Origin of the sequence: uncultured Methanospirillum sp. (genome assembly GCF_963668415.2) — an archaeon.
Taxonomy (GTDB): Archaea; Halobacteriota; Methanomicrobia; order Methanomicrobiales; family Methanospirillaceae; genus Methanospirillum.
Genome location: NZ_CAXXDL010000001.1, coordinates 3,516,429 through 3,574,099, shown reverse-complemented (window position 1 = coordinate 3,574,099; position 57,671 = coordinate 3,516,429). Strand labels below are relative to the sequence as shown.

At 44.2% G+C, this 57,671-nt stretch carries 52 protein-coding genes and 1 pseudogene (2 of these 53 cut by a window edge); 29 read left to right on the top strand and 24 right to left on the bottom strand.

Features of this window, described 5'->3' with window-relative positions; all coding sequences use genetic code 11:
* The 10 genes from fdhF to ACHZA2_RS16810 all read left to right on the top strand — a co-directional run.
* A protein-coding gene (gene fdhF, locus ACHZA2_RS16855; RefSeq protein ID WP_319580668.1) for a formate dehydrogenase subunit alpha crosses the window boundary here: on the top strand, window positions 1-759 show its 3' end. Its footprint begins 1,308 nt before the window's first position; the window shows 759 of its 2,067 coding nt (coding positions 1,309-2,067); the start codon falls outside the window, past its left edge; it ends in the stop codon at window positions 757-759.
* 2 nt (window positions 760-761) lie between these two features.
* Window positions 762-1,913 carry a Coenzyme F420 hydrogenase/dehydrogenase, beta subunit C-terminal domain gene (locus tag ACHZA2_RS16850; protein WP_319580667.1) on the top strand — a complete coding sequence of 384 codons (1,152 nt, stop codon included), beginning with the start codon at window positions 762-764 and terminating at the stop codon, window positions 1,911-1,913.
* Between the two features lie 163 nt (window positions 1,914-2,076).
* Window positions 2,077-2,532: a ferritin family protein gene (locus ACHZA2_RS16845; protein ID WP_319580666.1), complete on the top strand. Its 456-nt coding sequence runs from the start codon at window positions 2,077-2,079 to the stop codon at window positions 2,530-2,532.
* A 62-nt stretch (window positions 2,533-2,594) separates the two neighbouring features.
* Complete coding sequence (locus ACHZA2_RS16840) at window positions 2,595-3,098, top strand: hypothetical protein (RefSeq protein WP_319580665.1); 504 nt, start codon at window positions 2,595-2,597, stop codon at window positions 3,096-3,098.
* Window positions 3,099-3,167: 69 nt separating this feature from the next.
* Window positions 3,168-3,944: a tetratricopeptide repeat protein gene (locus tag ACHZA2_RS16835; RefSeq protein WP_319580664.1), complete on the top strand. Its 777-nt coding sequence runs from the start codon at window positions 3,168-3,170 to the stop codon at window positions 3,942-3,944.
* A gap of 62 nt (window positions 3,945-4,006) precedes the next feature.
* Window positions 4,007-4,312 (top strand): putative quinol monooxygenase, encoded by a 306-nt coding sequence (locus ACHZA2_RS16830; RefSeq protein WP_319580663.1) that lies wholly within the window; start codon window positions 4,007-4,009, stop codon window positions 4,310-4,312.
* A gap of 57 nt (window positions 4,313-4,369) precedes the next feature.
* Window positions 4,370-5,848, top strand: coding sequence for a response regulator (locus ACHZA2_RS16825; protein ID WP_319580662.1), 1,479 nt, complete (start codon window positions 4,370-4,372; stop codon window positions 5,846-5,848).
* 78 nt (window positions 5,849-5,926) lie between these two features.
* Complete coding sequence (locus ACHZA2_RS16820; protein WP_319580661.1) at window positions 5,927-7,738, top strand: KUP/HAK/KT family potassium transporter; 1,812 nt, start codon at window positions 5,927-5,929, stop codon at window positions 7,736-7,738.
* A gap of 51 nt (window positions 7,739-7,789) precedes the next feature.
* Window positions 7,790-9,508, top strand: coding sequence for an NAD-binding protein (locus ACHZA2_RS16815; RefSeq protein ID WP_319580660.1), 1,719 nt, complete (start codon window positions 7,790-7,792; stop codon window positions 9,506-9,508).
* 73 nt (window positions 9,509-9,581) lie between these two features.
* Window positions 9,582-11,393, top strand: a complete 1,812-nt coding sequence (locus ACHZA2_RS16810; protein WP_319580659.1) for a KUP/HAK/KT family potassium transporter — start codon at window positions 9,582-9,584, stop codon at window positions 11,391-11,393.
* Between the two features lie 131 nt (window positions 11,394-11,524).
* Here ACHZA2_RS16810 and ACHZA2_RS16805 read toward each other — a convergent pair whose 3' ends face one another.
* Window positions 11,525-12,376 (bottom strand): hypothetical protein, encoded by an 852-nt coding sequence (locus ACHZA2_RS16805; RefSeq protein WP_319580658.1) that lies wholly within the window; start codon window positions 12,374-12,376, stop codon window positions 11,525-11,527.
* A 156-nt stretch (window positions 12,377-12,532) separates the two neighbouring features.
* On the opposite strand from ACHZA2_RS16805, the gene ACHZA2_RS16800 reads away from it, so the two are divergent.
* The 3 genes from ACHZA2_RS16800 (at window position 12,533) to ACHZA2_RS16790 (ending at window position 16,495) form a co-directional block, all read left to right on the top strand.
* On the top strand, window positions 12,533-12,715 hold the full coding sequence (locus ACHZA2_RS16800) for a hypothetical protein (RefSeq protein WP_319580657.1): 183 nt from the start codon (window positions 12,533-12,535) through the stop codon (window positions 12,713-12,715).
* A gap of 107 nt (window positions 12,716-12,822) precedes the next feature.
* Window positions 12,823-13,803, top strand: coding sequence for a metallophosphoesterase (locus tag ACHZA2_RS16795; protein ID WP_319580656.1), 981 nt, complete (start codon window positions 12,823-12,825; stop codon window positions 13,801-13,803).
* Between the two features lie 322 nt (window positions 13,804-14,125).
* Window positions 14,126-16,495: a PKD domain-containing protein gene (locus ACHZA2_RS16790; RefSeq protein WP_319580655.1), complete on the top strand. Its 2,370-nt coding sequence runs from the start codon at window positions 14,126-14,128 to the stop codon at window positions 16,493-16,495.
* A gap of 211 nt (window positions 16,496-16,706) precedes the next feature.
* Here the strand turns inward: ACHZA2_RS16790 and ACHZA2_RS16785 are convergent, their stop codons facing one another.
* From ACHZA2_RS16785 to ACHZA2_RS16770, 4 genes are all read right to left on the bottom strand, one after another.
* Window positions 16,707-18,008 carry an amino acid permease gene (locus ACHZA2_RS16785; RefSeq protein ID WP_319580654.1) on the bottom strand — a complete coding sequence of 434 codons (1,302 nt, stop codon included), beginning with the start codon at window positions 18,006-18,008 and terminating at the stop codon, window positions 16,707-16,709.
* A 200-nt stretch (window positions 18,009-18,208) separates the two neighbouring features.
* Window positions 18,209-18,775 carry a hypothetical protein gene (locus tag ACHZA2_RS16780; protein ID WP_319580653.1) on the bottom strand — a complete coding sequence of 189 codons (567 nt, stop codon included), beginning with the start codon at window positions 18,773-18,775 and terminating at the stop codon, window positions 18,209-18,211.
* Window positions 18,776-18,852: 77 nt separating this feature from the next.
* Window positions 18,853-20,262 (bottom strand): MFS transporter, encoded by a 1,410-nt coding sequence (locus ACHZA2_RS16775; RefSeq protein WP_319580652.1) that lies wholly within the window; start codon window positions 20,260-20,262, stop codon window positions 18,853-18,855.
* A 146-nt stretch (window positions 20,263-20,408) separates the two neighbouring features.
* On the bottom strand, window positions 20,409-21,179 hold the full coding sequence (locus ACHZA2_RS16770; RefSeq protein ID WP_319580651.1) for a DUF169 domain-containing protein: 771 nt from the start codon (window positions 21,177-21,179) through the stop codon (window positions 20,409-20,411).
* A 191-nt stretch (window positions 21,180-21,370) separates the two neighbouring features.
* Between ACHZA2_RS16770 and ACHZA2_RS16765 the strand changes: the two genes are divergently transcribed.
* Window positions 21,371-23,614 (top strand): 5'-nucleotidase C-terminal domain-containing protein, encoded by a 2,244-nt coding sequence (locus ACHZA2_RS16765; protein WP_319580650.1) that lies wholly within the window; start codon window positions 21,371-21,373, stop codon window positions 23,612-23,614.
* 130 nt (window positions 23,615-23,744) lie between these two features.
* On the opposite strand, the gene ACHZA2_RS16760 is transcribed toward ACHZA2_RS16765, so the two are convergent.
* Window positions 23,745-24,383 carry a DUF2115 domain-containing protein gene (locus ACHZA2_RS16760; RefSeq protein WP_319580649.1) on the bottom strand — a complete coding sequence of 213 codons (639 nt, stop codon included), beginning with the start codon at window positions 24,381-24,383 and terminating at the stop codon, window positions 23,745-23,747.
* A gap of 256 nt (window positions 24,384-24,639) precedes the next feature.
* Between ACHZA2_RS16760 and ACHZA2_RS16755 the strand changes: the two genes are divergently transcribed.
* Together ACHZA2_RS16755 and ACHZA2_RS16750 are read left to right on the top strand one after the other, a co-directional pair.
* On the top strand, window positions 24,640-25,719 hold the full coding sequence (locus ACHZA2_RS16755) for a class I SAM-dependent methyltransferase (protein WP_319580648.1): 1,080 nt from the start codon (window positions 24,640-24,642) through the stop codon (window positions 25,717-25,719).
* Entirely contained in the window at window positions 25,716-26,177 is a 462-nt protein-coding gene (locus ACHZA2_RS16750) for a GNAT family N-acetyltransferase (RefSeq protein ID WP_319580647.1), read from the top strand. The genes ACHZA2_RS16755 and ACHZA2_RS16750 overlap by 4 nt, the downstream gene beginning before the upstream one ends.
* Before the next feature lie 94 nt (window positions 26,178-26,271).
* On the opposite strand, the gene ACHZA2_RS16745 is transcribed toward ACHZA2_RS16750, so the two are convergent.
* Window positions 26,272-26,766 (bottom strand): lectin-like protein, encoded by a 495-nt coding sequence (locus ACHZA2_RS16745; RefSeq protein WP_319580646.1) that lies wholly within the window; start codon window positions 26,764-26,766, stop codon window positions 26,272-26,274.
* Window positions 26,767-27,450: 684 nt separating this feature from the next.
* Here ACHZA2_RS16745 and ACHZA2_RS16740 point away from each other — a divergent pair.
* On the top strand, window positions 27,451-27,939 hold the full coding sequence (locus ACHZA2_RS16740; RefSeq protein ID WP_319537766.1) for a hypothetical protein: 489 nt from the start codon (window positions 27,451-27,453) through the stop codon (window positions 27,937-27,939).
* A gap of 133 nt (window positions 27,940-28,072) precedes the next feature.
* Here ACHZA2_RS16740 and ACHZA2_RS16735 read toward each other — a convergent pair whose 3' ends face one another.
* Window positions 28,073-29,380 (bottom strand): cache domain-containing protein, encoded by a 1,308-nt coding sequence (locus ACHZA2_RS16735; RefSeq protein ID WP_319580645.1) that lies wholly within the window; start codon window positions 29,378-29,380, stop codon window positions 28,073-28,075.
* Between the two features lie 477 nt (window positions 29,381-29,857).
* Between ACHZA2_RS16735 and ACHZA2_RS16730 the strand changes: the two genes are divergently transcribed.
* Window positions 29,858-30,256 carry a VOC family protein gene (locus tag ACHZA2_RS16730; protein WP_319580644.1) on the top strand — a complete coding sequence of 133 codons (399 nt, stop codon included), beginning with the start codon at window positions 29,858-29,860 and terminating at the stop codon, window positions 30,254-30,256.
* Window positions 30,257-30,487: 231 nt separating this feature from the next.
* The gene (locus ACHZA2_RS16725; RefSeq protein WP_319580643.1) at window positions 30,488-31,912 is read left to right on the top strand and encodes an MFS transporter; all 1,425 of its coding nucleotides are present in this window, start codon (window positions 30,488-30,490) and stop codon (window positions 31,910-31,912) included.
* A gap of 293 nt (window positions 31,913-32,205) precedes the next feature.
* Here the strand turns inward: ACHZA2_RS16725 and ACHZA2_RS16720 are convergent, their stop codons facing one another.
* The 8 genes and pseudogenes from ACHZA2_RS16720 to ACHZA2_RS16685 form a co-directional block, all read right to left on the bottom strand.
* Window positions 32,206-32,652 carry a GNAT family N-acetyltransferase gene (locus tag ACHZA2_RS16720; RefSeq protein WP_319580642.1) on the bottom strand — a complete coding sequence of 149 codons (447 nt, stop codon included), beginning with the start codon at window positions 32,650-32,652 and terminating at the stop codon, window positions 32,206-32,208.
* A 244-nt stretch (window positions 32,653-32,896) separates the two neighbouring features.
* Window positions 32,897-33,589 carry a dethiobiotin synthase gene (gene bioD / locus ACHZA2_RS16715; protein WP_319580641.1) on the bottom strand — a complete coding sequence of 231 codons (693 nt, stop codon included), beginning with the start codon at window positions 33,587-33,589 and terminating at the stop codon, window positions 32,897-32,899.
* Complete coding sequence (gene bioF, locus ACHZA2_RS16710; RefSeq protein WP_319580640.1) at window positions 33,589-34,755, bottom strand: 8-amino-7-oxononanoate synthase; 1,167 nt, start codon at window positions 34,753-34,755, stop codon at window positions 33,589-33,591. Before bioF ends, bioD begins: the two co-directional genes overlap by 1 nt.
* Window positions 34,752-36,128, bottom strand: a complete 1,377-nt coding sequence (gene bioA / locus ACHZA2_RS16705) for an adenosylmethionine--8-amino-7-oxononanoate transaminase (RefSeq protein WP_319580639.1) — start codon at window positions 36,126-36,128, stop codon at window positions 34,752-34,754. The genes bioF and bioA overlap by 4 nt, the downstream gene beginning before the upstream one ends.
* 20 nt (window positions 36,129-36,148) lie before the next feature.
* A complete protein-coding gene (locus ACHZA2_RS16700; protein WP_319580638.1) occupies window positions 36,149-36,988 on the bottom strand; it encodes a 6-carboxyhexanoate--CoA ligase in 840 nt (279 codons plus the stop codon).
* A 2-nt stretch (window positions 36,989-36,990) separates the two neighbouring features.
* Window positions 36,991-37,968 (bottom strand): biotin synthase BioB, encoded by a 978-nt coding sequence (gene bioB / locus ACHZA2_RS16695; RefSeq protein WP_319580637.1) that lies wholly within the window; start codon window positions 37,966-37,968, stop codon window positions 36,991-36,993.
* A gap of 248 nt (window positions 37,969-38,216) precedes the next feature.
* Window positions 38,217-38,396 (bottom strand): annotated as a pseudogene (locus tag ACHZA2_RS16690) (type II toxin-antitoxin system HicA family toxin); the annotation flags it as partial.
* A 34-nt stretch (window positions 38,397-38,430) separates the two neighbouring features.
* Window positions 38,431-38,691, bottom strand: a complete 261-nt coding sequence (locus ACHZA2_RS16685; protein ID WP_319537785.1) for a type II toxin-antitoxin system HicB family antitoxin — start codon at window positions 38,689-38,691, stop codon at window positions 38,431-38,433.
* Window positions 38,692-39,235: 544 nt separating this feature from the next.
* Here ACHZA2_RS16685 and ACHZA2_RS16680 point away from each other — a divergent pair.
* Window positions 39,236-40,111: a DMT family transporter gene (locus tag ACHZA2_RS16680; protein ID WP_319580636.1), complete on the top strand. Its 876-nt coding sequence runs from the start codon at window positions 39,236-39,238 to the stop codon at window positions 40,109-40,111.
* Window positions 40,112-40,227: 116 nt separating this feature from the next.
* On the opposite strand, the gene ACHZA2_RS16675 is transcribed toward ACHZA2_RS16680, so the two are convergent.
* Genes ACHZA2_RS16675 through ACHZA2_RS16660 form a run of 4 tightly spaced genes read right to left on the bottom strand, consistent with a single transcriptional unit; the run spans window position 40,228 to window position 43,915 of the window.
* Complete coding sequence (locus ACHZA2_RS16675; protein WP_319580635.1) at window positions 40,228-41,403, bottom strand: ABC transporter permease; 1,176 nt, start codon at window positions 41,401-41,403, stop codon at window positions 40,228-40,230.
* The gene (locus ACHZA2_RS16670) at window positions 41,403-42,107 is read right to left on the bottom strand and encodes an ABC transporter ATP-binding protein (RefSeq protein ID WP_319580634.1); all 705 of its coding nucleotides are present in this window, start codon (window positions 42,105-42,107) and stop codon (window positions 41,403-41,405) included. Before ACHZA2_RS16670 ends, ACHZA2_RS16675 begins: the two co-directional genes overlap by 1 nt.
* Window positions 42,104-43,255: a hypothetical protein gene (locus ACHZA2_RS16665; RefSeq protein ID WP_319580633.1), complete on the bottom strand. Its 1,152-nt coding sequence runs from the start codon at window positions 43,253-43,255 to the stop codon at window positions 42,104-42,106. The genes ACHZA2_RS16670 and ACHZA2_RS16665 overlap by 4 nt, the downstream gene beginning before the upstream one ends.
* Complete coding sequence (locus ACHZA2_RS16660) at window positions 43,256-43,915, bottom strand: Yip1 family protein (RefSeq protein ID WP_319580632.1); 660 nt, start codon at window positions 43,913-43,915, stop codon at window positions 43,256-43,258.
* Between the two features lie 329 nt (window positions 43,916-44,244).
* Between ACHZA2_RS16660 and ACHZA2_RS16655 the strand changes: the two genes are divergently transcribed.
* Complete coding sequence (locus ACHZA2_RS16655) at window positions 44,245-44,880, top strand: DUF2284 domain-containing protein (protein ID WP_319580631.1); 636 nt, start codon at window positions 44,245-44,247, stop codon at window positions 44,878-44,880.
* Between the two features lie 286 nt (window positions 44,881-45,166).
* On the top strand, window positions 45,167-45,742 hold the full coding sequence (locus ACHZA2_RS16650) for a nitroreductase family protein (protein ID WP_319580630.1): 576 nt from the start codon (window positions 45,167-45,169) through the stop codon (window positions 45,740-45,742).
* 155 nt (window positions 45,743-45,897) lie between these two features.
* On the opposite strand, the gene ACHZA2_RS16645 is transcribed toward ACHZA2_RS16650, so the two are convergent.
* The 3 genes from ACHZA2_RS16645 to ACHZA2_RS16635 all read right to left on the bottom strand — a co-directional run bounded on the left by ACHZA2_RS16645 (window position 45,898) and on the right by ACHZA2_RS16635 (window position 48,890).
* A complete protein-coding gene (locus tag ACHZA2_RS16645; protein WP_319580629.1) occupies window positions 45,898-46,275 on the bottom strand; it encodes a hypothetical protein in 378 nt (125 codons plus the stop codon).
* Between the two features lie 99 nt (window positions 46,276-46,374).
* Complete coding sequence (locus ACHZA2_RS16640) at window positions 46,375-46,689, bottom strand: transposase (protein ID WP_394698614.1); 315 nt, start codon at window positions 46,687-46,689, stop codon at window positions 46,375-46,377.
* Between the two features lie 530 nt (window positions 46,690-47,219).
* Window positions 47,220-48,890 (bottom strand): hypothetical protein, encoded by a 1,671-nt coding sequence (locus ACHZA2_RS16635; protein ID WP_319580628.1) that lies wholly within the window; start codon window positions 48,888-48,890, stop codon window positions 47,220-47,222.
* Between the two features lie 91 nt (window positions 48,891-48,981).
* Between ACHZA2_RS16635 and ACHZA2_RS16630 the strand changes: the two genes are divergently transcribed.
* The 7 genes from ACHZA2_RS16630 (at window position 48,982) to ACHZA2_RS16600 (ending at window position 57,234) form a co-directional block, all read left to right on the top strand.
* Window positions 48,982-49,518 carry a YdcF family protein gene (locus ACHZA2_RS16630; RefSeq protein ID WP_319580627.1) on the top strand — a complete coding sequence of 179 codons (537 nt, stop codon included), beginning with the start codon at window positions 48,982-48,984 and terminating at the stop codon, window positions 49,516-49,518.
* Between the two features lie 297 nt (window positions 49,519-49,815).
* A complete protein-coding gene (locus ACHZA2_RS16625) occupies window positions 49,816-51,009 on the top strand; it encodes a cache domain-containing protein (protein ID WP_319580626.1) in 1,194 nt (397 codons plus the stop codon).
* A 460-nt stretch (window positions 51,010-51,469) separates the two neighbouring features.
* Entirely contained in the window at window positions 51,470-52,180 is a 711-nt protein-coding gene (locus ACHZA2_RS16620) for a hypothetical protein (RefSeq protein WP_319580625.1), read from the top strand.
* A 486-nt stretch (window positions 52,181-52,666) separates the two neighbouring features.
* Window positions 52,667-53,905 carry a response regulator gene (locus tag ACHZA2_RS16615; RefSeq protein ID WP_319580624.1) on the top strand — a complete coding sequence of 413 codons (1,239 nt, stop codon included), beginning with the start codon at window positions 52,667-52,669 and terminating at the stop codon, window positions 53,903-53,905.
* Between the two features lie 8 nt (window positions 53,906-53,913).
* Window positions 53,914-54,282, top strand: a complete 369-nt coding sequence (locus ACHZA2_RS16610; protein WP_319580623.1) for a response regulator — start codon at window positions 53,914-53,916, stop codon at window positions 54,280-54,282.
* A 361-nt stretch (window positions 54,283-54,643) separates the two neighbouring features.
* Complete coding sequence (locus ACHZA2_RS16605; protein ID WP_319580622.1) at window positions 54,644-54,784, top strand: hypothetical protein; 141 nt, start codon at window positions 54,644-54,646, stop codon at window positions 54,782-54,784.
* Window positions 54,784-57,234 carry a PKD domain-containing protein gene (locus ACHZA2_RS16600; protein ID WP_319580621.1) on the top strand — a complete coding sequence of 817 codons (2,451 nt, stop codon included), beginning with the start codon at window positions 54,784-54,786 and terminating at the stop codon, window positions 57,232-57,234. The genes ACHZA2_RS16605 and ACHZA2_RS16600 overlap by 1 nt, the downstream gene beginning before the upstream one ends.
* 219 nt (window positions 57,235-57,453) lie before the next feature.
* Here the strand turns inward: ACHZA2_RS16600 and ACHZA2_RS16595 are convergent, their stop codons facing one another.
* Window positions 57,454-57,671 carry the 3' portion of a hypothetical protein gene (locus ACHZA2_RS16595; RefSeq protein ID WP_319580620.1) on the bottom strand. It continues 244 nt past the right edge of the window, so the window shows 218 of its 462 coding nt (coding positions 245-462); its start codon lies beyond the right edge, outside the window; its stop codon occupies window positions 57,454-57,456.

The window sequence follows — 57,671 nt, the reverse complement described above, 5'->3', positions numbered from 1 at the left end:
TATGCTGATGTCATCCTGCCAGGATCCTGTTTCGCAGAGAAAGACGGAACCTTTACCAGTGCAGAACGCCGTGTCAACCGTGTCCGCAAGGCAGTAAACCCACCAGGACAGGCAAAAGAAGACATCTGGATCATTGCAGAACTGGCAAAGCGGTTTGGTTTGAAGACCTTCAATCTTCCGACTGCAAAAGATGTATGGGACGATATGCGGGCTGTTACCCCGTCCATGTTCGGCTGCACATATGAGCGGATGGATAAACCAGAGTCTACTATCTGGCCATGTCCGACTGTAGACCACCCGGGAACTCCGATCCTTCACCGTGAAAAGTTCGCAACGCCGAACGGAAAAGGTCAGTTCTTCGGACTGGAATACAGACCGCCGGCAGAAGTTGCTGACAAGGAGTATCCGTTCACACTCATGACCGGACGGCTGATCTTCCACTACCACTCAAGGACCCAGACCGGCAGATGTGGAGCACTCGATTATGAAGTGCCTGCATCCTATGTCCAGATGAACAGCACTGATGCAAAACGACTTGGAATAGTCCAGGGAGAGAAGATTGTGCTCAAGAGCCGTCGTGGTCAGACCGAGACGGTTGCATGGGTCGGTGAGGATGTGGCACCCGGTGTCCTGTACATGTCCATGCACTTTGCAGAAGGTGTGAACAACCTGACAAATACGGCACTCGATCCATTGTCAAAGATGCCGGAGCTTAAGCACTGTGCTGTTTCGATTGCAAAGATTGCAGGAGGGAAATAAACATGACAACAAAAGGAGATCTCCTGTATGCATGGACCACAGACAGCGGACTTGCCAAGAAAGCAGAGTGTGGAGGAGCTGTCACCGCCCTTCTCAGGCATGCTCTCGAGACAAAGATGGTTGACGCCGTAGTAGCAGTCACCAAGGGATATGATATTTACGATGCTATCCCGGTCGCTATTACAGATCCCAAGGACCTTGATGCAACTGCCGGCTCACTACACTGTGGAACCCTGCTTCTCGCCACGTTCATCAAGAACTACCTGGACGGGGCAAAGAAGATGAAACTTGGTGTTGTGGTGAAGGGATGCGACCTCATGGGCCTGCTTGAAGAAGCAAAACGCAATGATGTCGACATGAAGAACATCATCACCATCGGTGTCAACTGTGGTGGATCAGTCAATCCAGGTGTAGCCCGGAAGATGATCAAGGAAAAATACGGCGTAGACCCGGACACAGTTCACAAGGAAGAGATCGACAAGGGTCAGTTCATCATTGAGTATGAAGGTGGACACAAAGGCATATCAGTCGATGAACTTGAAGAAGAGGGATTCGGCCGCCGTACCAACTGCCGTCGCTGTTTGTACAAGGTTCCCCGTCAGGCAGACCTTGCCTGCGGTAACTGGGGTGTCATCGGTGACAAGGCAGGAAAGGCAACTTTTGTTGAGGTCTGCAGCGAGAAAGGTGCAGATCTGCTTACCAAGGCAATAGCTGCAAAGAAGCTCGATGTTGAAGCTGCAAACCCGAAAGGTATCGAGATCAGGGGCAAGGTAGAAGGAGCCATGCTCAAGCTCGGAGCCAAGTGGAGACAGCACGACTTCATAGCGCTCAGGGACAACCTCTGGGAGATCATAAACACGGAGACCTCCCGGTGTGTAAAGTGTTATTCCTGTATCGAGAAATGCCCGGTCTGTACTGCAACTGCATTTAAAGGCAGGGACGAATCTCTGATGGTCCGCAGGGGAAAACTTCCATCAGACCCGATGTTCCACCTCAGAAGATTTGCACATATTTCAGATAGTTGCATCAACTGTGGACAGTGTGAAGAACTCTGTCCGATGGAGATCCCACTGGCCCTCTTCTCTCATGCAATCAGAGTTGAGGCAGACAACGCGTTTGAACCAAAACTTGGAAAGTCGGTATATACCAACTAACGTAGCACTGATTACCACTCATCTCAAACGACCTACACAAAACCCAAGTAAAACTGCGTTCAGCCAGTAACAGCCACCAGAAGATGCATCATGACACAGGATCAGGGTATCGTACCCCGATCCCTGTTATACCAGATTATATCTGAACAAATGGAGAATATCCATGAAAACCGAAGAGTTTAAACAGATTCTGCTTAAAGCAATTGACAGGGAAGTTGATTCCTATGCCCTTTATACGGCTCTTGCAGACAAAGTAAAGGACAGTGCACTCAAGAGCACATTCAGAGAACTGGCCCAGGAAGAGACCTACCACCGCAAGACCCTGCAGGAATACCTGTCAGGATCAAAGAAGGAACTAAAGTTCGATGAGGTCAAAGATTACAAGTTATCAGAACTTATCGAGAGTCCAGCTCCTTCTTCTGACATGAAACCACTGGACGGTCTCAAACTGGCGATCAAGAAAGAGGAAGAGGCAATGCAGATGTACGAGAAACTCGCAGATGCAAGTGCTGACTCTGACCAGAAGAAGATCTTCACAGAACTTGCAAAGATGGAACGGGGACACAAGGCACGCCTTGAAGATCTCTATACCAATTCAGCCTTTGTTGAAGCCTGGTAATCAGGCCCCCTTTTTTTGATCCTGAAGGATTTATATCATTGCGATCCATCCTGATGGAGATTATGACCTATGTAATAAGAATCGCGATCGTTGCACTCATCCTGTTTTTTTTGGCAGCAGGAGTCTCTGCATTCTCAATTTCAGAGATCACGTATACTGTAGGAGATGACGGAAATGGAATTGTTAATATGCAGTACCAGTTGAATGGAACTGAAACACTTCAGTACGATCTCATAACAAAGGCTCTTGACTTAAAGAGCATCGGCAAAGCAGAGCTTGAAAAGGCCTTAAGCCGTGAGGTGGTAGTAAATTCCATCACTCCGGAATCAGTGCAGTTGACGGTATATGACATGGCCACCGTTGACCAAAGCCAGATCACAACCCCGTCATTCACGTATGTTCCGGTAGAGTCCCTCGTAGATCCAAATCTGCTCTGGATTGTCCAGAAATTTGATATTAACTTTATTCCCCATGTCTCAACGGTAGTCTTCCCTGATGGATACAAGGAATCATTCTCAGATGCACAGACCATTCCAGGGATCACTCATACAGTCAGCAGTACCTGACCCATATCCTTTACCTACCTTTTTTTCAGCCATCGATGCCCTTAACCGATCTCGGCTCAAACGCTCATTATGCCTGACAAGGAGGATCAGACATTCAGATCAGGGATGTCAGCCTTCAAAGAGAAGCAGTACGATGAGGCGGCTGTTCAATTTACGAAGGCTATCCAGGATCATGCGGTGATGCATAAATCCTTCAATGCTCTCGGAGTCACATACTCAAAGATCGGAAAGATCAAAGAGGCAAAGGCTTGTTTTCTAAAAGCTCATGCCCTTGATCCTACAAATGAGACCTACAAACGGAATCTTAAGAAGATATCTGGAAAAATTTCTCAACCCAATAAACCACCTGTGCCTCCACCTGCTCAAAAAACCGGAAGATCTCTCAGAAAATCAAATGTTCTGATCATGCTCGGGGTTACCCTGGTAGTATCCATCCTCATTATGCTGCTCGGGGTTCAGTTCATCTCGCAATTTCAACCCCAGGTCGGCACAATTCTTGGCGGCACCTTTGATGAGGGCCTTCTTACCCCCTGGATGAAATCTCAGGAGCCAGAGATTCACATTCTGCCAGTTGTCACCGTCAAAGTGGAGGATAAGCGGATCGAGTTCATGTTTAACAGGGACCAGGATCTATCAACAGTCGATCAGGTTGAGACGGTGATCTCCACAACAAAAGGGACCGATGATCAACAGGCCACCTTTCCTCCGGTCACCAGCCCGCAGAATAATGTCTACTATGCCATCGACGATCCGTTCATCGGCAAAGCAAAACACCTCGTCATGACCATGTATTACCAGGACGGAGCATATGGCGTGGTTGCTGATCTCAATCTGCCTCCCAGGTGACCTGATGCGAATAGAATCCTGTTGAAGACCAGATAAATAGTACCAAAATAAGAAGAGTGGGTATGCTTGTTGTTGCTGCTGAATGTCGTATTCTTCCAGATCACTGGCAGGAGTTCGAGAAAGAGATGGCCCGGATTACTGACCTCGTCAGGGCAGAGCCGGGTTGCACCAGGTACGATACTACCACTAGTACCGAGGAGCCCGGACTATTTCTCATCCTTGAGGAGTGGGAGAGCAGGGATCACCTTGATGCACATCTGGAAACAGTTCACATGAAAGAGCACAAAAGTCTCACTGCTGACTGGACAGTAGAACCGACACGGCTATCCTTGTACGAAACCCTTTCGGTTCAACGCCTCGAACTGTGATCTGAATGTAATAGGATAAATCAGATACCGGAACTCAGAGAACTATTGAAAAAAGCCATGATCAGAACCAGACCCCCCCTACAGGTTCTCTTTATCGATGATGATCCCTGGCTTTTGAACATCGCCCAGTTATATCTTGAGAAGACTGGTTTCATGAAGATCACTCCGATCTCGGATGTAAGGGAGGCCATGGACCTGATATCAGAGAGGAGTTTCGACGCCATAGTCTCTGATTATCATATGCCAAATATGGATGGGATCGGCCTTCTCACCAGACTCAAAGAGAGCGGGAATAATACTCCATATATTATATACACAGGAAAGGGGCGTGAAGAGGTCGTCATTGAGGCACTCAACAAGGGGGCTGATTTTTATATCCAGAAGTCAGGCAATCCTAAATCGGAATTTGCCGAACTTGCAAGCAAGATACAGTATGCAGTGGACCGGAGAATCTCTGAAGGTGAACTTACAAACGCTATAGCAAACCTGAAACTAAGCCAGAAGATTGCACACATCGGGAACTGGATCCTGGATATGGAAGAGCAGATTTTCACCAGTTCTGATGAAGGGCTTGTAATATTTGGATTTCCATCGAACTATATGCCAACTCTCCTGGAGGTTCAGAACACAATCCATCCTGATGACAAGATTCTGGCTCGAAATTCACTTGATCAGTTGCTCAAAACAGGTGAACCATACAATATCGATATCAGAATATTGAGACATGATACAGGTGAACTCAGGCACATTCAGTCACAGGGACATCTGCTCAGGGCAGAACCTGAAAAAAACCAGGTGATCTTCGGAACTAATCTTGACATAACAGACCGGAAGAAGACCGAGGAGGCACTGAGTAAGACCAACTCGTACCTGGAGAATCTTATTACCATCGCTTCTGTTCCGATCATCATCCTTAACCCTGATGGGATCATCACCAGGATAAACCGGTCAGGTGAAGAACTGATAGGGATCTCTACTGATCAGGTTGTCGGGAGATCGATTCAGACTCTTTTTCCTCCTGATCAGGCAGAGATTGAGATGGCATCGATTCTTAATGCATTGTGTAGTGCTACGAAGAAGGCTGTCGAACTGGAGATGCTTCATGCTGATGGGGCTGTTAAAACTGTTCTCTGGAACTCAGCGACTTTGTATGAGACTGACGGGGTAACGCCTGTAGCAACGATAGCCCAGGGACAAGATATCACAGACCAACGAAGGCTTGAGCGCCAGCGTGATGTTGCAGAGGTACAGATCCAGCAGAATCTTGCAGAGCTCGCGATACTGAACGACGGGATAAGAAACCCCCTGATGGCAATATCCGGATACGCTGAACTGTATAATAATCAGGATATCACCAAAAAAATACTCAAACAGGTAGAACTTATCGATGAGATGGTATCGAGAGTTGACCGTCGATGGGCAGAATCTGAGAAGATCCTTAATTTTTTACGCAAACACTGTGAAGTGGACCCGGACCAGATTGAGAATATGCAGGCTGATGCGTGCCTGGCGGAACCTGAAAATCATAAAATCTGACTGGCAGACTGAACCATCAACAGGATATCCAGTACAAACCCTCATATTCATCAGGGGTTGATGTATCCTTAGACCTTTATGGAGCAGATTCCTCCGCTATCATCGATCATCAAAGCTACAGGACTTGTTTTTGGAGATATCGGGACCAGCCCGATGTACACACTTGCTGTTCTCTTCGCACTGGTTCCTCCGAACGAGGAGGATATCATGGGGCTTATATCACTCATCTTCTGGACACTTACCATCCTTGTTACACTTCAATATGCATTCCTTGCGATGAGGCTCTCCCACAATGGTGAGGGAGGGACGATTGTGCTGAAGGAGCTCCTCACGCCTATGCTGAAACATCCGGCTAGCCTTGCGATTGTTACCATGATCGCCATCCTCGGTGTCTCCCTGATGATCGGTGACTGTGTGATAACACCTGCTATTACCATCCTCTCGGCAGTAGAAGGAATTCCTCTGATCCCAATTATGAAAGGAATAGATCAGGGGGTTCTTATAGGTATTGCAGTTCTTATCACCCTCCTTCTCTTCTGGATGCAGCAGCGTGGAACCGAGAAGATCGCATCAGCATTCGGACCTGCTATGGTACTCTGGTTCGTAATGCTGTTTGGAACCGGCCTCTACTCACTGATTCAGACACCCCATATTCTCTTCTCACTCTCTCCGACCTATGCTTTTAGTTTCTTTGTGGACAATCCAATCGATGCATTCCTCTCATTATCGCTCGTCATCCTCTGCGCCACCGGAGGAGAAGCCTTGTTTGCTGATATGGGACACCTAGGGAGAGACCCGATACGATATGCCTGGATATTTGTCTTCATCGCGATACTTGTCTCGTACCTCGGGCAGGGTGCTTACCTTCTTCGGACAGGTAATGCTCAAAATCCCCTGTTCGAGATGGTATATGCAGAAGCCGAACTCATCTACATCCCGTTCCTTCTTGTCATGATCATGGCAAGTGTGATAGCCTCTCAGGCGGTCATCAGCGGAATATTTTCTATAACCTTTCAGGCAATCTCCACCCATCTCCTTCCGATGCTCCATATCGATTACACATCCTCACATGTCAGAACCCAGATCTACATCGATGTTGTGAACTGGATGCTCTGTGCTTCCGTGATTCTGATGCTTCTTATCTTCCAGTACTCTGAAAGACTGGCAGAGGCCTACGGGATCGCAGTCACGGGAACCATGCTCATCACCGGCATACTGATGACCGCAATATTCTGGCATACCGGAAAGCGACTCTTCTTTGCCCTCTCGGTATTTGTTACTCTGGTGGATCTTGCATTCTTCATCTCGATGCTGACCAAGATCCCGTCAGGAGGATTCTGGTCCCTGATAATTGCAGCAGTACCGTTCTCTGTTATTATCATTTACACAACAGGGCAGAGGACATTATACCGTACAATGCGCCCGATGGACTGGAAGACCTTCAGAACCAGGTATTCAAAGGCTTATCGGGGGGCCAGTCATATCACAGGGACTGCAGTGTTCTTTGCCAGATCGGTAGACAGCATTCCACCGTACATATCCCGGACCATCTTCACCAGCGGTATCCTGTACGAAAAGACGATCATCATTACTATGGATATCACAGAGAATCCGTTCGGACAGACCTCCTCATATCAGGAGGAGATCGAGCACGGGCTCTCGGTTCTTACTATTTCACGCGGATATATGGAAGTGATAGACATGATGAAGATCATCCATCAGGCAGGCATCGAGGAGCGGACAATATTCTATGGAATGGAAGAGATTGTAAGCAGGAAGATCCTGTATAAAGTATTCTATCTTATCAAGCGGGTATGTCCCTCGTTTGTTCAGTACTACCGGTTGCCAGCCCAGAAAGTACACGGGGTCATCACCAGGATCGAGTTATAACCATGGCAATGAAATTCATAAATCGGCCATCCCGGTGAATATGCGAAATATATGAATATCTTTAAAAAGTTGATCATACGAGTCAGGACCCGAATCACCCATTCGTACCGGTTGCAGTTGATACTCTACATGACTGCATTTTTCCTGGTCATCCTCTCGTATGTGCTGATCTTCTGGTATTATTATCCGATTTACGAGGGTCAGAACGTCTCCCTGATGAAATCGCTCCTCTTTGTCATGGAGACGATCACCACCGTCGGGTACGGGGAATTTGTTCCGTTCAAAACAGATGAGATGGCATTTGTTGCCATCATGATCATGACATCCGGTATCGTCGCATTCTTCGGGATCATTAATATTCTAATCACCCCGATGATACAATCACGAATCCGGCCGGTACCTCCGCAAAAGCTCCCGTTTAGCCCCAGGGATCACGTGGTGATCTTCGGGTACTCACGGGTTATCCAGGAGGTCATAGACAACCTGAAAGTCATTGGCACCACCGTGGTTCTCATAGAAGCAGACCGGGACCAGGCATTGCAACTTGCATCGAAGATGGCTCCGGAGATCCATGTAATCTGGGGTGATTACCATGAAGAGAAGACATGGAAGGCAGCAGGAGTTGCACAGGCAGGATACATCATCCTCTTTCTTGAAGAGCGGATCAGTGCCAGGGTAACACTCGGGATTAAGAAGATCTCGTCAACAGAGATCATAGCGGTGATAACAGATAACTCACTTGAGAAGTACCTCAAGATCTGCGGAGCAGACCAGGTCATCTCAACAAAGGATATTCTCGGTGCTATCACTGCCCTGCATGCCCTGCTCAATATTGACCCGGCAATACTTGCTGACAGTGACTTGATGAAGGATGTACTGACAAAGACCTCAACTGTTCTAGGATCCTGCCAGATCACACGGATTCCGGTGATCAGAAAAAGCCGTGCAATAGGGAAAACATTAGGTGAACTCTGCCTTCCTGAAGAGTATCAATTTAGATCGTTTGCTGTTCTGGACAAAGGAGATGTAGTTCTCTTCCCTTCTGATTCATATATTGTCAAAGAATCAACCGTCCTGATTCTCCTTGGTGATAATTCAAATCTCTTCAGAATGGTGATGGAGCAATTCATCACGCCCCATAAAAAACAACTGACAGCCATCATCGCTGGGTACGGGGACATGGGGGTGATGATCGGGCGTGACCTTACTAAACTGGGAATTTCCACGCGGACCATCGATGCAGATGCCTCATCACATCCAACCGTTCTTGGAAGTGCCGAAAAAGAGGAGATCCTGATAGAAGCAGGAGTAAAGAACGCTCACTTCCTTCTGGTGGTTACCAATGACGATGATATCAACCTCTTCACTACCCTGATGGCACGTGAACTGAACCCAGATCTCACAATATTCTGCAGGGCAAATGATCCGGAATCGGTCTCCTGGATGTACCAGGCCGGTGCTGATTATGTCATCAATGTCCCGACCATCATCGCCCAGGCACTCGGTCGCCTGATCCTCTATGACTCATCACAGGTACTGATGAACATGCGAGGCCAAAACCTCCTGATTGTTCGGTATCATGACATCAAAAAGACCGAGGTCAGTTCTACTGATGCCATACGGGCAGCAACAGGATCAGTCGTAATAGCCGTGGATCACGCAGGAGCCCTGATCTTTCCCGGAGACCGTGATCACATGATTGTCCCGGGAGATGCGGTGTATGCATTCGGAACACCGGATCAGATCAGCCGGTTTATTGATTATCTCTGACCAGCAGAGTCCATATTTTGACCTGCGGGCGGTAACAATCATATCTGATCCTTCTGACTGAGTATACAGATTTATGGAGCCTCTTCCTTCGGCCGCGTCAGTAAAAAAAGCAGCAGGTCTTGTCTTCGGTGATATCGGTACGAGTCCGATCTATACCCTTGCTGTTCTTTACCTTTTCATCGAGCCCACCCGTGCCAATATCATGGGAACGATCTCGCTGATCTTCTGGACGCTGACCGTGATGGTGACCGTGCAGTACACCATCCTGGCTATGAAACTCTCACAGACCGGAGAAGGGGGAACTCTTGTACTGAAAGGAATTCTGCTCCCACTCATCAGGCATCCACGTTCGGCATCAATATTTACTCTCCTTGCCATCCTCGGTATCTCTCTGATGATCGGAGAATGTGTCATAACCCCTGCAATCAGTATCCTGTCAGCGGTTGAAGGGATCAGACAGATCCCGGGCATGGAGAGCATCGCCCAGGAATGGCTTATTCTTCTTGCAATCATCATCGCGTGCTGGTTGTTTTACTTCCAGCGAAAAGGAACCGAAGGAGTCTCAGATATCTTCGGACCGATTATGATCATATGGTTTGTGGCTCTTTTTCTCACCGGGCTCTTCTCGATCATCTTAAGCCCTGAGATCATCACTGCCATCAATCCGATATATGCAGCCAAGTTCTTCCTGCATAACGGGATTCACGGGTTCTTTGCGATGTCCCTTATTGTTCTCTGTGCAACCGGTGCTGAGGCGCTCTTCGCAGATATGGGCCATCTGGGCAGGGAGCCGATACGATATGCCTGGATTCTTGTTTTTATCTCGGTGCTTTCATCCTATCTCGGCCAGGCAGCATTCCTTCTTAGACATTCTAATGTGGGGAATCCTCTCTTCCAGATGGTCTTCACCGAGATAGAGATTCTGTATATTCCATTCCTTATCCTGATGATTGCTGCAACAGTCATCGCCTCTCAGGCGGTCATCAGCGGGATCTTCTCGATCATATACCAGGCGATCACCACCCATCTTCTCCCGATGCTTCACATCGATTATACATCTGACGAACTCAGGACCCAGATTTATATCAACACGGTAAACTGGCTGTTATGCATCGCTGTGATCCTGGTACTTCTGATGTTCCAGTACTCAGACCGGCTTGCAAATGCCTACGGCCTGGCAGTCACCGGAACGATGTCCATAACCGGGACATTCATGATCTCTATCTTCCTGGTAAGAAAGCAGTACCTGCATGCAGGGGTTGCTGTCCTGGTCACATCCCTTGATATAACCTACTTCCTGTCCACATTCAGTAAGGTCACTCATGGCGGATACCTCTCACTGATCATCGCCTCAATACCCTTCTCTATCATCCTGATCTACACCCATGGGCAGAAGGCGTTATACCGGGCCATGCACCCGATGACCCAGGATCAGTTTTTGAGAAGATACACCCGGGCATATTTCAGTGGCAGGCATCTGAAAGGGACAGCGATCTTCTTTGCACGATCTATCGAGAGTGTCCCGACGTACATCTCACGGACGATGTTCAACAATGAGATCATCTATCACAACAACGTCCTTGTCTCTATAGATATTACCGAAAAGCCGTATGGTCTTGAGTACAATGTCGCTAAAGAGATTGCACCAGGTCTTGCCACACTCTCGGTCAGATATGGGTACATGCAGGTTATCGACCTGATGTTCATTATTCGTCAGGCAGGAATCGAAGAAAAGACAATCTTTTACGGGATGGAAGAGATAGTGACCAGGAATCTGATCTGGCAGATCTTCTATCTGATCAAACGACTCTGCCCTTCGTTTGTTCAGTACTACCGGCTCCCGCCTCACAAAGTCCACGGAGTTGTCACAAGAGTGGAAATGTAGATCTCTTTTTGCCTAAAAATCCTTTTCATCGTTCCTACCAGGGCTCCTAAAGGGCCACCATTGGGGTTTTAAAACTCCCGCAGCCGTGGTGACTGATCATCTGTAACTCCAAAAAATGATTATACCCAAATTCAGGCAGGTGGCCGGGTCTCTACAACACTGATAAGTGAGAGGGTGATCTCAGGCTCCATCCTGAGTTTTCCAACAGAATAATCAGTCCCATCTGTGGTAATGGTGATTGTTCCGTCACTATCTGTCCGCATCACCTGAGCTCCTGCGGTCTGCAGAATATTCAGCGTTGTCGGGATAGGATTTCCGACCGGGTTCCCTTCACCAGTACTGACAATGGCAATTTCCGGATGAACTTTCATGACAAAACCAGGATCTGTTCCCTGCCGTGACCCATGATCGGCAACCCTCATAATCTGCGCACTGACATTTCCGGGAACACTCTGCTGACTCCCCATAAGAAGAAGCCGGGTGTTTCCATACGTTATCAGGGGGACGAGTGTATCTGCTCCTGCTTCACCGGTCACGTCTGAAGGACTTACTATTGTGATGTTCACCCCTTCTGCAAACTGAATGTCACTTCCGGCCAGAACTTTTGTTCTGGGAATCTGATCTTCATCAAGTTTCGTGATAACATCCCGGTATGATCCATCAGACACATTCCATCCGCCATCTGAATAGTGCCTTGCAGGAGTGTCATTGAGGATGTTTGTAAGTCCCCCGGTCCTTCCTTCTTCAGGGCTTGTCACCAGTACCTGGTCGAAGTCGCTAATTTTGAGTGACTTCAGATAATGTTTTGTTAGGTTTCCTGAACTGGCAGTGCCCGAATCTATCAGCATATTCTTCCCATCAGTCTGTAAAAGAACTGCATCACCCTCGTTCACGTCAAGAAAATGAACTTTCAGATCAGCACTGACTGGAGTGAAAATCAGGAAGCAGAAAAGGAGGGCAATGATACAATAAGATGAAGACATTCACTAGAGTTGGTCTGAATTGTTAAATGTTTCGTGGCTCTTCCCCAAACCCGGTATCCATACCATAACGTGAACACCTTGAAAGAACCGACTTGTTTTTCAGTTGAGAGATAATCAATCGAAAAAGATATTCTATGCCGGGTAAACACTACTACTATGAAGAATATGGAGATGAAGATTGAGGGATCCACCCTCACAATCACTGTCGATCTTTCAAAAGATTTTGGTGAATCAAAATCAGGAAAGTCAATTGTAATCGGCTCATCAGAGGGCAACATATCGATACCCGATAACGATGATATCAAGATCGGCCTCAACGTATACCGAAAAAAGGCATAAGCACTCCTTTTTTTATCAGTAACACATCTTCCTTGCCCATGGCATAGGCCTGACAGGCCTGGATACCAGAAGAAAGATTTTCAGGTCTTTCCCGCTGTTCTGACCTGATGAAGCAGATATTTAAACAACCAGACAAAACCTACCTGACGATCTCCACAAAAGAGGAACATACAGGTTTTATGAAGTTCAGATGGTTTTTTATCGCTATTTTCGTAATTATTGTCGTAGTACTCTTCCAGATATGTGTCACAGCCGAACCGGATCAGGGAACTACCAGCTCAAAAGCATCAAACACCACAATATACTCCATTGTGCATCTGTCAGATACGCAGAACCTTGCGACCGGGTATCATGACACCTATAACTACACCTTTACCTACCTCGATTCAATCAGAGACAGGTACAATATTTCGGCAATAATCATCACCGGGGATCTTGTGAATACCTTTGATAGCAGGGAGGAATGGGATGCGTATGCAGCTGCAGTCAATAAGACCTCAATTCCGATCTATGTTACCGCTGGAAATCATGACACCAATTATGGGAAAGATGACCGGTACTACTCAGCCTATACCGGGAATACAGATCGGTACTCTATCACCACACTCAATGACTTCAATCTTGTCACTATTCCGTATGTTAAAAAGACCCTCCCATCCAAAGACTTCAGCAATATCAGACAATCTCTCAACCAGTCACCACATCAACTGACTCTTATAGCAACCCATTATTACATGGATATGAACGGGAGTGTATCGCGACTCGGCAGAGATATCAATACAAATATTATCCAGGGGCCGACGATTATCATGGCCGGGCATAAACGTGCTCATTTTATCAAAACCGAACAAATTGGTCAATATCCGGTGGTCGAAGAGATAACCAATTTCCAGAACGGGATCAATGGGCCGACCGGAAAGGATTACTCAGCAGGAACTTTGTATACAGTAACTGCAGACAACAGAACGATCACCAGGGTATCGGCACGGACCATCGGAATATATCCTGATCAGGCATGCGGACCTGATCATATCATCTATCCCCTGGATTCAGGCAACTCAGAATCCGGCCACATAAGATTTGAATGACTCCAGAATACCTGGATGAAAATGGTGAATCCAGGGATATAGGTTTTATACAGATTGCTAATGCCAGATGGTATGTATAATGATCAATTCAAACCCGATAATACAGAATTATAAATGCATAATTTTATATTTTTGATACTATTATATACCAATAATATTACTCTCCTGGGTTTGGCTTAAATTGGATGGAAAAAACGATGGGTTCAATGGATGATATCAATTGGCTGGAGATCAGAAAGGATTTCCACAACAGCGAACAGGGAATACAAACAAGAGATGAAAGGTGGAGAACGAACCAGGGATCTCTGGATGGAGGTATCTGATGTACTCATATACCAGACGTATTACAACTCTATTTCTCTGTCTGGTACTCCTAGTATCTTTCGGGGTAGTTGGTTGTGGAGCTGACAACAAGATTATTGCACCAGGTTTTGAAAATTTTCTGAATTATTCTCTGTCAAATATTCCGGAGCCTGAAGAGATCATAATTCCTCCGCCATCGGTAAACAATACCAAAAACCTGTTATCAGCCCTGACACGAAAAGATACCAATCAGGTTGTTTCAGCACAATCATTTGTTGTTTCTGGTATGGAAACGATGGCTAGTGCAATCCTGGTTCCTATCTCTCCTACTCCGGAAGGGAGTGGATATTATTATTTTAATCCCACCGGAACGGATCCAAGTTACTATATCTATGAGTCTGGAACCTACACACTTCAAGACGGTTTTTCTACAAATAATACATCAGCAATATGGATCGGGGCTTCAGATGTGACTCTTGAAGGAAATGCACAGTCAATTTACGGTAATTTTGAAAATACCGGGATACTGAGTTCTGGAGAACGAAATGTGACGGTCAGGGATTTCGCCGGCATCAGAGAATTTTACTTTGGTATTGATTCTTTTAGCGATCAGGTATCTTTCATTAATAATTCGATATCAGATAACGACTATAACGGGATCAATGCAACCGGAACTGACATCACAATGACTCAAAATTCCCTGTATAACAACAGTAATTTTGGAAGTTACATGTATAGCACCGGTGCAATGGTAACAAAAAATACAGTTCATGACAATATGTTCGGAATGGGATGTTACGGTAATAACTCAATAATTGATGGGAATAAGGTTATAAAAAATGGATATTTTGGTGTTGCCGTTACAGGTATTGGATCCATAATAAGAGGCAATGAGATCAGCCAGAGCCGCGAAAATTTGCATATTATGGGAGATGATTCAATAATTACACAAAATACCATCTCCTCAGCAACCAGTTGGTATGGATATGGTATTTATTCATATGGAGAAAATCTGACATTCTCTGAAAATACTTTGAATAATAATGGATTCGGGTTAGTAGCAATGGGAAACTCATGTTTAGTCAGAAACAACAGAGCATATACAAATCAAAATGGCATTGGAATTATGGGAAATAACGGCACAATATCTGATAATATTATCCGTGACACAGCAGATTTTGGTATAGAAATACTTGGTTACGACTCTACAATCATTAACAATATTATCTCAAATGTATCAATCGGAGCAGTAATCATAGATTTACCCAATACAACCATTACAGGTAACCATATCGATAAAACTAGCCAATATTGCATTTTTATAAATGCATATGAAGACACAACCGGAGAAGGAAAAATTTACAACAATTACTTTGGAAGTGAAACAAATATTGGCGGATCGAAGAATTTTAGTAAATTTCATTATATCTGGACAAACCCTGCAGGTCCACAACCTGGAACAAATGTTGTAGGAGGTCCCTTTATTGCCGGTAACTACTGGAGTAATCAGAACGGAACAGGATGGTCTGATAAGCAGACTCCCTCTGTTACCGGGTATTCTACCACACCATACGAAGTAGTATTAAAATCTGGAATATACGATACTGCACCGCTCATTCCCCAGAAAACAGTAACCATTAATGCTTCTGTAAATGACTGGGCAGTCATTACACCTAATGGGAATAGTTCTTATCGATCATATACGAACCAGACATTTATCACCCAGGCAAAGCCCGGTGCTGACGTTACTGATCTCGTTGTAGACTCTGTATCCAAATCAAACGTAACCACCTGGACCTTTACTGAACTGACTGATGATCACACAATTCGGGCGATCGCAAATGCAACACCCGGTCAGGTTCATGTATTCTTTAATGCTTCAGATCGGTACGGGGAGAAACCTCTGACTATTTCGTTCTCATCAGAGCAGTCTCTTGGCTCACCCACCTCATGGTTCTGGCAGTTCGGGGACGGAACAACTAATACAACCCGGAACCCGATTCATTCATACGAGATTCCGGGAACATACACAGTGACATTACGTGCCCTCAATAGCCAGACAGGGGGTTATGCGGTCTGGAACAATTACATTACCGTGACAGACGGGCCTGTTCCAGAGCCAACTCTGACTCCGGTTCCAGGTAATATCATCACACAATTCTCTGCATATCCGGCAGCAGGAAATGCACCACTCGTCGTTGACTTCAGGGATTTAAGTTCTGGAAACCCGATCTCATGGGTATGGGACTTTGGGGACGGGGCACAATCATCACTGCAGAACACATCCCACACATATACAACAAAAGGTTCATATCCAGTTACATTGTCTGCAACCAATTCAAATTATGGTGCCAGCCTGATGATTCCAAATGCAATAGTTGTAACCTAACCTCATCACAATTCTTTGCTCTATTTTTGAATGATGAACTGATTATCCGGGTACGTGTATAACCCGTTCTTTTTCTGATCAACAGGTCATCAAGACCACAAGAGACACACCAACCACACCATTGAAGGAACTGTTTATCTGAATATATTTCATATATTCAGGCGCCGGGTTTAGTACTGTACAACTAACCCCCCAATAATTCATCTGATCCTTATATTCTATTCTGATAGAAGGCCTTCAGATCCTTGATGGTGATTGTCCGGTATATCCACCAGGCTATCGTTACAAGAATCGGCCAGACAATGGCCCATCCAACAAAAAACAATATTGCACCGGTGAGAAGAAACGAGATCCCGCTCACTATCCTTCCAAGACCGCTCTCTTTGAGTAGAACAAGCCCGGCAGCAGATCCCCCGAGGTACGTGAGAATAAATGTCGCATTCGGGATCTGGATAAGAGTTGCAAGCGAGACAATTCCTGTGCTGTATACCAGAAGGATTACTGCAAAACACACCATGAGAAATAGCAGTCCGCCCACTGGTGTTGAGTACCGGCGGGAAAGAAGGGAGAGCCTTTGAGGGGCACTACCGTTCTGTGCAAGAGTATATGCGAGCCGTGAGGCAGCACCGATATATGCAATTGACGGTGCTATCGTGATAAAAAGCGTGACAAACCCGGTGATAAACATCCCATTCTGTCCGGCAGCGATTCCAATCAGATGTATCAAAGAGACTTCAGATATTCCCGGCCCGTAACTGTGGGTTCCGATGACAGCACTCACCGTTGCCAGGTACAGGATACTGATCAGGACCGATGCGATGATAGTTCCCTTCAGGACATCACGCCGGGGATCCTCAAACTCTTCAGTTACATGGGATATGGCCTCCCATCCGAGAAAACACCAGAAGATCAGAGTCGCTGAATGTCCCACGCTGATCCATCCGTGTGGTAGAAATGGTGTCATATTTGCAGGATCTATCGAATGAAGACTACCAAGAACTGCCCCGACAAGAATGCCGATCGTTGCCACCACAACTGCCAGCTGAATCTGCCCGGTCAGTTTCATTCCAAGATAATTGGAGAGGAGACCAATTGCAAGAATGCAGGCCGTGACTGGAATGCGGGCTGAATCACCAAGGACAAAGGCACTACAAGTGTATCCTGCACCGGTGAGGGCTATTACCGGGACAGCCATGATCGCTGATAACAGGAAATAATAACCCACAAGTGATCCGATAGCCGGATTGAATGCTCGCGAGACAAAATGCGAAACACCGCCGGCATGAGGAAGTTTAATTGAGAGCAACCCCATGGTCAGAGCCATCGGGATCGCAAGAAGGCTCATGATAAGCCAGGCCAGCAGTGATGCCGGTCCTGCTAGTTCTGCAGTAAGCCCGGGAAGCAAAAGAATCCCGGAGCCCAGAACCGAACCGATATAGAGGGCAATTATCTGTCGAAGATTGAGAGATGCGGTTTTAGGAAGTGATGAGTCAATATCTGGCAGAGGTTTCATGATTACAGATCACAGAATAAAAGAACAGAGAAATTGTTAAATACAGAGGCAGAATATTGGAGTTTTAGACGCTTAAATCCACCCACCAGTCATGAATACTCTGGCGAATTGTGCTGATGGAGATTGATGAAAAGATCATCGCGATACATCAATCATTCGATCACAGCACAGTCCGGCATAAAGAAGATAGGGAAGAAGGATTACTGTGCCATTTTCTCTGTGATCTTCTTCCTGGCATAGGGTGGATACTTGATGGTAAACGCAATTCCAATGATCATTGATATCCAGAGGAAGGCATCACCCAGTACACCGAAGAAATCAGGGATAAAGAGTTCGATAACACTCTTCACTGCTCCGATGAAAAACAGCAGTCCCCAGAACCCGGTCATGACCTGATTAATCCTGATAAAGTTTGGATCGTTCCATTTCTCCTTTGGAACCTCCTTTTTTGCATACTGGATAGTAAAGGAGCTGCCGATTGCAATCGAACCAAATGCAATCAGAGTGAGGACCAGGCTTGAGATGAGACCGATATAGGGGATTACTGCATAAAACTTGAGGGGAATTACCAAAACACAGATTATAAAGAAATATAGTAATGTTACCCAGGGAACAATCAGTTTATTCTTCAGGTCAGACCAGCTGACAACTACCGAAAGAAGCAGACAGATAACCAGACATGCTTCAAGTTGAAAAAGACTGTGTCCTGCAAGGACACCGAAGATGATCCATGGAGAAAATGATATGAGTAATGTTAGCGGGTTCACATTCAGCGTTTGTCATAAACCCCAATAAAATATTGCTTAATTATTTCACGCACTGAAAAAAGAAGTTGGATATTGTATTATGCCTGCACTCCCCGCATCGTGTCTCCTGTTCCCCGCATGGCAGAGACGATAATTGCAAAGATTGTTATTGCTGACGATATCCAGAAGGCCAGGGTGATACCGTGGGTAAACGCAACCTGAATTGCGACCGGCTGATGAACTCCTCCAAAGATAAACATGTTCATCATCTCGTCAAGCGGAACTGTATTTATCAGGAGCGGCATCGCGATCGTCATCGATATGACCATTCCGGTATTCTGGAAAAATGCCCTCATGGCAGAGGCGGCCCCTCTTCGGTCCAGCGGAACTGATGTCATGATAGCACTCGTGTTCGGGGGCTGGAAAAGACCAGATCCAAACCCGTTGATAAAGAGCCAGACAGCAATGATCCAGTAAGCGGTATCATACTGCATCAAGGCAAGACCGACCAGTCCCACGAGTGATATTCCGAGCCCGAGGGTGGTTATCAGCCTCGACCCGTACCGGTCAGAGAGTGATCCACCGATCGGCCCAGATACCACAATTCCGATCGCCATCGGGACAACAAGGATACTGGCGATCAGGGGATCATACCCCTGCAACCCCTGGAAGAAGAGGATCAGAAGCATCATCACTGCACCTCGTGCAATCGCGTTAATAAATGCACTTGACTGGCCGAACAGGAATATTCTGCTCTTAAAGAGTGAGAGATCTATCATAGGATACGGGAAGGTCATCTCCTGTCTGATAAATGCCCCCAGTGTTACCAGGCCGATACAGAGTAATGTCAGCATGAGTGGATCAAACAGGCCCACCATGAAGCCTGCACTGCCATACACAGTCAGGGAGAGAAAGGCAACAGCAAACAGGATCATCCCCTTGAGATCAAAGGATTCGAGTCCTGAAAACTCCTGCACTTCTTTCAGGTTTTTATGGGCGTAATAACTTGCAAAGATTCCAATAGGGATATTTAAAAAGAAGTTTAGACGCCAGTCAATGAGGGTTAAAAAGCCGCCGATGACCGGACCTATGGCAAACGTCCCTGCCATGATCATCGAGAGGATACCCATGGCACGGCCCAGTTCATGTTTTGGAAACGCATCAGCAACAATGATTGTCCCGTTTGCGACAATGATTGCACCACCAATAGCCTGGAATACACGAAATCCTATCAACTGGTACACATCTGCAGCTATTCCACACAGGAGGGACGCAATAGTGAAGGTGACAAGACCGAAGATGTAGATCTTTTTCCTGCCATACATGTCTGCAAGACGCCCACTTGCCGGGGCAAGGATCGTCATAACCAGCATGTAGGCGATCAGCACCCACATCACATTCACGAGCGTGGTGTTGAGGCCGACCATCATCGTCGGAAGAGCGATGATCAGGGTGCTGGCATTCAGAATACCGACCAGCGTACCAAGTGAAGCGACGGTGAGAGCCACCCACTTGTACCGTTCCTCAGGGAGGGAGGATGATAGGGGAGGTTTTTTGAAAAACACCTTTACAATTTTGAGGGGAAACTATACAATGGTCACGTCAAAGAATTTCGGTGCAAATATCAAGGACATAGACGATTTTGACGCTTTCTCTATATTTTGTGTGATTCGTGCCCCTGCTCTATCTTTACCCTGACACGATCCCATGCAGGGGTTGTAAGAAAACTCTCTTCCATGTCCTGAACCATCCCGGTGAACTTCTTCATGGGAAGAGCGAAGGAGAGCATATCCATCTGAACGCACGGTCGTGCAGAAGGATCCATCATCCCGAGCACCGCCCTTGGGTCATCAGACTGTTCTTCATGCCAGGGATAGTAGATCAGAGATGAGCATCCTGCCCCCATCGGAGTGATCACCCCGAAGGGATCACTTCGATCAAAATTCGCGAGGGTAAATAATCCAGACAGCACCTCTCCATGTGCAAAGAAGATCACAGCTACCGGGTTATCCTTTTCAGTCAGGTTGTCCCATCGCTTGAAGATGAGATTTTTACCCGCTGAAGGAAGAGGCTCATAATCTTTCATCCACTCATCAACAACTTCAGGAGATTTTTTGTACCGTTCTCCTTCAGTCTTTCCTTCGAGACCATACGAGAGAAAATAATTGAAGTAGGGTATATCTCCTACTCCGTACCCGCAGTACCTCTGCCCGCCTTTGCATGTGACCGAAGAGGCATCAAGAACAAGGTTTTTTCCGTTCCTGACCTTTGTGAGATCGCAGACAAGACACTTCCACTTGTCTGATGGTCCGGGAGGGTCAAGGCCGCGAAGTTCAGAAGAGAACTCAAAGGTAATCGGCAGTGGTTCACCGGGAAAATACCGACCCCAGAGTCTGATAAAATCATCACGCAGTGAGAGGTTCATATCGATCCTTGAGTACCTGAAGATATACGGGTATGGATCTCAAAGAACCGGCCGGATGATGACATGAACATCCGTTGGTTGTCAATTTATGTAAAGGAAGAGATGAAGATTGTACTTGAATGAGTGGAATGGATGAGGATATGACTGAACACAGGCATCAATCTGGCGTTACCAGGAGATCTCAGGGGGTATTGCTCTTAATACTCCTGCTGACATGGGGGATAACCGGCATCTCTTTTGCAGAAGTATCATCGCAGAATACTGATCAACCGGTAAACCTCACAATCCTGGCAATCAATGACTTTCACGGTCAGATAACATCCGGAAAGATGGTCAACAACTCTCCGGTCGGCGGGCTTGGCTCCCTGGCCACATACCTGACTGATGTAGTGAATGTGTCAGGTGCAAACAGAACGATCATTGCTCTACCGGGGGACATCACAGGAGCATCAACGCCAGAGTCAGGCCTTCTCCTCGATGAACCTACCTTGCTCTTTTACAATCTCTTTTCAGGAAATACTTCAGGAAACAGGACATACCAGCCTATTACCTCTTGCCCGGTTGTGGCAACCGTGGGTAATCATGAGTTTGACCGCAACATATCAGAACTTATGCGCAAGATCGAGGGTGGGAATGCAGATACAACAATCCCTCATCTTCAGGATCCATATCCGGGATCTGATGCATCATTTTCTGCATCAAATGTGATATACAATAGTTCAGGAGAACTTCTGCTTCCTCCGTATACAATAAAAACGATAGATACCATTCCAGTTGCCTTTATCGGAGCAGTAACAACCTCTACCCCCTCCATTGTCTCCCATGATAATGTGAAAGATCTCACCTTCCTTGACGAGGCAGACTCCATCAATAAACAGGTAAAAGATCTCCAACGACTCGGACTTCATGCATTTGTTGTCCTGCTCCACGAAGGTGGATCGCAGAGTCCATATGACGGCCAGACTAAATCTGACACACAGGTGACGGGAAGAGTCGTAGATATTGTTTCCCGGCTCGACAGCGATGTTGATGTCGTCATTTCAGGTCACACTCACAACTTCACCAATGCATTCCTGCCAAATGCAGGGAACATTTCAGTTCTTGTAACTCAGGCGTACTCATATAGCAAAGGATTTGCTAATATCAGCCTGGCAGTAGACCCGGCAAGTCGGGATATCACCTGGAAGACCGCTTCTATCATAGTCCCGTACACAAACAGGGATTCAGGAACGAGACCAAACCAAGAGGCTGCCAGACTCCTAAATGACACGATCAATCTCACAAGCCCGTTGATCAACACGGTTATCTCCTCAACACAGATGAACATCAGCGTTGCAAGAGATGCAGATGGTGAATCCAACCTCTATGATCTGGTGACTGACTCGATGAGATATACTATGCAGTCTGACCTTGGGATGATCAACGAGGGTGCAGTCCGTGCAGATATTTACCCGGGAAATATTACCACCGGTAAGATGTATGAGATGCTGCCATTTGGAAACAACATCATAACCGTGAACATGACAGGTGAGCAGATTAGACTTGTTCTTGAGCAGCAATGGAACCGGACAGTTGCCACTGACCATATGTTACAAATTTCCGGGTTCAACTACACGTATGATGATTCAAAACCTGTCAATTCCAGGATACTCAGTATATCACGCAATGGAACACCAATAGAACCAGCCAGATGGTACTCTATTGCAACTGTCTCCTATCTGGCCTCGGGTGGTGACGGATACACGGTTATGAAGATCTCGCAGCCAGGAGTGACCGGTCCGCTTGATGTTGATTCTCTTACCTCATATATCAAATTGCTTCCTACACCGCTTGTTATCAATTACGATGGAAGAATCGTAAGAGTTGTTGATCCAGATATTGTGATTTCAGGCATCCACCCGGGTGAGGGCAGTCCTGGAGATAATCTTCAACTTACGATTACCGGAAGGAATTTTAATAACATTTCCACGATCTCCCTGCAGCATGAAGGCTCTCGTATCACCGGGGACAACCTGACTCTGTTGAATTCAACAGCGCTCACCTGTTCACTCCGGATTCCTATCACCTCTCTACTGGGCATATACAATCTTTCAGTCACCAACCCGGATGGCAAGGCAGGCATTCTGGCCGATACATTCATGGTCAGGCCGCTGTCACCCCCGGTTGTAACCACCATCAGACCCGGGTCAGCCAGGTCAGGGAATGATATCAGCGTGATCATCCAGGGCAATGGGTTCCTGCCAGGAATCAATGCAGATATTGAAAAAGATGAGATGACGATTTCCGGGAAACATCCTGCCCTGCTCTCCAACCAGACACTTTCATGCTCGTTTTCCATCCCCACCGGTTCAGCAGGGATGTGGAATGTCTCGGTTACAAACCCGGACATGCAGAGCAGTCATCTTGCAGAGGCTCTCAGAATAACTGATTCATAGCCTATCCCATAACCCGTACATCTTTTTTCTTGAAATTCCGCAGTTTTTGTCATCGGATGAGGGTAGATAAGCGATGTGAGAGTCACACGTTCAGATACGAAGACAAATGCGGAGTCAGGAAAAAAGGGTTTCACCCGTTAAAATGGTGAAAGTCATAGCAGTTCTTGATAAACTCCTGCTTCCGGTGCTCACTGGCATTGACCGGGGGCTTGAGATACCCAATCTCCGGGGTCTGTTCTGCCGGACAGAACGGGCATAAAGCGGCATCGACATCGTTGGCCTTGGTCCTGACCGGACAGTAATAGATCCCGTCGACGAAATCCACCTTATCCCCGCCCGGAAATGGCATACCAACCGGATGACCAGGTATCTTCTGAACAAACATGCAGAACCCGGAGAGCAAGAACTTCAGAAACCTGATCTGGTCCCCTTTTGCATCATTGGTTGAACACTGCGAAAGAACCATCGCCCAGTAATCAGATGCACTATCAGGGAGCGTTTCCTGCATGCTCTCAAATACACCCTGCTGGTTCATGAGTCGGATCTGCTGAAATGTTCCATGTAGATGAGCAGTTATCGCCTCTTCAAGGCGTTTACGAAGATCAGGCGAATAATCTTTAATCTTTTCAGAGAAGTTCCATATCATCTGTTCAAGATCACGGGGAGAATATGCAAGCACCATTACAGCGATGGCACTCCCGAGCTCACCCAGGGTCTTTTTTCCAGTTAGTTCAGTACAGTTTTTTTCTATTGAGTTTTCAGGAGACATGTCCCGTGACCGGGATGATAAAAAAGGAAATCTGGCCATATTTATGTGTGAAAGGTACTACCTGACGACTACCTCTCCTCCGGTACCGGTATCTTCTCTCCCTGATTCTATTTATTCTTCTGAGTATCAGAATGGAAACCGGTATTGCATTCATGATACATCTCCTGAATCATGCAGAAACAAAACAATCTTCAAGAATCAACCCCTATTTTCATACTCGGAATCATCGCTTTCGAAAAAATAGGGGTACAGATATATGCTGTTTCTATCAGAACGTGAGAAGAACGACTGGGTCAGGTATGCCAATGAAGTGATCACGACTCAGAAAAGTCCGGAGAATTATACCGATATCATAAGATCTAACCTGAAGTCTGCGTTTTATTATTATATCGCAACCACTCTTGCAGCTCAGGGATTTCATAACCGGTCAGATGAATGGCTCAACACCGGAACCCTTTGTGAAGAAGACGGGCTCTTTTCATCGACATTTCTGATGGGTTTTCTCCAACGGCATAGGGGAGAGATGATTCCTCCTGCTGTAGCATTCAAAGATCCCAAACCATTCATTCACTTTTCCCAGGTACCGTTCATGGTCCAGTCAAGAACCCAGTTGGTACACCAATTTGTTCATTCCCTGCCAGGATTTGATCATCAGATCAGGTTTATGGATATCGGATGCGGAGACGGGGCACTCACAGTTAAATTCCTGACCAGTCTCTTCCAATCAGGAAAGATTCCGGGAATCTCAGAGATTCTACTTATCGATTCATCACCAGCAATGATAGATCTGGCCACACAGAATGTCTCGGCTGCATTTTCGACCGTCACCATTTCAACAGAGTGTGCAAAGATTCAGGACTGTTCTTCATCAATCAGCAGGCATTTCGATATTGCAATGAGTTCACTCGCATATCACCACATGCCGGTCGAGGATAAACGGGTCCATCTTTCACACCTGAAACCGTGGATCAATCACTTTCTACTCTTCGAAATTGATGCCAATCATGATACTCCCGAGTTATACTCTCCCGAACTTGCCCTTTCGGTCTACCAGGTATATGGAAGAATTATCGATCAGGTATTTGCGCATGATGCATCAGTAGACCTGGCTATAGACTGTGTGGACTCGTTCCTCATGACCGAACTCATATCCATTCTTACCCAGCCACGAGGGGTAAGGACCGATTACCATATGCTCCGGACTGAGTGGAATGAACTGTTCAAAGCAACTCTGGGTCCTGAATTCTCATTACGATCAGACAGCACCTGTTATGGTGATGAGTACCTGACTATTTTTTCGATGCATTATGGCAGAGAAGAACGGAGTGCCAGATGAGTCTCTTTTCAATCGAACAGGTAACAAAAGACACATTCCCCGAGTTCTTCTCACTCCTCTGTGAACTGGCGGGATACGAACACCTCACTCCCCCTGATGAGAGTGCCAGGACACGACTCCTGAATGATCTCCTTGTCATACCACCAATGTTTGAGGCATATATTGGCAGACATAATGACACACCGGTCGGATTTGCGACTTTTTTCTTCTCGTACTCAACCTTTCTTGCACGACCTACCTTATTTCTTGAGGACATCTTTGTTCTCGAATCATACCGGGGCAACGGGTATGGACGACAACTCTTTGATTACTGCCTGAATGAAGCAAAAATAAGGGGATGTGGAAGGATGGACTGGATGGTGTTGACATGGAATGAGCCGTCGATCAGGTTCTATGAAACGATCGGAGGGTCGAGGCTTGGATGGTACACCTACCGCCTTGAGATCGATCAGATCTGATCGATTTCTCAAGGGTATGCTGATGACCTGATTTTTTCATGGATACCTGATTTGTATGTTCCTCATGCTGAAGAGCAACTTCATCAGATAATTGTTATTTGGGTACTTTTTCAGCGTATTTCCAATGAGTGGCTTGTGAAAAAACCATAAGAGGTGAGATCACCGGCTTCTCCCATTCAATAATATATGCTGTAACTCCATCGCCATCGTCGCGATGATCACCCCATGTGGATGACGGGGTGCAGGTATTCACATAGAAGAACAGTTTATCTTCTCCTCCAAGAAAATCATTCGGCTCTTCAGGAGACCAGTTCGTGTACTCCCATTTCTCTCCGGTCACCCAGGCCCATCCGGTACTTGAAGTCTGTGATCCTAATGGTTGCCATCCTCCTAACCATGGCCCAAACATATTCCCCCTGCACACAGACCAGTAGGACGTATTCTGAATATGAGAGAAGACGAGATCATTTTCAGCCTTTGAGGTAATTGTTGCCAGGTGTCCTTTTTTTGCTATTGCAGCAGCTCGCGCCTGATTCCAGGTAATTCCTGGAGCGATGACTACCTCGTATGTATGGGTAATACCGTTCACAGTTCTGGACCATAAGAGTGATTGATAGGTTGTTTGAGTGCTGGTGATTGTTTCAGATTCATCTGTCGTACTTGAATTCAAACCGGTATGATGAGATGAGTTCGGCATAGCAAAAAAGCTTACATCAAAAATATCTGATAAAATATTTACGTCCGTAGATACCGAGAGGTTTATGGTTATCAAGCCTGCTGACGGGTCAGCTGATGCATAGCATGTAACTATTGCTAATAAAATCAAAAGAAGAAACAGGCGGACTATTCCACGTATCATACGAGTAATCAACCATATACGGATTCGATCTATATCAGTGTTCTTCCAGGATCTGAAAGTATCATCTCCGATATTTAAACATTAAATCGATATATTATTGTATAAAATGAAAACGGAAGATAAATGAGGAATTTTTCATTCTCTAAAACAATAAACTCAACACGGAGTAATTCGAATATTGGAACGAATAAAATAATGATACTTGGGTTCATTTCCTTTAATGAAAAAACAGGAAGATATTCAGGTGAAGATTAACAAACAATCTGATTGATATAGGAATAAAATATTAATAGACAAATAATATTACTATTTTTTTATAATTTCATATGACGAGAAGATGGGGGGCTGCAAAGATGGATTATTTTTTTGGTGATCATTCTTCTACTGTGTTGTTTAATCTGTGAAGCAACACAAATGCCATGGCCCCCTGAAAATACATATGTCAAGAGAATTACCCAGACAGATCTCCTGGTATACGGAAATTTATCTCAAATTGTTGTTACATTTAAAGATCCAGCGAGACAGAATGGTAAAATATATACAATTGCTAACTTGACAGTCCTGGATATTCTCCATCAATCAAATACTACACCAGTCCATATCGGAGATACCATCCCTGTTCTCCGTAACGGGGGTTCGATTGGTAACCAGACTTCATGGAGAGGTAACAAAGCTGAGTTACGAGATGGAGAAGGGCCATACCCGGCCCAAATATATTCTCTGGTGTTAGATAAAGAAAATCCATTCCATATGAATAGATATTATTTTTTATCTGCAGATCTCGGTAAATCATATGATGAAGTAAAGAGTGATATTATGAACCTTCAATCAGGAAAGATAACTACTTCTCAAATACTAGAACGAGAAAAGGAGAAACGAGTATATTGGATGAAAAATTTGTAACAAAATCAACAATTCATATCTTGTATCATTCATAGGGGCCTGATTCAAGGTCCTTGAATAATTTTTTAAAAACAAAAAGGAGATAGATATTTCCCTGATACCCTTGTATTCCCAACTATTCGTAACAAGGGATTTAGGGCTGTGCAAAGACACCGGCTGATATAACCATGTCATCTCCAGCCAGTTCCGAATATCCGAGTTTTAATCTATTCTCATATCCGGACTTCGGATCTGCGTAGAAATAGTACGTGAATCCACCACCATTTTTCGCATTGGTTATCATCTGCCTGACAGGATACTTTCCATAGGGCTCCTGAACATTGAAATAATTCTGTCCTACCCTTCCGGGAAGAAATGAATTTGCCAGGACCGTGCCATTCAGATCCACAGCATAGATAAACATTTCAGGATCAGAGAATGAACCGTTCGGATCATTAAACTCCTGGATAGCAGCAGATTTTCCATGTTCATTCACATACGATTTGGCTTCTTCTACCTTCATCACCAGGTTTTCCCTGACATCTGGCGAGAAGTTGACCTGAACATCCGGCACATACCTGCCATTACCTATCACCCATTCTTCATCAACCGGTTTGATATATGATACCTTGAATTCATGTTTATTTCCTGCATCAGGATTAATATAAACATAATACCAGAATCCGCCACCCTCTTTTGCCAACGAGAGTTTTTCTCCTCCAATAGACACTCCGTTAATATCAGTGAAGGTTGATTCATTGGAACCAATTTTATCAGGACTGAACGGATGAGACAGGGTAGTCCCATTCATGCTAAAACCAAAAATATATGATCCGTTCACTGTGTATGGTCCGGTCTGATTATTAAAAACCTTAAGTGCCTGTTTTTTCCCGACTTCATTGACATAAACGAAAGCATCGTTTACGGTACCAGTCAGAGAATTTCTCATCAATTCAGGAGAACTGTTCGGTATTGAGTATGCATCTCCGTATATACCAGAACCCAGCCACCAGTTTTCATCAACCCGCTTCACATACGCGAGCTTTGGTTCTGTCTTTCCGGTGATGGGATCCTCGTACTTATATGTTACAAATCCGCTTCCATTCAGGGCAGTATCCCGCATCATAGCGATCATTCGCTTTCCATCTGGATCGGTGAGAGACAGTTTGTTCTTCCCTTTATATTCGGGATGAAATGGATGAGCCAGATTTATTCCTGAAATATCATACGCCCAGATATACACATTCCCTCTTGTGAATGAACCATTGGGATCTGAATACATCGCAAGAGCAGGATCTTTCCCAACCTTTTGTGAGTAAAAAGATGCTTCGTTAACAAAATTTACTAGATCCTGAACTGAAGAGACATTTTGAACAGGTGATATGGCTTCGGTTTCTGCTGCAAAGCAGCAGGTACTGAAGACCAGAACCAGAACTCCAACAATCAAATACCGATGCAACATATGGGATATCTGTGTTGAAAAGTATTTGAGGATGATGATTCTACAACAGAAATATGATCAAAACAGGGCGTTAATCCTGTATAATCAGGCTGATTGGTAACTATGCCGGTTTACCGGTCACAAATCTATGGTCATATCACCAACACAAAACGGTGATCTCCTTATCAGGGCCAGATAAGGAATGTATGAAAGTAGTATTTTGAGATCATAACACTGCAGATGAGTATTTTTGTAATTATTGCAGGTGTTTGGATAAAAATCCCGAAGATATAAATGAAAAAAACCTAATGTAAGGATAAATTCGTGACTTATCTGATATATTTCTCGATTCAGGTTTACAGCCAGGTAAAATGGATATACTCTGAAGTCAACCATTCGGATAGGTTTGACCGTCCAGAAACAACCGTGTTCTATCTCCAATGAAACAGATATAATGTTACAGAACGTCAGATAGTTCATCGAAAGGAGGAGAAAAGAATGAAGATAATGAACCCGGTTGTGCACTTTGAGATGCCGTATGAGCAGAGTGACCGGCTGATGACCTTTTATTCACAAGTATTTGGCTGGGAGATGAACGCATTAGGTCAGGAGATGGGAGGATATGTTCTTGCCACCACCACCGAGACCGATGAGAACCGTATGCCTCTCAGGCCAGGTACAATCGGAGGCGGATTCTTCCCGAAGGGTCCTGATATGCCCACGTGCCCATCAGTGGTCATCGCCGTAGAGGATATCGGTGCAGCAATGAAGCGGGCTGCTGATGCAGGAGGAACGATAGTCGGGCATCCGGTTGAAATTTCCGGCATCGGGCAGTATGTTGCGATTATCGATTCAGAAGGGAACCGGATTGGAATGCTTCAACCGCTGGAGATGTAACCTTCACTAAGGAATCTCCTACCGGCTAAACCATGAAATGAGGATGCAAATACAAAATCCAACTTATCTTTGAAACCCGTGAGAATATTCAGAATCTGGATGTCAGTCCACACCGGAGTGCGGCGATCGATTCTCAAGTAGCCAGAACCGGGATTAGTAAAGGATATCTTGTACCGTCACATACGTTCATAAGTAATCCTTATTACAAGAATCGACCCAACATGTTACCCCATGTTTTCAATCACCTCCAATCATCTCCATCAGAAACTTCTCCTTGCGGTTATTGCAATTGGAATGTTTTTAGACGGCCTTGATGGTTCAATCGTGACCATCATCCTTCCTCAGATATCAGAATCGTTCGGCACCGATACCGGAACGGTATCCTGGGTCATCATCACTTACCTTCTGATGATGGCAGGGCTCATCCTAATCATTGGAAAGACGGCCGAACGGGGATATATCAAGAGAATATTTCTCCTGGGAGTCTGTGTATTTGCCCTAGGATCTGCTATATGTGGAATCTCTCCAAACCTGGAAGTTCTTCTTGGATCCAGGATCATCCAGGGGATCGGTGCTGCTATGATAGCAGCAACCGCAACACTACTCTGTGTAACCTATCTTCCAAAAGAGATGCTCGGAATGGCTTTGGGCACAATCTCCATGTCAGTATCCATTGGAGTAGCTGCCGGGCCTGCCATCGGTGGATTCATTGCTCAATATCTCTCCTGGCACTGGGCATTTCTGATCAATGTCCCGGTTAGCATCATCATTGTGATACTGGCTTTATACGTAATTCCGGCGGATGTCAAGCGGGAGAACCAGTCCTTTGATATTCCCGGGGCTGCTCTTCTCTTTGGTTTTATGGCATCCGGGGTGTTCGTGCTTGAGCGTATCCCTCATCTGGGTATATCAGATCTTCAGATCATCATCTGCACCGGAATTTGCATGATCACTCTGATCTTATTTCTGCTTCGCGAACACAGATGCCAGGTACCACTGATACATTTCAGGATATTTGGAGCCTGGGAATTTACTGCAACACTTATTGCATTTCTCTTGTTTGGATGTGTATACATGGGAGTTCTCTATCTGCTCCCCTTCTTCCTCCAGGCAGGAATGGGGTATGATCCTGTAATTTCAGGATTATATCTCCTCATTCCTCCGGTCCTGACAGCTATCATCGGGATTCCGATGGGAACATGGTCAGATCGGATCGGCAGAAGACCATTTGCGATAGCAGGATCGGTATTCATCATTGCAGTGACCGGGACCTTTATGCTGATACAACCGATTACAGGGTTTGTTCCACTCCTTCTTGGGTTATTGTGTATGGGATTTTTCTGGGGATGCGCCGGAGGACCGGTTGCCAGCAGGGTTGTTGAGACTGCACCAGAGGGTGAAGAAGGAACAGGATCTTCATTGATGGTCACAGCGATGTATCTTGGCAGCGTTATCGGTACTGCTCTCTTTGCAACATTCTTCACGATGGGGACTGCAACAAATGGGAAGATTGCGTTCTCTGACCTTACTTCCGGCATATTCATGCAGGGTTTTCACACAGCAATGGCTGTCGGACTAATTCTTTCTGTAATAACTCTTGTATTATCTGTAGTTGTAAGAGAACAGAAGAATGGAAGGCATTCAGATCAGGAATGAGAGAATGACCGGTAAAAGATAGATAGATTCAGATTAATGATGTTTTGATACAACACCATGGATTTTTCCTCTTTTTTGAAGTAGACAGAGCATCCGGGCTTAAGTCATGGAACGTGTCCAGGTGGAGAGAACTCATGAGAATATTCAACTTGCCTGATTGCTAAGTAGAATCTAAAGATAACCTCACAATCCTGACACTACCCCGTCAAGCAACTTTTATTTTGTCTAAGTGTATAAAAAAAGCCACCTCAACAACGATTTCTATATTCCCGTTGGGCGACGTAAATTCCCGGTTATAGACTTCGTTTCAAGTAAATCATATCGATTAGTTGGTGTCCATCTTCATACATAGGATGGTCATAATTATCGATGAAAAAGTTTTTTACAACGTGTGATTTTACAAATCCACATCTTTCGTAAAAACGAAGTATCACAGGGCAATCGCCCGTTCCAACATATAACTCACTGCCAGAGTTCTTGTAGTAATCAACAATAAACTGAATCAGCTTTTGTCCATATCCTTTCCGTTGATATGTAGGAACGGTAACAATATTCTTGAGTTCATATATTCCCGCTTGCTCTTGTGTAACAACGCAAATTGCCCTGATATCATTATCATACAAAGCGAACATATCACCGCGATACAAGTATTTTTCAATCATACTTACCTGCTCATCTCCAATAAGCAGCAATTCCAGATATGTTGTTTTATCGCTATCGTTGATTTTCTCAAAATTCATTTGCCATTTTCCCCTTTTTTTGCAATCATCTCTGTTAATCTATCATATCAGTTTCATTTTGAAATTGGGGCACACATATCGGTCTAAATATTAGACATGCCACTTTGTAGGTGGCACATCTACATCATATTTTCATATTCGGTATAATGCGCTGAATGCTTTTAGTTGAAACAATTCCTCTGATTATTCATAAATATGAACATAATTTCCTTTACGCAACAACGTTCCCAGCCCATGAGTAAATTCATCCCAACTTCGCAATCGGTTGGTTGGACCTGTGTATCCACTGCGATATCTGATCAATCACGGACATGGTATCGGAAGCATCGATCCATGGAATCACTCCGAGTACCTCGATATCCCCAAACTCCCGGATTAGCGATACGGTTTTGTCAATATCAGGACCGGAAGAGGAACCCCGGTATCCGTTGATTATGACACCTCTCACCTGAATTCCTAACGACCGGGCCGTATGAACAGTGAGCAAAATATGATTGATCGTTCCAAGATCCGGTCTGGCTATTATAAGTAAAGGAAGATTGCATGCTATTGCAATATCTGCCATCAAAACGTTCTCTGCAACAGGGACCATCAATCCGCCGGCTCCCTCTACCAGAATAAACTCGGACCTTTTTGTTACATGACCATACATCTCCAGGATCTTTTCCAGAGATATCGATACGTGAGCGTACTCTGCAGCGAGTATCGGAGCCAGTGGTTCCTCAAACGAGTATGTAAACGAGTCTTCACACGGCCCAGGATATCCTATTGCCCGGGAAAGATAGGACGCATCACTCTCATACAAATCAGTAACACCTGACTGAACCGGTTTAAAAACTCCGACCTGATATCGGGCGGATACATACCTGGCTAGACCGGCAGTCACTACAGTCTTTCCAATCCCGGTATCAGTACCGGTAACAAAAAAACCATTCATCAGATCATGCCAGTTTTTCTTCCGGCTCTCTCGAATGATGAGATTGCCTGATCAAGATGTTCTCGGGTATGAGTTGCCATGGTAGTAACCCGGATTCTTCCTGATCCCTCCGGGACAGTAGGTGGTCTGATAGCAGGAGAAAATATTCCTTCCTCTTCCAGAATCGAACTGAACAAGACCGTATCCTTGTTTCTCCCAACCATGACAGGTAGTATAGGGGTGATTCCGTCCGGAACAACAAGGCCGATCGATTGTAATCCCTCACGGAGATATCGGGAATTTTCTGATAATTTTTTCACTCTCCAGTTCTCTTCCTGTAGAATATCAATGGCTGCTGATGCTGCAGCAACTGAAGAAGGAGCAAGTGCAGTTGAGAAGATGAACGGGCGTGACACATTCCTGAGGATATCTGCGAGGAGATCTGAACCGGCAATAAACCCTCCTTCTGATCCAAGAGCCTTCGATAATGTACCCATGTGAAGATCAGCACCAGAATTGAGGTTGAAATGTTCACATACTCCTCTCCCGGTCTTTCCCAACACCCCGGTACCGTGGGCATCATCAATCATCAGTGCACATTCGTACTTTCTGGCTATCTCCACCAGTTCAGGGACAGGGGCGATATCACCGTCCATACTGAAGACTCCATCAGATACGATGAGTCCGCCTGTCTTCCCATGGGCCCTGATCTTCGCTTCAAGGTCCTGCATGTTGCAATGATCATACACAGATATCGTTGCCTTTGAAAGCCGGGCACCATCGATGATACTTGCATGATTCAGCGAATCCGAGTAGATGACAGTACTGGCATCAGAGAAGGCGGTAATTCCCCCCACGTTCGCCATATAACCGCAATTGAAGAGAACTGAAGAACTCTGTTCTTTGAAATCCGCTATTTTCTTTTCCAGCTCTTCATGAAGTGATGTATTCCCGGTAATTAGCCGGGATGCACCAGAGCCGGTGCCCCAGGTGGCAATACTCTCTGATGCCCGCTGACAGATGACCGGGTGATTACTGAGTCCAAGATAATTATTCGATGCAAAATTCAGTACCCTCTTCCCGTTCATGACCATCTCAGGTCCTGATGTCTGTTCAACCAATCGGAGATGACGATAGGTCCCTGACTTTTGAATAGCCTGAAGCCTAGATTCTGCATCCCCTATCATTCAATCACCTGTGCCGATCTGATGGATTCAAACAGGATATTGAGCATCGCCTGTAATTCTACGAGGGTAGAGGAGAGCGGCGGAAGAAATACGATAACATCTCCGAGAGGACGGGTGATCATACCGCGATGTTGTGCCCCTAGAATGACCGACTTGATTACCCCGTCTTCAGGCAGATACGGCTCTCTGGAATCAGGATTTTTGACCAGTTCAATTCCCACCATCATACCAACCTGTCGTATCTCACCAACATGTGACAGTGTTCTGAACCGTTCTAATCCTGATTCAATAACCCTGATCTTTTCAGATAATGCCGGGATTATTTGATCTTTTCTGAACAACTCAAGATTTGCCCGGGCAACAGCACAGGCGAGTTGGTTCCCTGTGTAACTGTGACCATGGTAGAACGTCCTGGACTCGTTCGGTTCCCCAAGAAATGCATTGAAGATCTCCTCTGTCGTGAGGGTTGCTGCAAGAGGCAGATACCCTCCGGTCAGTCCCTTTGCAACGGTCATGATATCAGGACAGATCCCTTCATGGTCACATGCAAACATCTTCCCGGTTCTACCAAACCCGGTAGCAACCTCGTCTGCTATCAGGAGAATATGGTAGGTGCTGCAGAGTTCCCTGACCTTTGTGAGGTATCCGGGAGGGAAGGTAAGCATCCCGGCTGCACCCATAACCAGTGGCTCGATGATAAACGCAGCAATGTTCTCATGCTGCTCTTGGATCACCGTTTGTAAGGAGTCGAGACATTTCTTCTCACAGGTATTCTGGTCGCATCCAAACGGACACCGATAGCAGTACGGACAGGGAATGCTGATAGTTGGAAAGAGCATGGGGTGATAGGTGGAATGAAAGAGCTCGATCCCTCCAACAGATACCGACCCGATGGTGTCACCATGGTATGAGTTTACCAGATGGAGAAACCTCGTTTTAGATGGGACAGGGTTTTCACGCTGTTGCCAGTACTGGAACGCGATTTTAAGCGCAATCTCTACCGCTTCAGAACCACTATCACTGTAAAAAACCCGGGTCAGCCCGGGAGGGGAGATTGAGATGAGTTCCTTTGCCAGTAAAACCCCGGGAGGGCTTGTCATGCCGAGAAATGTCGAGTGTGCGATTGATTCTAGTTGGTGTGTAATTGCTTCATCGAGTTCTGGTCTTCTGTGCCCGTGCAGATTAACCCACATCGATGAGTTGCCATCATAATACCAGTTCCCGTCCTGATCACAGAGCCTGATTCCTTCTCCCCCGGTTATGACAAGTTGAGATTCTTCCTGCCATTCCTTCATCTGTGTAAAGGGATGCCAGACGTATTGTTTATCGATGGCTTCTATGGTTTGGTTTTTCAGGATGGTTTGATTGTTCATGATAATCACCGGTTGAATACTTATTCAGAGTGCGAGAAGAGTTGATCAAGTGAAAAATCCGTATGAAATGGTGAGATCCTGTCAATGAGGACCGGAGTGTTTCTGAGATACCGGGAGTACACGTCCCAGGAGAATCCATCATACTGCACGAAAAATACCCTTCCACCCTTTGCAGATGGCGGTTTCAGATGAGGAATTCTGAAATACCCCTTCCCAGTGACTGATACGTACCCGATATGATAATCCGGATTATCTGAGTAGCATACTTCAGCCCTGGCACCCGGTGCATGTGCCACCTTTGTTGCCAGAACAAGAGCCTCTTTGAGACGAGTATGGGCCAGGTCATGATCATGTAAGATATCATCCATTATGTGGTGAGCAGAAGGAGTAAAATCCATGGTTGTCGCCCTGATACCTTTCCCGTCAGGATTTTGTATTGAAGACGAAGAGAAGTCCATGACCAGTGCACCGGACAAATTTTTTCCCTGCGAATCTCCATTCATTAAAAAATCTGATGCATAATGAATAGATTGAGGGGATATTCCTGCACTCTGAAGTAATCCCCTACAGGCTCTTTGTGCTGATGAATGATCCGGTACCTGAACCAGAAAGACCGGGAGTGATGGAATATATTCAATTCTTTCAGGATTGATCAACTGAATCTTCAGATTGATGAAGTCAGGAACTCCGTTGTCATGATTCTGTGCACGATGAATAAGGGCTTTGCTGATCTCATCGATCTCCTCTTTCAGGACAATTCGTTCTGCTCCGGAGATATGCTCCTGCACCGGCTCGGAGTCAGGATCATCCTGAACGAAAACCCTTGAGGCCCGCATCTTAATGCTATAATATTCTGGCATCTTTACAAGGAGTATCCCATGTCGTTTGCCAGATTCAGGTCGTCACGTATTTCACGCCCATTCGTGGTGAGGTAATTTCCAACCATCATTCCATTGAGACCGGCCAGCAGACCAATTGACTGCATATCACGGAGAAGTTTCTCACGGCCTCCGGCTGATCGTATTTCAGCATGAGGAAGGATGAATCTGAAGAGGGCAAATGTCTTGATGATCTCAGGAGGAAGAAGAGGAGGCTCATCACCGAGCGGTGTTCCCGGTATGGCATCCAGTATATTGATGGGAACTGAGTCGATATTGAGATCATGAAGTGCATATGCCAGATCAATCCTCTGTTCCATACGTTCTCCAAGACCAATGATTCCTCCCGAGCAGATCTCCATCCCGGCTGCCCTGGCAGATTTAACGGTCCTGATCCGGTCCTGGTAGGTATGAGTCGTGACAATATGAGGGAAAAAATCTTCGGATGTCTCCAGATTATGATGGTAGCGGGAAACACCGGCTTCCCTGAGCATCAATGCAGCCTCCTCTGTTAATTCTCCAAGTGATACGCATAATTTTAAGTTGGTCTCATTTGAAAGACGGCGAATAATCCGGAGAATGGCAATGAAATCAGGATCGTGCTCTGTAACCCCTCGACCACTGGTTACGATGGCAAACCGGTGTGTCCCTGCCCTCTCCATATCATGGACATATTGAAGGATTTTTCCTTCGTCAAGAAGAGGATACGTATCTATTGCACAGGTACTGAAGGCTGATTGAGAACAGAATTTGCAGTCCTCTGAGCAGTTTCCTGATTTGCCATTGATGATAGAGCAGAGATCGATCCGATTCCCGGTGTATTGTTCGCGGATTTTTGATGCCAGTGCTGCAAGAATATAGATATCTGCTCCGGTAGCCTGTGCAAGATCCAGGGCTTCGCTTCTGGTTATTGAACCACCATTCAGAACTTTCTGCCCTGCCGAAAGAATACGATCAAACATTTCCGCCTAATGATTAACGTAAGGGCCGATAAATATACGTAAATAAAATTGTTTCTGATAGTTGCCCTATAATCTTTTTTTATTTGAGAGGAGGAAAATCTGGCAGATTATCGGCCCTTAAGGTTGATGGTAATAATTATTTAAGAATTATATGTAGAGAATACCGACGTTATTCTGGATTCAGGTCCCGAATTAATGGATGTAATTATGACAGATTCCAATATATTGCGAATAAAAACGGATGTATCCTATTCTAAACAATCCCATTCACTACGAGAAATATCAGCCTGTTTGAGTATACGTTTTAAAAGGTCCACACTAATCTCTTTTCGATGAGGATTAGGTATTGTCAAAACAAGACCGTCTTTAATCATATATGGATGTTTTCCACCCTGATGTGGACCATCGAATCCAAATCGAGAAAGTTTTTTGCAAAGTTCTTCTCATGTAACAGGAGCTAATTTATGCCCTGACATGAGTATCCACAGGCTGAATCTCTTCAATACTAATTCCTTGTATCGATGGGATGGGCATTCCTCTTCGAAGACGGATAATAAGCCACCCGTCGACAATCTCCATCAGATTCTTTCTGCATTCTTCGAGAGTTTTTCCGGTTGCATACACACCGGGAAGATCTGGAATCTCCCCGTAATATGGCTCCTCGTCCTCAATGATCTCATAATGTGCATGAGCAAGAGCTGTGTTAATATATTCAATAATCATGATTGCGTATGTTCACCTCATATTTGTAAATCCAGAGTAGACTTTCAAAAGTAACATAGTAAACTAGAATTTCCGATCATATATTCCTTCTATGAGGCACTATAATCTTTGGACCACTCGATCTTTCTTGTTTCTCAAAGCCATACCCACCTATTCAAGAAAAAACAGGACTGTTTCCAGTAACTGTACTTACGAATGCATTTTTTTGTCTGAAAGCCTGGCACTGATTCTGTCATGAGAGTATAAATGGAATTTAGAGTACCCACGAAAATGATACTCAATTCGAGATCTCATCTAAGAAGTTTTTTTGTTCTTTAATTAAGCGTTTTATGTAACTGATTCCTGTATAATCAATAAACAAATGATGTAATCCACTGAATTCCAGTATCTTTATCCAACATAAAACCGGTATACTCAAAGTAACGTATTTCAGATAGACATCCAAACCACGGATCCTCACGAACAATCAATCCATACCTAATTACCGGATAGAGACTGACACAAGATACTGCACAAACACACAAATCCCTCCCGAACTACCGTTATGAATCAGAAATCTGCAGATCTCATACTTGTCCTTGTCGTCCTGATATGGGGTTCAACATATCTTGCAATGAAATGGGGAATGGAGAGTTTTGGGATCTTCACTCTAATCACACTCCGTTTTGCGATCGCATTTGCTATCGGAATACCCCTTCTCTGGAGATATCGCTCTCCAATATACATGCATACACTAACATCCAGTGCCATTCTCGGGTTTGGGTATTTCTGTGGATTTACACTCCTCCTCTATGGTATGAGAACCACCACCACCACATCTGCCGGGTTTCTTATGGCAACAACAGTAGTATTTGTCCCGATTCTTCAGGTTCTCTTCTTCCGGAGAATCCCCAATCTTTCCATTCTCATAGCGGTATGTTGCTGTTTGTTCGGAGTCGGTCTCCTGACGCTCCGGAATGGCCTGGCACTGGATTTTGGTGCGATACTCTGTCTCATCTGTTCAATCTGTTATGCAATTGTAATTGTAACAACAAAATGGGTCCTGGACAGCGGTGAAAATGCTCTCACAATCGGTGTTCTTCAATTAGGGTTTACCAGTTTGTTCTCATTCGGAGCAATGCTCATCTTTGAGATGCCATTCCGGTCAGCACCACTGGAAAGTTGGGGAATAATCCTCTATCTTGCAATATTTTGCACATTGATCGGGTTTGTCCTTCAGGCTGTAGCCCAGGAATTTACCTCCCCTGAACATACCGGTCTAATTTACACACTTGAATCTGTCTTTGCCTCCCTGTTTGGATATGTATTTCTCCAGGAGGTATTACCGGTTCAAGGATATGTCGGAGTGATCCTGGTGTTTACCGGAGTAATAATCGCAGTAAGGTATGGACAATCAACAGGAAAAAAGGGAGGAGACTGAGTATCCTTAGCATTCGGGTGAGATCAGATTCGTTTCATGGAATGTCACATCGGATTCGAATCTGATATCCCGGCTTTCCATCATAATTTGATAGAACATCTATCTTTTAAAAAAAATTATTCATGCCGGAGAGCATCAATCGGGTTCAGACTTGAGGCTTTCCAAGCCGGATACAGGCCTGATAACATGCTGGTGACGATACCAAAGGCCATTCCATACGGGATCTGAATCAACGATGCCGAGTCATAGAGGTACGATACATCCTTAAGTAGCACAGCAACAACCAGGTATCCGGCTCCAAAACTGAGTAACCCTCCGACAATAGAACCGGTGAGCCCGAGAATGAAGGCTTCATAGATGAACATACTCCTGACTTCAGCCCGTTTTGTCCCGATGGATCTGAGGATTCCTATCTCCTTGTATCGTTCCATCACCGACATCATCATCACGTTAAAGATCGAAACACCGGCAACAATCAGGGAAATTCCTCCGATTGCCATGGTAAACAGTGTGATCTGACCGAATGTCTGGGTGATGGAGTCAAGAATCATTCTGGTATCGTAGATATCGACCTCGGTATCCCGTTTATTGAGTTGTTTATCAATCGCACTCTTGATCTGACTGATCTCCTTGATATCAGAGGCCTTTATGATCGCCTGATCATGCCCTTTCACATCATAGAAGTCACGGTACCAGAGATCAGACGTGACGATCGCATTGTCAGGGTTGATGTCAAATCCCATTCCCCTCTCTTTGAGGATACCAACAACCCTGACCCCGGTCTCCTGTGTTCCGATCAGGAGCCTGGATCCTACGGTCAGATTATTTTCTTTGGCCAGTTTAGAACCGATCATCACACCGGATGATCCACGGAGGTACTGGCCTTTCTCAATGGTCAGGAGCGATGGGAGATCCTTGGGATCGATACCATATACCGAAGCATACAGGGTATCACGTTGGACCTTGACCCGGTCTCCTCCGGCATAGATCGGGTAGACCTTGTTGTTTCCTGCTGCCCGTTTGATCAGTTCGACCTGGCGGTCGGTGAGGCGTTCACTTGTGGTAGAGCTACTCATCCCACCCTGGTACCCGACATGGGGTGTTACGATGATCGAGTCACCGACGTCTGAAAGTGACTTTGTGATCGAGAGTGAGAACGCATTGCCAAGGATCCCCATCGATGAGATGGCCATGACCCCGATGATAATCCCGATTGCAGCAAGAAGGGATCTGAGCCAGTGCATCTGCAGATTCCTGACTGCAAGATTGAAGAAGAGCGAACCCCCGGTCATCAGATCTCCTCCCTGATCCTGCCATCCTCTATCCGTATAACCCGGTCAGCATACTCAGCCGTTCTCGGATCATGAGTGACCATGATGATCGTCTTTCCTTCATCATGACAGAGCCGCTCAAGAAGAGCCATAATTGCCTGACCGGTCTTTGTATCAAGGTTGCCGGTCGGCTCATCACAGAGGAGAATCGCAGGATCATTCACCAGTGACCGGGCAATGGCAACACGCTGTTGCTGTCCGCCGGAGAGCTGATTCGGCCGGTGGTTCCAGAGATCAGAGGCGAGACCGACGGCTGCAAGCACCTCCTGGCACCGCTCTCGTGATGCCGTCATCCCGTTCTTCAGAATAAGTGGGTATCGTACGTTTTCTAGTGCGTTCAGAAGAGGAATGAGGTTGAACTGTTGAAAGATGAACCCGAGTTCATCGCGTCGCAGAGTCGTCAGTTGATCATCAGAGAGCGTCTTGATACTCCGGCCTCTGATGAAGACGTCTCCCTTGGATGGGACATCAAGACAGCCCATCATGTTGAGCAGGGTTGACTTGCCAGAACCGGAAGGTCCCATGATAGCGATGAACTCTCCGGGCAGAACCTGAAGAGAGATGTCTATGAGGGCGGTTACATTTTCTGAAGATAAGGGGTAAATCTTGGTTACCCCTGAAAACTCCATGACCGGCCCGGTGTCAGTCATGATCGGCAGGCTCATGCTTTATTTCGCCTGCTCAGCCAGATCGCAATGATAACCAGAAGGAGCAATGCTACAGGAATGAGATACACCGCTTTTTCAGGTATCGGTGATGCCTGCTCCTGCTCGACTACTTTTTCAGTTCTTGGGATCTCAAGGAGGGTGTCAGAGGTGAATATATTTCCATCCCGATCCTTGAAACTCGTCCGAAGAGGAACTTCTGTAACATTTGCATCTACCTTGAAGGTTATCTCAAAGCTGGAGAAGTCATCAGGTTTGAGAGCTCCGACTGCATAGAGTTTGTACGGGAAGATCGGAGCTGCGGGCTCTGCAGAGGTAACCTCGACGCCATTGGCAGTCTCAAGCCCGGAGTTCGTGACATCACCGGTGACTCTGACGGTCTCTGCCTCATTGGTGACGATCACATTTGACAGAACCGGATTGGCATGCTTTCTGCTCTCTCCAAGAACTATCGGGAGAGTATATGAGACGTTGTGCTGGTTTATTCCGTTCTGGTATGAGAGCGTGAACTCGACTGACTGGTTCCCATACGGGGTGATATTGAACGGGATATCAGCGGCTGCATCAGATCCAAGTGCGCCGACAAAGTAGGATACCGGAGTTATCTCATGACCGGGACCGTTTGCTGTAATCGTCACTCCGGAGACCTCATTGTCCCTGGGATTTCCGATGTGAATCATGACCTGGTCTTTCTTTCCCTCAACAAACGTTTCAGGTTTTGAGAGGACAGACATCTCAATTGGATCCTTCTGCACCTGGACACGGAACGGATATCTCAGGAAATGGGCACCTCTGAAGTCCAGAGAGAGAACCGGGTAGAATATCCCGGTCTTATCCCTGGCCTGAACAGTAAACTCAAGTTTCAGGGTATTTCCAGCACCGATAGATCCTACTTTTTCATAATTATCAGTGAGGATATCCAGATCCTTGTCATAGACCATCGCATGGTTGATCGGAACCGCTTCCTGACCTGAATTATTCAGGATTATGGTAACAACGGCTGTATCATATGGCATCAGGACGTCAGGATCGATAATGATTCCTGATACCTCTACCTGGGATGCTGCTGCTGTCGGGTCTGTTGTTTCAGCTGGTACTGAAGCAAAGAGCAGACTGATGATGAGCAGGAAATATACTGGGAACTTCATTCAGAGCCATCCGAGCATCGTGATGAGAGTGTACAGCGAGTAGAGGATATACACTGCAATTGGCAGCCCGGCAGCAATCATGGCCTGTTTTGATGTGAGGCCACAGCACTTTTCAAGACCTATGGCAGCGATATTTGCGGTCCAGATGAGAAGGATAACAGACAAGGTGGTCGAGAGCAGGCTATACTCCTGCATCAGGGGATTTTTAAAGAAGTCTGTCATGAGTGTCTGGATCTGAGTGGGATCTGCAACCTTTATCGGTGAGACCTGAATGCGGGGAAGATACCAGAACCCAAGTATTACGCTGATGACAGCTCCAATGAGCTGAGGGAGCATACTGTATCCGGCAATCTCGGCATACCGCTTGAATGAACCTGTGCCTTTCAGGATCCTGGTCATGACCATGAGAACCACGGCAATTACGAGCCAGATGAACCATGGAGCAAGGAATGAGGATACGGCTGTACTTATTGCAGTGATGAGACCAATTCCTTCCATGAATCCGGAGAGGAGTTTCCCGGTAATTTCACCGATCAAATATCCGGTGATTGCAGTTAGTATTGACATCAGAAAGATGATCACTGCAGGTTTTTTCAGGGATGGTTCAGATCCAGCACATGTTTCGAAAAATGATTTCGGAGATAATAATATATGTAACATCGTTCCTCCCGTGTATAAGATATGTATGAAAACAAGATAGGCATTTTGTTTTTACCATATCACAGACTATAGACATCTTCTATCCAGAGGCGTTCTGCACGATGTATCAGATAATCTGCCTGATATCTGATACATCCCACATCTGCTGAGTATATCAATAGTCTTCCAGTCAACATTTGAGTGTTGACATTAAATGTTTTCTTATTTTGATCTGATTTTTTTCAGAATAAGTATTGTAGCATACTATTGAGTTTGGGAATACTGATCACATTCTCTCAACGGCAAATGAAAACGAATGATATGTTCAAGAACCAACCCATTCCAGAGATATGACGAATACACCATCAGAAGTACAATATACATCTCTCATTGAAGCGGCGATGAAAGCAGGTGCAACTGATGCTATTCCGATCCGCTCATCCGATATTGTTGTTGAAGACCGGGTACAACTGAAATGCAAGACCGGGTGTCCATCGTACGGGCATAGTTTTGCTTGTCCTCCGTTTGCCCCATCGATATCAGATTTTCGAAAGATGCTTCTGGAGTATCAGGATGCAATGCTTATCAGGTTTCGTTCTGCTGTTGAAGCGGAGTCAGGGATTGTTCACGTACTTCTCCGAAACAGATCAGATCCGACAGTCCCCCAGGCTGTGAAAGCCAAAACAGCAGAGTTCAGTGATGCCTTAAACAAAGAATCAAGGACAATCCATAATGCTATGCTTGAGATTGAACGACAGGCATTTGAGGCAGGATATCCATTTGCTCTCGCTTTTACTGTTGACTGCTGTGATCTCTGCAGAACATGCAACGTGAAAGGAGGAGTATGTATGCACCCGTCACAGCTCAGGTATTCTATAGAAGCGGTTGGGATAAATATAATCAAGACCGCCGAATCCGCTGGTATGACAATCAGATTTCCTTGCCCCATCCCCCCGGACAGGATTACACTCCTGCTCATCGATTAAAAGACAGATACGTTGAATACCCCACATCCAATACAATTTTTTAAAAAATATCATGTCAAATCTCCTTTTTTAGATGAGAGCGTGGAATAGCACAAGATATTTTCAGGTTCTCGTTGTTGATAAAAGGATACGGTTTCCAGTGAAACAGATTCCATCGATCTTGTGGATTAGATCTGAATACGAGTATCGTGACCTCTACATTAGATATAATTCAAACCTCTTTGGAATCAATCGGGAGTAATGGAAAGAGATACCATTAAATTTATTTCAGGAATTTACCTATACTATGATCACCATGGATTCGCTCGATCTGTTCCTGACCAGACGGAGTATCAGGAAATTTAAACCTGATACAATACCAGATGAAGTAATCTCCCGGATTATTCATGCAGGAACGTATGCTCCATCAGCCCTTGCTCTCCAACCCTGGGCATTCATTGTTATTCAGAATATGGATTTCATGCAGAAAGTCTCTGATTACTGTAAACCCATCATGATCTCCCTGATGAAGGATGCCCATGACGGGATGTCTGATAAGTTTCGAAGATTGTTACAAAGTGACGGGTATTCGATCTATTATCATGCTCCGGTACTGATCATGGTCATCGGAAAGAGTTCAAGCCGGTTCAGAGAGATCGACTGCTCACTTTGTGCAGAAAATATGATGCTCGCTGCACATGCTCTGGGAGTTGGAAGTTGCTGGATCGGATCGACAGAAGTAGCGTATAACAATCCAGAGATTATCGCAGGATTTCAGATTCCTGATGGGTATTCTCCGGTAGGGACCATTGTGTTCGGATATCCTGACGAGAAACCGGAACCTCATGATAAAAAACAACCCCTGATTACCTGGATCAGGTAATTCTGATCCCGAATTATACTATAGAGGATAGCGATCAACCCCCCCTTATTGATCAAATTTTAATAAATTGTTCTTTTCCAAGACAAATATCTAGAGAGAAAACGACTAAACATCCATAATCTATTGATTTTCTCCTCAACTCAAGATAGTTACCATTATTCAATCACTGCTGGGGAATTCCAATTATACAGTAGAGATTGAAAGAAAAACATGAAACCAGATTTTTTGCATGAACTTTTTTCAACGGCTGTAACCATAACGTGACCTATATGGAAGAGTCGTTTAATCACCGAGTATGGTTTTTCACCTAACGAGCGAAAACTGGGTATTGCTATATTTCGTCGTTTATCTTTGGTGGATTGAGGATGATTACGTGTTGCCTTTTTCATTGTTTTATCCATTGACCCACAAATCGTAGCACTTAAGTATCCTTTATCCCTGTATACAGTTACTCCTGGTTCATAAAGGTCAATCTGACTATTGTACAGATTTGCTGTAGTTGTTGCAAATCCTTTAACTATTTGGGTCTTCATATCAAAAGTTTTCTGGGATTTATATCTAAACTTGTTTCTATCCTTTCTTTGCTATGTCCATTTTTTGATCTTCTCGTTTTTATTTCCTTTCCTCGTGGTTTATCCTGCTTTGGATGACCAGGATCTAGTAGGATAAATGTAGCATTCTTTACACACATCACGTTTGATTATTAAACCTCGCATGGCGATCTTATTTTGAAGTTTATTCCATATGACCTCTTCTTTACTGCATTTGATCAATCGTTCTCGAAATCTCCAAATAGTTGAACGATCTGGTATTGATTCGGGATAACACAGAAAATTTTGAAACGAAGAACGATCAATAGCCTGGATTTCTAATTCGTAATATATGAGGCCATGCCATTGTTGAAGAATCAGAAGAGGATTATGTATCCTTGATTCCCGGGAACACATAACGATGGAAAAATTTCCGAGAGGTATATGAAGAAATTTATCTAAATCAGAATAATATATCAGAAATCAGAAAAATTTTTGCCATCGTTATGTGTGCAGAAAACACATAACGAGACTAAAAATTTTAATCCAATATAATTAGTTATTTTCACATTTTGAAATCAATTTAGAGACTTTACTCCATCCTCGTTAAAGATTTCCGGGAATCCAGGATGTATAGCCCTTTGACGGTGAGGGTGAGTTTATAGCGGCATATATACTCAATTCCGAAAGTAGGGGTTAATCACTGTCCTCAGAAGTTTGATTAAAATTATCTCGTCTGTATGGGGCCTTTCATCATCTCGATCATATCATCCCTGTAAATCTGCGCAATTATTAGTCAATACTGCTCCCTAACGATTAATTCTTCAATTTGTCCTAAACGATTCCCGAGTACAGCTACTATTTGATCGTCTTAAGAAAGAAAAAAGACATATAATCATACATATTATTTAACATATAAATAAAAAGAGGGGTTTTGCACTATTTTCTTATATGTAACCAATAGAGCCAAACTGAGATCTACTAAAATATGGATCATCGATATATTGAGTTTTTTTATTCGTAACTTTTATTATCCTCTTATACGGGAGATTTCCAAACTGACAATTAAATGAAAAATTATTATCCAAATTAAAATGGGGAAATTGTTCTGAAAAATCAGTAAATTCGCCAAAGAATTTGTTTCCATCGCGATTTATAAAACCATATTTAGAAATCGGTTCTAAATATTTTTCATGTACATTTTTTGCTTTAAAGGCGAAATTTACTAATTTATACGCAGGAATCAGATTGGAAATTACATCCTCTATCACTTCAAAAAGAGGTCCTCCCCCATGTAAATCTTCCAATGGTATCAATTCTACACATTCAGATAATAATCCATTTCTTGCACAATCTTTAGGTTTAATTATTGTATTAATATCTTCAATAATGGATGTTTGTATGGCTTCTCTCTTTTTTCCACTTTGAAGGTCATTTTGAATGCTAAAACAAAAATTACCAAATTGGTTTCTCATTCCTTTCGTACGAAAATCTTCATGCCATTTTTCTAATATTTTTAGTCTACCGTCAGCTTGTCGACGAATAACTTCTGGATCATCGATATTTGTATTATTTATTAATTTAGTAATTTTCGAAAGGATTGGAAGGTGAAATGGATTATACTCAACATTAGGCTCCGAAGATCCTTTAAATTTATTTTCTATCGCTAAATCTCTCAAACTATAATCTACAACATTACCACTACTGTACGACCAGAATGCGCCATGCGATTGCCATAACCTAAAGACATAATATGATAACCAATAATCTTTGGTACTAACTGGGCTATCATTAATTATAGCATTATAATTTTCATAAATTGAATTGAAATTTACGAAATTCTTTTTAGTGATACTTCTGTAAAAATCATCGAATAACCTTATTTTCACCAATCTTTCAATTGTTGCTTCACGTAAATTAGAAGACTGAAGAGAAGCAGGTAAAAATGACGTGTGTGTTGGAATGCTCGCAATAATTTTTTTATATTCTACATCTGTTTCCATTAGTACAGCATGAAGTGAATATTTAAAATCTTCAAAGGAAACATCATTTGGATTTTGCAGAAAAATATCGAAGAATCTTTTGTTTTTTTCGCTGCAATTATATTCTTCTTGGCAATTTCTTATCCAATATGAGGCCATAAAATCTTCCAAGACATCACAATAATATGGAGATCTCCCTTTGTCGCATAATTCATCTATAAATTTGTCAGATACCCCATTTTTATCGTATTTTTTAGGATGAAGGGCTTTATATTTTACAATATCTAAATCTGCAAGAATATGGAGACCTCTTTTATCAACTCCATAATAACCAGAATCAATTATGGGAGTAATTACTGATATTACTGGTTTAAAGATAAATGGAGCATCTGCTAGAAGATATGAATCTTTTCGGTAATAAGAAATTGAGCTATAGTCATTATCACTAAAAATATATTGCCATTTGGTCAAGGATTCTGATGGATTAGCAGGATATGAAAATTCAGCAATAAATTTATTATGAAATTTACGTATGCGGTCTCTAAAAGGAATATTTTCTTTAAACGTTCGGGAAAAATCTTCGATACTTTTTGATCTTGCTAAAATAATTTGTTTTCGTATTGATGATGAAATCATATAATAAATTGAATACAGATTAGATATTTATTAATTATTGAAACATTTGTTCGACAAATTTATATAATATAATTTTAATTTAATAAAAATAATGAATATTGTCCTGATTTTAGGATTTAAACAGTCATCAAATCATATTAATGATGAATTAAAAGGTCGGATGGATACTGGTATTAACCAATTTCACGAATTAAAATCAAGTTTCTTACTATTGTCTGGTGGGATTACGACCCCATATTGCCTACCAGAATGTGAAATAATGAATCAATATGCCATCAAATCTGGAGTTGACCCTAACAAAATAATATGTGAAAACAAATCATTAGATACTATCGGAAATTTTGTTTTTTCCAGAGAAATCATTGATTTACTGTATGATATTGATATGATATTTTGTGTTTCTTCTTGTTATCATATCGAAAGAATGAAATATATATTTCAGAAATGTTACGGCCAAAATTTTTTGGGGGATTTTAATTCTTGCTATAAAATCCAAGGAGATACTATTCATGAAAAAAGGAGTTTGAATCAGGCAATAAAATTTTTTTCTGACATTAATGATGGTGATATTAAGACAATAAAGAAAAAATTGTTTATAACTCATCCATTATATTTAAAGAAGAGTTAACACCATAGCAGGTATTCTATTTTTTTATCGAGTTCAGATTATTTTAATTATGAATAAAGGATAGAATAACCTACATAAATTTGCATTTTTCTTTTTTTTTAGATTATATGCCATATGATATTATTGATTATGATTTTATTATTGGGAAGGAACGATTTATTAATCCTTCAGATATAAAGTCAAACATAGATTATAATGCACGGATAATCATGTTTTTCCATTTGGGAAAATTATAGATGATTCATCAGATAGCCATCATAGAACAACCATTATCCATTCGTTTCGTGATATAATGATATGTACCAGAGACTGCTCATATGCACCATTCTTATACTCTCTCTATGTACTGGACCAACATTTGCACAATCAGCTCCTTCTGATCTTCTCATCCTGACAGAAGAGTTTCCACCCTATAATTACATGGATAATGGGACCCTGAAAGGTATTTCTGTAGACTTCGTTGAGTCAGCATTCAGCCATATGGGTATTGATATCCCTCGTGATTCAATTAAAATACTACCCTGGGCAGAGGGTTATAACACGACTCTGACGCGAAACAATACACTTCTGTTTAGCACTGGCCGGATTCCTCAGCGGGAAGACCAGTTTGTGTGGGCCGGACCGATCATCAGCGACACCAAGGTACTCTGGGGAATCTCGACGAACGATAGTCCACAGATCCCGGATATTCAGTCATACCGGATTGTGGCAATCCGGAATGATTCCGGGATAAGCATGGCAGAACATGCCGGGGCAACACCTGATCAGATCATCGAGGTATCCTCTCCAGAGGAGGCAATCATGATGGTTGAGAATGGAACTGCAGATGCATGGAGTTATGGCGAACTCTCCGGCCAGTCAATGATTACCAAATATGCAGATGATCCAAAATCATTCTCATCGATCATGAAAATCGGAGCAATTGACGAATATTTCGCTTTCAATAAAAACACAGATCCCGGGTTTGTTGCCGAATTAAACAGCACGATATCTAATCTGAAAATTAACAGATCAGAGACCGGCTCTTCAGAATATGAGCAGATCATCTATAGATACAAGCCTGTGGGATGTGTTGAGTCTGATATAAGCCCACAGATGGTGACTGATCTCGTGAATATAACATCAGATACACTTTCTCAAAATACTCCACAAACCCTGAAGAAGATAAATGCAATGGTTGCTCCATACAAAGATCCAGTGACTCCAGGCCTGTATGTCTTTGTATACTCACTCAATGGAACAAACATGGCTGATGCCGGAAACCCGGACGTGATCGGGAGAAACATGTCAGGGAAAGGGGATGTGACCGGTAAGATGTACCGAGATGAGATACTCAAAGGGGCTGTTGAGGGGACCGGCTGGGAACAGTATCTCATCTCCCATCCGACACTCTCCGGGATATTTCAAAAAGAGAGTTACTACCGGCTTACTACCGGAAGTGACGGTGTTCAGTATGTGGTAATCAGTGGAAGATACACACCCTGTGCCTGATTCTGGCATGCTTCTTTTTTTACTTGAGTAGGAGTATTGAGATGGATATGCCATCTGATAAAAATAGTGGTAAGCGTGGAATGTTTCGGTGCTATAAGATATTCTGATTCTCAGGGATCTTCCCATTGGGAAAAGGAGATCACATTTGGGTATCACGGGTCTGCCATATAACCAGGAACTGCCGAAAGGATGAGTTGCATTCCGGGCCTCTTATACAGCTGAAGGAAACGTCATTGCTAACTGATATATTACAAATATCACAAAAGAAGGAGAAGACATCCGTTATTTGTAATGATTCCGGTAAGGATCTGTAGAGAATGATCCTCCCATCTTCCTGACAATGCTTTCAATTTTGCGGAACTGATTCATCCGGTTACCCTGATTCTCCCCGGGAATCAGTTTCTCAACCGTGACAACAGATATAGTATTATTTATCCACTGATCCACCATAGTATCAGATATGACCTCTCGTCCAGGGATTTATCTAATCAGTGCGATAATACTAATCATAGTCTGCTCATTTTTCGGTGGTGTGTATGCCGATGAACCGGTCACTTCTTCTCATCAGGATTCTCCATGGCAAGGTACATGGACCGATGCCAATTATTCTCTGACTCTTTCTCAGAACGGTTCTGTCATCAACGGGATAGCCACAGTATCTGATCCAGGTGTTGTAGTGATGCCCTTCCGGCTTACAGGTACTCTTTCAGAAGATGGCAGGACACTCCAGAGTGTATTGACTGAGACCGGGACACTTACCATGAATCTCTCAGAAGACAAGATGATGTTTTACGGTACCGGATCCACAGATTCGTTAGATACTGGTACTGAACTATTCTCATACACATTCAATGCAACCAGGAATGGAACCACTGTTATATCTGATCAGGAATGGACCGGAATCTGGGTTAGTAACAATAGTCTTCTAAACCTTACTCAAAATACTACCTCTGTTACCGGAGATTACCATCTTCTGAACGCTTTACATTATGGAGGTCTGCTACAGGGGACCACATCAGCAGATAAAAAAACCGCCTCTATGACGTGGATTTCACCAGAAAATGATTCTTTTTCACTTTCAGATGACGGGATGAATATAATTGAAGGAGAATGCACGGACGAAAAGATCAATGCCATGGGGTATTGTCTTAATTTGACAAAAAAGGTATAAACTCGTCAGAACGATACCCTTTCGTTTTTTCAGATTTTTACTTACTTTTATGATCTCGTGCCAAAAGAGCGATCATGGGTTTTCGTAACCAGGAAGGAAATTTCTATGAAATCGCCGGGAATGCTCACGTCTCTATTTTATTTCAGGAGCTAATACCGGTGAAAACCGATATTTTTCAAGATATACTTGATGAGAGAACTTTTTCTGTAAACTCATATGCAAGGTCTCCACGAATACATGCTGATGGAGAAAGATATCGCATCATTCACACGTTTTTCTGACGATACGCGTAATGATCTCATATCTGACACTTAATATGTGGTTGTGCAATCCATTGTTGCCAGACACCATTATTGAAAGAGCGTATGTACATGAGCATAGACCACTTTATTTCCGTTTCTGGTATTTTCCAGAGGAATGCTCAGTTGTGAGTATTTCATGAGAAGGTAGAATATATAAGTGAGTCAAAGCCAAGGGGATATAATCATGGATGATGTTGCATCGGTTCTGATCGTTGATGATAATAACGCTATACAAGAATATCTGACAACGGTATTAAAATCAGAGGGATATGTTGTCTCTTCAGCATCAGACGGAGAAGAGGCATTAAAGTATCTTCAAGAGAATCCAAAACCTGATCTTATCCTCCTTGATATCATTATGCCCGGCTTGAGTGGAATAGACGTCCTCAGGGCGATTAAAGGAGATCCGGCTCTAAAACAGATCATTATCATCATGCTGACCGGTGTGAGTCTGTGTGCTGATAAGGAACTAGCATTTGAACTTGGAGCAAGTGATTTTCTTACCAAACCCTTTGAACTCAGGGAATTGCTCGCCCGGGTAAAAACGCACATCAACCTGAAAAAAGTATCAGACAAATGTGTTGTTCAGCGTAAAATTCAGGAGACTATTCTATCAACAATTCCCGGTGTCGTGTACCTGAAAAGTAAGGATGGATACTATATCCATGCCAATGAGATGTTTGCAGACCTGGTCGGAGTATCACAGACAGAGATCCAGGGGAAACGGGAGGAGGATCTTTTTTCGAGTCTGGTTGCAGATGAGCGGACAAAGACCGATGATCTGCTGCTCAAATATGGTGTAGAACAACTTGAGATCCAGGAAGAGATCACCATGCCGGATCACGACTCCCGGTCTTTTTTTACCAAAAAACGCCAGGTCGTTGATAAAGACGGGGAGATCACCGGACTCGTTGGTGTTTCTATTGATATCACCGAGCAGGTTATCATGAAGGAAGCATACGCTGAAAAGGAGGAGATTCTTGATTCGATTCTGAACTCCTATCCTGCAGAGATATGGGTCCTCAATCCGGAAGGGGAGATAATTCTCCAGAACTCAAAACATCTGGCAAAATATGGGAACCTTATCGGAAGACCAATACCTGACCTTCCATTGTCTGAGGATACGAAACTCTACTGGAAAGAGAGCCTCCACCTTATCCTTCATGGAAAAACCCGGGGGAATGAGAAGAAGATCACCGAATCAGACGGATCCGAATGGATCATAGACTCATTCAGACCGATCAGACTTCATGATGGCATTCTTGGAGTTATGGGGATGAACCTTAACGTTACACGATGGGCCCAGGGTGATGACGATCTTTCAATCAGCAATTCTGGTGACTCTGGAAAGAAACACCAGGATGGCACAGATAATAAAACGAATCAGACCGTTACTTCTTCTGATCCCTCCAGTATGAGGTGACTGTTACAATGGTAAAGATCCTCATCGTTGATGATACCCTCTTTATGCGGACCATGCTCAAGGCAATTGTATCTGATGAAGGGCATGAGGTGATAGGGATGGCAGAAGACGGGTATCAGGGAGTCTTTGAATACACACAGAACCGTCCTGACATCGTGCTTCTCGATATTCTTATGCCAAAGATGGATGGGATCATGGCTCTAAAAACCCTCATGGCCTATGATCCCCGTGCCCGAATCCTGATGGTGAGTGCGATTCAGTCGGTAAAAATGATAAAACTGGCAATATCCTGTGGTGCTAAAGGATATGTTCTGAAACCGTTTCAACGTCCCCAACTCATGCAGGAGGTCAACAGAGTTCTTGAACAGTTTCCATGACGGAAAGAGATTCATGAATATTGTGTATCTATGTTGCCGGTCGTACAATCCAAACCATGATGACCTGATGGTTGTTCCAGGTCAAGCCCCTTCAAGGAACGATTCTGATAACTCAATTCAGAACGGTGACTTCCACAAAGGAATACCGGTTCTGGAGTTTAGAGCCCAATGAGCATCGGTCAAAATTACGATCTGGAGACCGATTCAATACACCTGATTGAGCCAACGATTCAACCCAGATATTCCTGTTCCCATGTTGACCAGAAATTCCTCCTGACACCTGAATTTCTAATATAAATACATAATTTTATATTATTGGAAATGTGATTAACCAATAGCGTATCTCTTCTGGATTTGCTTTATGGGAGATGGATTGATGGATGGAATGAATGATATCACATGGCACCGGAACAATCAGACTGTTCTGATGGATACACAGAGGACACACACCTTTCATGAACATTACAGACCAGACCGTACAACAAAGAGTGGTGGTCTCTGATGTGTTCAAAACCTGGACTCAAAAAAATATCCCTCTGTCTCCTGGTACTTCTGGCATGTGGGGTAATTGTCTGTACTGCAGAACCTGCCAACAGTCCACCCGGAATCAATACCAGTGAACTGAACGAATCCCTGATACTACTTCAGGAGATACCCCCCTTCACAATCCCACAGCCACCGTTCAATATTTCTGAGAGCAGGGATACATATGCCACTACAAAAACACAGACTCCGTCTGAATCTTTCTATACATCCGCAGATACCGGCATGGAAACGATGGGGAATGTGATTTTGGTTCCGGTTACTCCGACTCCTGAAGGTAGTGGATATTATTATTTCAACACTACCGGAACAGATCAAAGTTACTACATCTATTCTCCTGGAATCTACACACTCCAGAGTGGATTTTCTACCGAGAACCGGTCTGCAATTTATATTGGAGCATCGGATATTGTTCTTGAGGGAAATGCACAGATACTTACAGGAAATACGTTCAATACAGGTATCATGTCAGGGGTTGAGGTACGTAATACAACAATCAGGAATTTTTTAAGAATCGAAAAATTCGGTAATAGTATTGAGTACTATGGTGACACGGTATCTATCGTAAATAATTCATTGACTCAAAACAGGTATACCGGTATCACCGTATATAGTTTGAATGTATCAGTACATCAGAATCTGCTGAAGAGTAACACTATTGGGGCTTACATATATGGTCCTGGTGCTGTAGTATCAGAGAATACGTTTTCTCACCATGATATCGGATTGTACAGTGAACATGCAGACAACATGACTGTAGAGAAGAACTCTATTATTAATAATCAAAACGGGTGTATTTTCTATGGAAAGAATCTGAAATTTAATGAAAATAAGGTCTTGGATAATCAGGATACCGGAGTCATAATCAAAGATAGTGGAGCAATTTGCACTGGAAATACCATCAGCAGGAATTACAACAACCTGATTTCAGGTGGAGCAAATACAACAATAAAAAGCAATACCATCACTGACACAACGGATGAATATGGATATGGCATACGTGCTGAGGGTGAAAACACCACATTTTTAGAAAATACATTGGATAACAATGGATATGGTATCATGTCATCGAAGCATGACTGCAAAGCAATAAAGAACAGGGTCTATTCAAGTGTCCGTTATGGCATCTTATTAAGCGGCGATAATGGAACGATATCTGACAACATTGTCAGGGATATACAATTATATGGTCTGGGATGCTTAGGCAACAACTCAATAGCAAGCAACAATATTGTAACCGATACATATTTTGGAATAGGTATAGGTGATCAGTTCAACAATACATCTGTAACCGGAAATCAGATCAACGGATCCAGCCGGAGTGGTCTTACAATCATTACCAATTATTATTATGAACCAATATCCGGGCCAGGAATTGGAGAGATCTATAATAATTATTTCGGGAGTGATACCAATATCGAGGGTTACGGTAACTTCAGCAGTTACTCCTATGCCTGGACAAACCCTTCCGGCCCGGTGCGGGGGACAAATGTCGTCGGAGGTCCGTTTATTGCAGGCAACTACTGGAGCAACGCTACCGGAACTGGATGGTCTGACGGGCAGACTCCAAATGTAACCGGATATACGACAAAAGCATACGATATACAATCCGGAGCTCACGATACTGCCCCACTTGTTCCACAAGAACAGGTAACCATCAATGCTACCGCATATGACTGGGGCATTATTGTCCCGGCTGGAAACAGTTCATACCAGTCCTACACGAACCAGACATTTGTCACTCAACCAAAACCAGGGGCAGATATGCCTGATGTCGTTGTAGACTCATCTTCTAAAGGAAACGTGACCAGCTGGACGTTTATCGATCTGTCTGATAATCATGACATCCAGGCAATTGGAAATCCAACACCGGGTCAGGTTCATGTGTTCTTTAATGCATCACAGCGATACGGAGAGAGACCACTGACGGTCTCTTTCTCTTCAGAACAATCACTCGGATCCCCGACCTCCTGGTACTGGCAATTTGGCGACGGTGTTTCCAATACAACCCAGAACCCGGTTCATACGTATGAAACTCCGGGAACATACACCGTCTCTCTACGTGCATTGAATAACCAGACCGGAGGATATGGAGTGTGGAACAATTACCTCACCGTCACAGACGGAGTAATTCCACAGCCCACAGAGACACCAGTGCCGGGCAAGATCATGACGCAGTTCTCTGCATACCCTGCAAGTGGAAATGCACCGCTTATTGTTGATTTCAGGGACAAGAGTACTGGTAATCCAGTAACATGGGACTGGGACTTTGGGGATGGGGCTCATTCATCACTGCAGAACCCGTCACATGTGTATTCAACAGCCGGTTCTTATCCGGTTACTTTATCAGTGAAAAATGAGAACTACGGTGCAAGTCTGAGAATTCCCGGTGCAGTTGTTGTAACGTGAGTTCATCGGGATACCCCCTTTTTTCACAGACATGCTTTTCCAGGGGATCAGTTCAGCAAGTCTCCTTTTCTAAAACCGGGTTATATTTCATGACCCGGGTTTAGAAACATGCTCAGCCTCCAGGTAGTACATATTCAGTGAATCAGGCCACCCATCCTGAACAGACCTGCTGAAAAAAGATGAGGGTCCTGTTTGGTCAGTACCCCTCGTATTCAATGGTTATCTTTGTAATGCTGCCTTTACCTTGGTTACTGTTTCTGTAATTGGTTGGCCTCCGGTCGGACCCTGTACTGCAACAACAAACGAACCATAGGTATAAACTGCACCGTTGAGGTCGTTCATGTTTATCGTCTTCTGAATGAGTCTGACAGCGTCGTCACGATCCTGGGCAGAGTCAAACTTCTGAGTGTGGATAAATATCGCTTTATCTGATGACT

What these genes read in the sequence shown, in the direction of transcription:
- ACHZA2_RS16845 (WP_319580666.1), top strand. Translation starts at nt 2,077, where the DNA reads ATGAAAACCGAAGAGTTTAAACAGATTCTGCTTAAAGCAATTGACAGG.
- ACHZA2_RS16740 (WP_319537766.1), top strand. Translation starts at nt 27,451, where the DNA reads ATGCCATGGCCCCCTGAAAATACATATGTCAAGAGAATTACCCAGACA.
- ACHZA2_RS16850 (WP_319580667.1), top strand. Translation starts at nt 762, where the DNA reads ATGACAACAAAAGGAGATCTCCTGTATGCATGGACCACAGACAGCGGA.
- ACHZA2_RS16790 (WP_319580655.1), top strand. Translation starts at nt 14,126, where the DNA reads ATGTACTCATATACCAGACGTATTACAACTCTATTTCTCTGTCTGGTA.
- ACHZA2_RS16795 (WP_319580656.1), top strand. Translation starts at nt 12,823, where the DNA reads ATGAAGCAGATATTTAAACAACCAGACAAAACCTACCTGACGATCTCC.
- bioA (WP_319580639.1), bottom strand. Translation starts at nt 36,128, where the DNA reads ATGAACAATCAAACCATCCTGAAAAACCAAACCATAGAAGCCATCGAT.
- ACHZA2_RS16755 (WP_319580648.1), top strand. Translation starts at nt 24,640, where the DNA reads ATGCTGTTTCTATCAGAACGTGAGAAGAACGACTGGGTCAGGTATGCC.
- ACHZA2_RS16825 (WP_319580662.1), top strand. Translation starts at nt 4,370, where the DNA reads ATGATCAGAACCAGACCCCCCCTACAGGTTCTCTTTATCGATGATGAT.
- ACHZA2_RS16725 (WP_319580643.1), top strand. Translation starts at nt 30,488, where the DNA reads ATGTTTTCAATCACCTCCAATCATCTCCATCAGAAACTTCTCCTTGCG.
- ACHZA2_RS16685 (WP_319537785.1), bottom strand. Translation starts at nt 38,691, where the DNA reads ATGATTATTGAATATATTAACACAGCTCTTGCTCATGCACATTATGAG.
- ACHZA2_RS16625 (WP_319580626.1), top strand. Translation starts at nt 49,816, where the DNA reads ATGTACCAGAGACTGCTCATATGCACCATTCTTATACTCTCTCTATGT.
- ACHZA2_RS16645 (WP_319580629.1), bottom strand. Translation starts at nt 46,275, where the DNA reads ATGAAGACCCAAATAGTTAAAGGATTTGCAACAACTACAGCAAATCTG.
- ACHZA2_RS16830 (WP_319580663.1), top strand. Translation starts at nt 4,007, where the DNA reads ATGCTTGTTGTTGCTGCTGAATGTCGTATTCTTCCAGATCACTGGCAG.
- ACHZA2_RS16650 (WP_319580630.1), top strand. Translation starts at nt 45,167, where the DNA reads ATGATCACCATGGATTCGCTCGATCTGTTCCTGACCAGACGGAGTATC.
- ACHZA2_RS16770 (WP_319580651.1), bottom strand. Translation starts at nt 21,179, where the DNA reads ATGAACCTCTCACTGCGTGATGATTTTATCAGACTCTGGGGTCGGTAT.
- ACHZA2_RS16810 (WP_319580659.1), top strand. Translation starts at nt 9,582, where the DNA reads ATGGAGCCTCTTCCTTCGGCCGCGTCAGTAAAAAAAGCAGCAGGTCTT.
- ACHZA2_RS16615 (WP_319580624.1), top strand. Translation starts at nt 52,667, where the DNA reads ATGGATGATGTTGCATCGGTTCTGATCGTTGATGATAATAACGCTATA.
- ACHZA2_RS16840 (WP_319580665.1), top strand. Translation starts at nt 2,595, where the DNA reads ATGACCTATGTAATAAGAATCGCGATCGTTGCACTCATCCTGTTTTTT.
- ACHZA2_RS16835 (WP_319580664.1), top strand. Translation starts at nt 3,168, where the DNA reads ATGCCTGACAAGGAGGATCAGACATTCAGATCAGGGATGTCAGCCTTC.
- ACHZA2_RS16610 (WP_319580623.1), top strand. Translation starts at nt 53,914, where the DNA reads ATGGTAAAGATCCTCATCGTTGATGATACCCTCTTTATGCGGACCATG.
- ACHZA2_RS16735 (WP_319580645.1), bottom strand. Translation starts at nt 29,380, where the DNA reads ATGTTGCATCGGTATTTGATTGTTGGAGTTCTGGTTCTGGTCTTCAGT.
- ACHZA2_RS16675 (WP_319580635.1), bottom strand. Translation starts at nt 41,403, where the DNA reads ATGACCGGGGGTTCGCTCTTCTTCAATCTTGCAGTCAGGAATCTGCAG.
- ACHZA2_RS16620 (WP_319580625.1), top strand. Translation starts at nt 51,470, where the DNA reads ATGACCTCTCGTCCAGGGATTTATCTAATCAGTGCGATAATACTAATC.
- bioB (WP_319580637.1), bottom strand. Translation starts at nt 37,968, where the DNA reads ATGTTTGATCGTATTCTTTCGGCAGGGCAGAAAGTTCTGAATGGTGGT.
- ACHZA2_RS16600 (WP_319580621.1), top strand. Translation starts at nt 54,784, where the DNA reads ATGTGTTCAAAACCTGGACTCAAAAAAATATCCCTCTGTCTCCTGGTA.
- ACHZA2_RS16760 (WP_319580649.1), bottom strand. Translation starts at nt 24,383, where the DNA reads ATGTCTCCTGAAAACTCAATAGAAAAAAACTGTACTGAACTAACTGGA.
- ACHZA2_RS16665 (WP_319580633.1), bottom strand. Translation starts at nt 43,255, where the DNA reads ATGAAGTTCCCAGTATATTTCCTGCTCATCATCAGTCTGCTCTTTGCT.
- bioD (WP_319580641.1), bottom strand. Translation starts at nt 33,589, where the DNA reads ATGAATGGTTTTTTTGTTACCGGTACTGATACCGGGATTGGAAAGACT.
- ACHZA2_RS16680 (WP_319580636.1), top strand. Translation starts at nt 39,236, where the DNA reads ATGAATCAGAAATCTGCAGATCTCATACTTGTCCTTGTCGTCCTGATA.
- ACHZA2_RS16820 (WP_319580661.1), top strand. Translation starts at nt 5,927, where the DNA reads ATGGAGCAGATTCCTCCGCTATCATCGATCATCAAAGCTACAGGACTT.
- ACHZA2_RS16605 (WP_319580622.1), top strand. Translation starts at nt 54,644, where the DNA reads ATGGGAGATGGATTGATGGATGGAATGAATGATATCACATGGCACCGG.
- ACHZA2_RS16805 (WP_319580658.1), bottom strand. Translation starts at nt 12,376, where the DNA reads ATGTCTTCATCTTATTGTATCATTGCCCTCCTTTTCTGCTTCCTGATT.
- ACHZA2_RS16800 (WP_319580657.1), top strand. Translation starts at nt 12,533, where the DNA reads ATGAAGAATATGGAGATGAAGATTGAGGGATCCACCCTCACAATCACT.
- ACHZA2_RS16730 (WP_319580644.1), top strand. Translation starts at nt 29,858, where the DNA reads ATGAAGATAATGAACCCGGTTGTGCACTTTGAGATGCCGTATGAGCAG.
- ACHZA2_RS16815 (WP_319580660.1), top strand. Translation starts at nt 7,790, where the DNA reads ATGAATATCTTTAAAAAGTTGATCATACGAGTCAGGACCCGAATCACC.
- ACHZA2_RS16635 (WP_319580628.1), bottom strand. Translation starts at nt 48,890, where the DNA reads ATGATTTCATCATCAATACGAAAACAAATTATTTTAGCAAGATCAAAA.
- bioF (WP_319580640.1), bottom strand. Translation starts at nt 34,755, where the DNA reads ATGATAGGGGATGCAGAATCTAGGCTTCAGGCTATTCAAAAGTCAGGG.
- ACHZA2_RS16630 (WP_319580627.1), top strand. Translation starts at nt 48,982, where the DNA reads ATGAATATTGTCCTGATTTTAGGATTTAAACAGTCATCAAATCATATT.
- ACHZA2_RS16660 (WP_319580632.1), bottom strand. Translation starts at nt 43,915, where the DNA reads ATGTTACATATATTATTATCTCCGAAATCATTTTTCGAAACATGTGCT.
- ACHZA2_RS16655 (WP_319580631.1), top strand. Translation starts at nt 44,245, where the DNA reads ATGACGAATACACCATCAGAAGTACAATATACATCTCTCATTGAAGCG.
- ACHZA2_RS16785 (WP_319580654.1), bottom strand. Translation starts at nt 18,008, where the DNA reads ATGAAACCTCTGCCAGATATTGACTCATCACTTCCTAAAACCGCATCT.
- ACHZA2_RS16720 (WP_319580642.1), bottom strand. Translation starts at nt 32,652, where the DNA reads ATGAATTTTGAGAAAATCAACGATAGCGATAAAACAACATATCTGGAA.
- ACHZA2_RS16670 (WP_319580634.1), bottom strand. Translation starts at nt 42,107, where the DNA reads ATGAGCCTGCCGATCATGACTGACACCGGGCCGGTCATGGAGTTTTCA.
- ACHZA2_RS16750 (WP_319580647.1), top strand. Translation starts at nt 25,716, where the DNA reads ATGAGTCTCTTTTCAATCGAACAGGTAACAAAAGACACATTCCCCGAG.
- ACHZA2_RS16700 (WP_319580638.1), bottom strand. Translation starts at nt 36,988, where the DNA reads ATGCCAGAATATTATAGCATTAAGATGCGGGCCTCAAGGGTTTTCGTT.
- ACHZA2_RS16640 (WP_394698614.1), bottom strand. Translation starts at nt 46,689, where the DNA reads ATGTGTTCCCGGGAATCAAGGATACATAATCCTCTTCTGATTCTTCAA.